The 57,671-nt window shown below is 39.6% G+C and carries 55 protein-coding genes (2 of these 55 cut by a window edge); 35 read left to right on the top strand and 20 right to left on the bottom strand.

Annotated features, from left to right (window positions below; translation table 11 throughout):
• The 16 genes in view from ACLBWE_RS09310 to ACLBWE_RS09235 are tightly spaced (at most 29 nt apart) and all read left to right on the top strand, a layout consistent with a single transcriptional unit that may run on beyond the window.
• Positions 1 to 383: the 3' portion of a COG4648 family protein gene (locus tag ACLBWE_RS09310; RefSeq protein ID WP_127493167.1), read on the top strand. The gene continues 172 nt to the left of window position 1, outside the view; the window shows 383 of its 555 coding nt (coding positions 173-555); its start codon lies beyond the left edge, outside the window; it ends in the stop codon at positions 381 to 383.
• A gap of 9 nt (positions 384 to 392) precedes the next feature.
• Positions 393 to 2,051, top strand: a complete 1,659-nt coding sequence (locus ACLBWE_RS09305; RefSeq protein ID WP_447602499.1) for an AMP-binding protein — start codon at positions 393 to 395, stop codon at positions 2,049 to 2,051.
• 2 nt (positions 2,052 to 2,053) lie between these two features.
• Positions 2,054 to 2,794, top strand: a complete 741-nt coding sequence (locus tag ACLBWE_RS09300; protein ID WP_447602497.1) for a glycosyltransferase family 2 protein — start codon at positions 2,054 to 2,056, stop codon at positions 2,792 to 2,794.
• A gap of 2 nt (positions 2,795 to 2,796) precedes the next feature.
• On the top strand, positions 2,797 to 3,723 hold the full coding sequence (locus ACLBWE_RS09295) for an LpxL/LpxP family acyltransferase (RefSeq protein ID WP_447602495.1): 927 nt from the start codon (positions 2,797 to 2,799) through the stop codon (positions 3,721 to 3,723).
• A gap of 1 nt (position 3,724) precedes the next feature.
• A complete protein-coding gene (locus ACLBWE_RS09290) occupies positions 3,725 to 5,260 on the top strand; it encodes an HAL/PAL/TAL family ammonia-lyase (protein WP_447602493.1) in 1,536 nt (511 codons plus the stop codon).
• Between the two features lie 9 nt (positions 5,261 to 5,269).
• Positions 5,270 to 5,698, top strand: a complete 429-nt coding sequence (locus ACLBWE_RS09285; RefSeq protein WP_447602491.1) for an acyl-CoA thioesterase — start codon at positions 5,270 to 5,272, stop codon at positions 5,696 to 5,698.
• Positions 5,698 to 6,327 carry a LolA family protein gene (locus ACLBWE_RS09280; protein WP_447602719.1) on the top strand — a complete coding sequence of 210 codons (630 nt, stop codon included), beginning with the start codon at positions 5,698 to 5,700 and terminating at the stop codon, positions 6,325 to 6,327. Before ACLBWE_RS09285 ends, ACLBWE_RS09280 begins: the two co-directional genes overlap by 1 nt.
• Positions 6,302 to 8,617: an MMPL family transporter gene (locus tag ACLBWE_RS09275; protein ID WP_447602489.1), complete on the top strand. Its 2,316-nt coding sequence runs from the start codon at positions 6,302 to 6,304 to the stop codon at positions 8,615 to 8,617. Before ACLBWE_RS09280 ends, ACLBWE_RS09275 begins: the two co-directional genes overlap by 26 nt.
• A gap of 29 nt (positions 8,618 to 8,646) precedes the next feature.
• Positions 8,647 to 9,942: an NAD(P)/FAD-dependent oxidoreductase gene (locus tag ACLBWE_RS09270; RefSeq protein WP_447602487.1), complete on the top strand. Its 1,296-nt coding sequence runs from the start codon at positions 8,647 to 8,649 to the stop codon at positions 9,940 to 9,942.
• Between the two features lie 2 nt (positions 9,943 to 9,944).
• Positions 9,945 to 10,490 (top strand): DUF3261 domain-containing protein, encoded by a 546-nt coding sequence (locus ACLBWE_RS09265; RefSeq protein ID WP_045435025.1) that lies wholly within the window; start codon positions 9,945 to 9,947, stop codon positions 10,488 to 10,490.
• Positions 10,487 to 11,689, top strand: coding sequence for a beta-ketoacyl-[acyl-carrier-protein] synthase family protein (locus tag ACLBWE_RS09260; RefSeq protein ID WP_447602485.1), 1,203 nt, complete (start codon positions 10,487 to 10,489; stop codon positions 11,687 to 11,689). Before ACLBWE_RS09265 ends, ACLBWE_RS09260 begins: the two co-directional genes overlap by 4 nt.
• Entirely contained in the window at positions 11,689 to 12,114 is a 426-nt protein-coding gene (locus ACLBWE_RS09255) for an ApeP family dehydratase (RefSeq protein WP_000762336.1), read from the top strand. The genes ACLBWE_RS09260 and ACLBWE_RS09255 overlap by 1 nt, the downstream gene beginning before the upstream one ends.
• Positions 12,115 to 12,137: 23 nt before the next feature.
• On the top strand, positions 12,138 to 12,863 hold the full coding sequence (locus tag ACLBWE_RS09250) for a 3-ketoacyl-ACP reductase FabG2 (protein ID WP_005044822.1): 726 nt from the start codon (positions 12,138 to 12,140) through the stop codon (positions 12,861 to 12,863).
• Positions 12,863 to 14,089 (top strand): beta-ketoacyl-ACP synthase, encoded by a 1,227-nt coding sequence (locus ACLBWE_RS09245; protein ID WP_447602482.1) that lies wholly within the window; start codon positions 12,863 to 12,865, stop codon positions 14,087 to 14,089. Before ACLBWE_RS09250 ends, ACLBWE_RS09245 begins: the two co-directional genes overlap by 1 nt.
• Before the next feature lie 11 nt (positions 14,090 to 14,100).
• Positions 14,101 to 14,535: a hypothetical protein gene (locus tag ACLBWE_RS09240; protein ID WP_005036894.1), complete on the top strand. Its 435-nt coding sequence runs from the start codon at positions 14,101 to 14,103 to the stop codon at positions 14,533 to 14,535.
• A 24-nt stretch (positions 14,536 to 14,559) separates the two neighbouring features.
• The gene (locus tag ACLBWE_RS09235) at positions 14,560 to 15,216 is read left to right on the top strand and encodes a 4'-phosphopantetheinyl transferase family protein (protein ID WP_348949598.1); all 657 of its coding nucleotides are present in this window, start codon (positions 14,560 to 14,562) and stop codon (positions 15,214 to 15,216) included.
• Between the two features lie 69 nt (positions 15,217 to 15,285).
• Here the strand turns inward: ACLBWE_RS09235 and secB are convergent, their stop codons facing one another.
• The 4 genes from secB to rsgA form a co-directional block, all read right to left on the bottom strand.
• The gene (gene secB / locus ACLBWE_RS09230; protein ID WP_003654925.1) at positions 15,286 to 15,738 is read right to left on the bottom strand and encodes a protein-export chaperone SecB; all 453 of its coding nucleotides are present in this window, start codon (positions 15,736 to 15,738) and stop codon (positions 15,286 to 15,288) included.
• Between the two features lie 27 nt (positions 15,739 to 15,765).
• Positions 15,766 to 16,023: a glutaredoxin 3 gene (gene grxC / locus ACLBWE_RS09225; protein ID WP_003654926.1), complete on the bottom strand. Its 258-nt coding sequence runs from the start codon at positions 16,021 to 16,023 to the stop codon at positions 15,766 to 15,768.
• An 11-nt stretch (positions 16,024 to 16,034) separates the two neighbouring features.
• A complete protein-coding gene (locus tag ACLBWE_RS09220; RefSeq protein WP_003654928.1) occupies positions 16,035 to 16,451 on the bottom strand; it encodes a rhodanese-like domain-containing protein in 417 nt (138 codons plus the stop codon).
• 98 nt (positions 16,452 to 16,549) lie between these two features.
• Positions 16,550 to 17,611 carry a small ribosomal subunit biogenesis GTPase RsgA gene (gene rsgA / locus ACLBWE_RS09215; RefSeq protein WP_004641160.1) on the bottom strand — a complete coding sequence of 354 codons (1,062 nt, stop codon included), beginning with the start codon at positions 17,609 to 17,611 and terminating at the stop codon, positions 16,550 to 16,552.
• 124 nt (positions 17,612 to 17,735) lie between these two features.
• On the opposite strand from rsgA, the gene orn reads away from it, so the two are divergent.
• The 3 genes from orn to ACLBWE_RS09200 all read left to right on the top strand — a co-directional run bounded on the left by orn (position 17,736) and on the right by ACLBWE_RS09200 (position 20,128).
• A complete protein-coding gene (gene orn, locus ACLBWE_RS09210; RefSeq protein WP_003654932.1) occupies positions 17,736 to 18,302 on the top strand; it encodes an oligoribonuclease in 567 nt (188 codons plus the stop codon).
• A gap of 153 nt (positions 18,303 to 18,455) precedes the next feature.
• Positions 18,456 to 19,187, top strand: a complete 732-nt coding sequence (locus ACLBWE_RS09205) for a Bax inhibitor-1/YccA family protein (RefSeq protein ID WP_003654934.1) — start codon at positions 18,456 to 18,458, stop codon at positions 19,185 to 19,187.
• 137 nt (positions 19,188 to 19,324) lie between these two features.
• Positions 19,325 to 20,128 carry an enoyl-ACP reductase FabI gene (locus tag ACLBWE_RS09200; RefSeq protein ID WP_003654938.1) on the top strand — a complete coding sequence of 268 codons (804 nt, stop codon included), beginning with the start codon at positions 19,325 to 19,327 and terminating at the stop codon, positions 20,126 to 20,128.
• Between the two features lie 70 nt (positions 20,129 to 20,198).
• Here ACLBWE_RS09200 and ACLBWE_RS09195 read toward each other — a convergent pair whose 3' ends face one another.
• From ACLBWE_RS09195 to ACLBWE_RS09165, 7 genes are all read right to left on the bottom strand, one after another.
• Positions 20,199 to 21,596: an efflux transporter outer membrane subunit gene (locus ACLBWE_RS09195; RefSeq protein ID WP_447602717.1), complete on the bottom strand. Its 1,398-nt coding sequence runs from the start codon at positions 21,594 to 21,596 to the stop codon at positions 20,199 to 20,201.
• Between the two features lie 22 nt (positions 21,597 to 21,618).
• A complete protein-coding gene (locus ACLBWE_RS09190; RefSeq protein ID WP_151743489.1) occupies positions 21,619 to 23,613 on the bottom strand; it encodes a MacB family efflux pump subunit in 1,995 nt (664 codons plus the stop codon).
• A 2-nt stretch (positions 23,614 to 23,615) separates the two neighbouring features.
• The gene (locus ACLBWE_RS09185; RefSeq protein WP_447602476.1) at positions 23,616 to 24,956 is read right to left on the bottom strand and encodes a MacA family efflux pump subunit; all 1,341 of its coding nucleotides are present in this window, start codon (positions 24,954 to 24,956) and stop codon (positions 23,616 to 23,618) included.
• Positions 24,957 to 25,063: 107 nt separating this feature from the next.
• The gene (gene holA, locus ACLBWE_RS09180; protein ID WP_017391267.1) at positions 25,064 to 26,053 is read right to left on the bottom strand and encodes a DNA polymerase III subunit delta; all 990 of its coding nucleotides are present in this window, start codon (positions 26,051 to 26,053) and stop codon (positions 25,064 to 25,066) included.
• Positions 26,054 to 26,071: 18 nt separating this feature from the next.
• The gene (locus ACLBWE_RS09175; protein WP_447602474.1) at positions 26,072 to 26,581 is read right to left on the bottom strand and encodes an LPS-assembly lipoprotein LptE; all 510 of its coding nucleotides are present in this window, start codon (positions 26,579 to 26,581) and stop codon (positions 26,072 to 26,074) included.
• A 27-nt stretch (positions 26,582 to 26,608) separates the two neighbouring features.
• Complete coding sequence (gene leuS / locus ACLBWE_RS09170) at positions 26,609 to 29,233, bottom strand: leucine--tRNA ligase (protein WP_447602472.1); 2,625 nt, start codon at positions 29,231 to 29,233, stop codon at positions 26,609 to 26,611.
• A gap of 187 nt (positions 29,234 to 29,420) precedes the next feature.
• Complete coding sequence (locus ACLBWE_RS09165) at positions 29,421 to 29,756, bottom strand: DUF4124 domain-containing protein (protein ID WP_419296445.1); 336 nt, start codon at positions 29,754 to 29,756, stop codon at positions 29,421 to 29,423.
• A 504-nt stretch (positions 29,757 to 30,260) separates the two neighbouring features.
• Here ACLBWE_RS09165 and ACLBWE_RS09160 point away from each other — a divergent pair.
• The 5 genes from ACLBWE_RS09160 to ACLBWE_RS09140 all read left to right on the top strand — a co-directional run bounded on the left by ACLBWE_RS09160 (position 30,261) and on the right by ACLBWE_RS09140 (position 37,141).
• Positions 30,261 to 31,985 (top strand): acetolactate synthase 3 large subunit, encoded by a 1,725-nt coding sequence (locus ACLBWE_RS09160; protein ID WP_003654952.1) that lies wholly within the window; start codon positions 30,261 to 30,263, stop codon positions 31,983 to 31,985.
• Positions 31,985 to 32,476, top strand: coding sequence for an acetolactate synthase small subunit (gene ilvN / locus ACLBWE_RS09155; RefSeq protein WP_001215920.1), 492 nt, complete (start codon positions 31,985 to 31,987; stop codon positions 32,474 to 32,476). Before ACLBWE_RS09160 ends, ilvN begins: the two co-directional genes overlap by 1 nt.
• Before the next feature lie 31 nt (positions 32,477 to 32,507).
• Positions 32,508 to 33,524 (top strand): ketol-acid reductoisomerase, encoded by a 1,017-nt coding sequence (ilvC, locus tag ACLBWE_RS09150; protein WP_004641176.1) that lies wholly within the window; start codon positions 32,508 to 32,510, stop codon positions 33,522 to 33,524.
• A 331-nt stretch (positions 33,525 to 33,855) separates the two neighbouring features.
• Positions 33,856 to 35,910 carry an EAL domain-containing protein gene (locus ACLBWE_RS09145; RefSeq protein ID WP_447602466.1) on the top strand — a complete coding sequence of 685 codons (2,055 nt, stop codon included), beginning with the start codon at positions 33,856 to 33,858 and terminating at the stop codon, positions 35,908 to 35,910.
• Between the two features lie 670 nt (positions 35,911 to 36,580).
• Positions 36,581 to 37,141, top strand: coding sequence for a TetR/AcrR family transcriptional regulator (locus ACLBWE_RS09140; RefSeq protein WP_447602464.1), 561 nt, complete (start codon positions 36,581 to 36,583; stop codon positions 37,139 to 37,141).
• A gap of 274 nt (positions 37,142 to 37,415) precedes the next feature.
• Here the strand turns inward: ACLBWE_RS09140 and ACLBWE_RS09135 are convergent, their stop codons facing one another.
• The gene (locus ACLBWE_RS09135; protein ID WP_004641182.1) at positions 37,416 to 37,988 is read right to left on the bottom strand and encodes a TetR/AcrR family transcriptional regulator; all 573 of its coding nucleotides are present in this window, start codon (positions 37,986 to 37,988) and stop codon (positions 37,416 to 37,418) included.
• A gap of 322 nt (positions 37,989 to 38,310) precedes the next feature.
• Here ACLBWE_RS09135 and ACLBWE_RS09130 point away from each other — a divergent pair, with 322 nt between their 5' ends.
• The 6 genes from ACLBWE_RS09130 to acnA all read left to right on the top strand — a co-directional run bounded on the left by ACLBWE_RS09130 (position 38,311) and on the right by acnA (position 46,634).
• On the top strand, positions 38,311 to 39,174 hold the full coding sequence (locus ACLBWE_RS09130; RefSeq protein ID WP_205469888.1) for a hypothetical protein: 864 nt from the start codon (positions 38,311 to 38,313) through the stop codon (positions 39,172 to 39,174).
• Between the two features lie 232 nt (positions 39,175 to 39,406).
• Positions 39,407 to 40,999: a peptide chain release factor 3 gene (locus ACLBWE_RS09125; protein WP_005044796.1), complete on the top strand. Its 1,593-nt coding sequence runs from the start codon at positions 39,407 to 39,409 to the stop codon at positions 40,997 to 40,999.
• A gap of 69 nt (positions 41,000 to 41,068) precedes the next feature.
• Complete coding sequence (locus ACLBWE_RS09120) at positions 41,069 to 41,911, top strand: hypothetical protein (RefSeq protein ID WP_447602461.1); 843 nt, start codon at positions 41,069 to 41,071, stop codon at positions 41,909 to 41,911.
• 91 nt (positions 41,912 to 42,002) lie between these two features.
• Positions 42,003 to 42,944, top strand: a complete 942-nt coding sequence (locus ACLBWE_RS09115; protein WP_447602715.1) for an RsiV family protein — start codon at positions 42,003 to 42,005, stop codon at positions 42,942 to 42,944.
• Positions 42,944 to 43,756: a TatD family hydrolase gene (locus ACLBWE_RS09110; protein ID WP_447602459.1), complete on the top strand. Its 813-nt coding sequence runs from the start codon at positions 42,944 to 42,946 to the stop codon at positions 43,754 to 43,756. Before ACLBWE_RS09115 ends, ACLBWE_RS09110 begins: the two co-directional genes overlap by 1 nt.
• 124 nt (positions 43,757 to 43,880) lie before the next feature.
• A complete protein-coding gene (gene acnA / locus ACLBWE_RS09105; RefSeq protein ID WP_447602457.1) occupies positions 43,881 to 46,634 on the top strand; it encodes an aconitate hydratase AcnA in 2,754 nt (917 codons plus the stop codon).
• 44 nt (positions 46,635 to 46,678) lie between these two features.
• Here acnA and ACLBWE_RS09100 read toward each other — a convergent pair whose 3' ends face one another.
• Positions 46,679 to 47,434, bottom strand: a complete 756-nt coding sequence (locus ACLBWE_RS09100) for a DUF4261 domain-containing protein (RefSeq protein WP_003654975.1) — start codon at positions 47,432 to 47,434, stop codon at positions 46,679 to 46,681.
• A gap of 111 nt (positions 47,435 to 47,545) precedes the next feature.
• Here ACLBWE_RS09100 and ACLBWE_RS09095 point away from each other — a divergent pair, with 111 nt between their 5' ends.
• The gene (locus ACLBWE_RS09095) at positions 47,546 to 48,307 is read left to right on the top strand and encodes a tRNA threonylcarbamoyladenosine dehydratase (RefSeq protein WP_447602454.1); all 762 of its coding nucleotides are present in this window, start codon (positions 47,546 to 47,548) and stop codon (positions 48,305 to 48,307) included.
• Between the two features lie 51 nt (positions 48,308 to 48,358).
• Here the strand turns inward: ACLBWE_RS09095 and ACLBWE_RS09090 are convergent, their stop codons facing one another.
• Positions 48,359 to 48,481 (bottom strand): hypothetical protein, encoded by a 123-nt coding sequence (locus ACLBWE_RS09090; RefSeq protein ID WP_081399206.1) that lies wholly within the window; start codon positions 48,479 to 48,481, stop codon positions 48,359 to 48,361.
• A gap of 96 nt (positions 48,482 to 48,577) precedes the next feature.
• On the opposite strand from ACLBWE_RS09090, the gene ACLBWE_RS09085 reads away from it, so the two are divergent.
• Positions 48,578 to 49,477, top strand: coding sequence for a LysR family transcriptional regulator (locus ACLBWE_RS09085; protein ID WP_447602452.1), 900 nt, complete (start codon positions 48,578 to 48,580; stop codon positions 49,475 to 49,477).
• 33 nt (positions 49,478 to 49,510) lie between these two features.
• Here ACLBWE_RS09085 and ACLBWE_RS09080 read toward each other — a convergent pair whose 3' ends face one another.
• From ACLBWE_RS09080 to ACLBWE_RS09055, 6 genes are all read right to left on the bottom strand, one after another.
• Positions 49,511 to 49,951, bottom strand: a complete 441-nt coding sequence (locus tag ACLBWE_RS09080) for a hypothetical protein (protein WP_447602450.1) — start codon at positions 49,949 to 49,951, stop codon at positions 49,511 to 49,513.
• 126 nt (positions 49,952 to 50,077) lie between these two features.
• Entirely contained in the window at positions 50,078 to 50,596 is a 519-nt protein-coding gene (locus tag ACLBWE_RS09075) for a hypothetical protein (protein WP_056482797.1), read from the bottom strand.
• Between the two features lie 334 nt (positions 50,597 to 50,930).
• Positions 50,931 to 51,935, bottom strand: coding sequence for a tRNA dihydrouridine(20/20a) synthase DusA (gene dusA / locus ACLBWE_RS09070; protein ID WP_424612441.1), 1,005 nt, complete (start codon positions 51,933 to 51,935; stop codon positions 50,931 to 50,933).
• Positions 51,936 to 52,076: 141 nt separating this feature from the next.
• Positions 52,077 to 53,267, bottom strand: a complete 1,191-nt coding sequence (locus tag ACLBWE_RS09065; RefSeq protein ID WP_348951678.1) for an MFS transporter — start codon at positions 53,265 to 53,267, stop codon at positions 52,077 to 52,079.
• A gap of 18 nt (positions 53,268 to 53,285) precedes the next feature.
• Positions 53,286 to 53,693, bottom strand: a complete 408-nt coding sequence (locus ACLBWE_RS09060) for a RidA family protein (RefSeq protein ID WP_348951680.1) — start codon at positions 53,691 to 53,693, stop codon at positions 53,286 to 53,288.
• Between the two features lie 67 nt (positions 53,694 to 53,760).
• Positions 53,761 to 54,687, bottom strand: a complete 927-nt coding sequence (locus ACLBWE_RS09055; RefSeq protein ID WP_348951682.1) for a DMT family transporter — start codon at positions 54,685 to 54,687, stop codon at positions 53,761 to 53,763.
• Between the two features lie 239 nt (positions 54,688 to 54,926).
• Between ACLBWE_RS09055 and ACLBWE_RS09050 the strand changes: the two genes are divergently transcribed.
• The 3 genes in view from ACLBWE_RS09050 to ACLBWE_RS09040 are tightly spaced (at most 12 nt apart) and all read left to right on the top strand, a layout consistent with a single transcriptional unit that may run on beyond the window.
• Positions 54,927 to 56,054 carry a Re/Si-specific NAD(P)(+) transhydrogenase subunit alpha gene (locus ACLBWE_RS09050; RefSeq protein ID WP_004641209.1) on the top strand — a complete coding sequence of 376 codons (1,128 nt, stop codon included), beginning with the start codon at positions 54,927 to 54,929 and terminating at the stop codon, positions 56,052 to 56,054.
• Positions 56,055 to 56,065: 11 nt separating this feature from the next.
• On the top strand, positions 56,066 to 56,380 hold the full coding sequence (locus ACLBWE_RS09045) for a proton-translocating transhydrogenase family protein (protein ID WP_003654992.1): 315 nt from the start codon (positions 56,066 to 56,068) through the stop codon (positions 56,378 to 56,380).
• Between the two features lie 12 nt (positions 56,381 to 56,392).
• Positions 56,393 to 57,671: the 5' portion of an NAD(P)(+) transhydrogenase (Re/Si-specific) subunit beta gene (locus ACLBWE_RS09040; RefSeq protein ID WP_198496535.1), read on the top strand. It continues 176 nt past the right edge of the window; the window shows 1,279 of its 1,455 coding nt (coding positions 1-1,279); the start codon lies at positions 56,393 to 56,395; its stop codon lies beyond the right edge, outside the window.

Genomic DNA, 57,671 nt, shown 5'->3' with positions numbered 1-57,671 from the left:
TTGCCATTGTTTGTGGCAGTCTTAGCTTGCTGTCACATAATCATGCTTGGTTAAAGTTATATCCGGTTGGCATGAGTTTGGGTGCATTGGTTATTTTTGCACTGACACTCATCAAACCGCCGTCTATGATTGAACGCTTTGCTCGACTCGTTGAACCTGATTTACCTCCTTCTGGTGTGCAGTGGACCAGACAGGTGACTAAGGTATGGTGCATTTTCTTTTTCTGTAATGCATTGATTGCTTTAAGTACCGTACTTTTTACATCGACTCAGGTTTGGGTCATTTATAATGGCTTTATTTCGTATGTACTAATGGGCATTTTGTTCGTTGGTGAATTTATTTTGCGTAAGCGACATCAGCGTTTACATTCTTCAAATCATTAATTAAAAACTATGCACTGTCATTTTCAAAAATTCATCGATTCAGCTCATCCACTTTGTATAGATGGTGCTCTACATTCGACCAGTTTTACTCAATTTTGGCAGGATGTTGCTTTGCAAGCTGCTGCAATTGCTCAAATGGAAAATTTAACTTGGGCATTATGGGAAGCAGACAGCTATGAATTTCTGGTTTTATTATTTGCCGCTTTGTTAGCAGAAAAACAGGTACTTTTACCACCAAATCGAGTACGCGAATTAGAACAAGATTTCGCAGCGCAGCAGATTTATTTTTTAAAGCGTCAAGATGTTGAAAAAGTTGTTCCTTTATCTTTAACCTTAGATGATGCTTTTCTAGAGCAGGCGCAACTCTATTTTTATACATCAGGTTCAACGGGAGAGCCTAAAAAAATCCCAAGAACACTCAGACAATTACTCAACGAAGTTCAAGGATTAAGCCAGAGCTTTACTTTCGATGAGCATGCAATTGCGATCGCAACGGTCAGTCATCAACATATTTATGGGCTACTGTTTAAATTATTGCTACCACTAGCAGCGGGTCGAAGTTTTTATTCCCCTCAAATGGCATTTCCTGAAGATGTAGTACAGGCTCAAAAACAATTAGAAAAATTGGGATTAAGCAATTATTTGATTTCAAGTCCGGCATTATTAAAACGCTGGACCACAGATGTCATTTTACAAGAATGCCAGATGGTCTTTAGTTCGGGTGGCAAACTGGAAAGTGGTGTTCGTCCTTTATTAAATCGTCCGATTATTGAAGTTTTGGGAAGTTCTGAAACAGGTGGTATTGCCCATCGTGCTCAAGATGAGGATGCTTGGAGTGCTTTTAGCAATGTAGCTATTCGTATTGAAGAGCAACAGCTTATGGTCAAGAGTAATCATGCCTTTGAGGATGATTGGATTACCACAGGTGATGGTGCAGCATGGACAGATGCAACGTGTCAGACCTTTAAGTTGATGGGGCGTACAGATCGAATTATTAAACTTGAAGAAAAGCGCCTGAGCCTAGATGCGATCGAGCAAAGCATTCAAGCTTTAGATGCAGTACAGCAATGTCATGTACTGGTACTTGAACATGAGCATCGTCAAATATTGGGATGTATTGTTGTTTTAAAAGAAGATGCACGGGAACAGTTACAGCAACTAGGTAAGTCGGCTTTTGTTGGTCATTTAAAACAACAGTTGAAAGACAACTTGGAAACTATAGCGATTCCACGTCAATGGCGCTTCTTAAGTCAACTACCGCAAAACTCGCAGTCTAAACTCAATAAAAGCTATTTGCAGACTCTATTTAAGCCTATGTTACAACCTGTGGTTTTGTCGCAGTCTCAAAGTTCAGATGACTATATTTTGAGCCTTGAGTTTCCACCAGAGTTAGCGTGTTTTAAAGGGCATTTCCCAACACAACCTATTTATCCTGGGGTCGGACAAATAGGTTTTTTACAACATTTTGCTAAATCAATTTGGTCGGACTTAAATTGGTGTCAGGGTTATGAACAGCTAAAATTTCAAAATCTGATCCGTCCTTATGCAATTGTACAACTTAAGCTTTCTCGAAAAGAGCATAAAGTGAGTTTTGAGCTACGCGATTCAGAACAGATTTTGGCTTCTGGGCGTTTATTATTCGCTTTGCAAACGGAAGTAGAGGGTTAAAAATGCAGACCAACTATGGCTTTGTTATCCCAGTTTATAACCATCCCCATTATTTAGATAACTTGATTGCCTATCTAGACCGTTTTCATTTGCCGATTGTATTGGTAAATGATGGAAGTAATGATGCTTGTAGCCAGATTTTACGGGCATTGGCCGATCAATATTCCCAAATTCATTTAATTGAACATGAAGGAAATAAGGGCAAAGGGCAAGCTGTGATTACAGGATTGCGTGCTGCACATGAGTTGGGTTTAAGCCATGCCTTACAACTTGATTCAGATGGGCAACACCACTGGGATGACATTCCTAAATTTATTGAGCAGTCCCAGCAACACCCCAAAGCTATGGTGATTGGTCAGCCGTACTTTGATGAATCTATTCCTAAAAAACGGTTGTATGGTCGTTACATTACTCATTTTTGGGTGTGGCTTAATAGTTTGTCTTTTGAAATTAAAGACAGTATGTGTGGGTTTCGCGTGTATCCACTCGAGAGCACCATTAAAGTTTTGAACAGCGCTAAGTTTCAGCCACGTATGGGCTTTGATAGCGAAATTTTGGTGCGTTTAAAATGGGAAAATACCCAATTTATTAATGTGCCGACACCTGTTGTTTATCCAGAACAAGGTATCTCCCATTTTCATGCTTGGCGAGATAATTTAGGCCTGAGTAAAGCGCATGCAACTTTGTTCATGGGCATGCTGATTCGCCTACCGAAGCTGTTAAAGCAAAAGCTGCAAGGTTAATTATGACAGATTCAGCTTCACCAAAATGGAATGACATTAAAGAGCGAGGAGGCATGGTGCCCCTCATGCTTATGTTGTGGTTTTACCGTTTTGGTGGACGTTGGTTATGCAAGTTAGTGATGTACTTCGTCATTATGTGGTACTGGTTATTTGCTGCCACAGCAAGACAAGCTTCCTTAATTTATTTACAAAAACTGCATCATTTTGCTGGAACACAGTCTCCCTTTACCCACGAACCAACTTGGGTAAATAGCTATGCGCATTTTATGCAATTTGGTGAATGTATTTTAGATAAGATCGAGGGCTGGCTAGGTCATATCTCAGAGCAAAATCTAGAAGTTTTTGGGCATGAAAACTTTTCTCGGCACTACCAAAAAGGGGCGCTGATTGTGGTTTCCCATTTTGGCAATATTGAATTGCTTCGGGCAATTAAGTCAGAGCATCCCCAGAAAATTAACGTGCTGGTATATCAAAAGCACGCGACCAAGTTTAATGAGTTTTTGAAAAAGCTAAATGATAAGGCCGATGTTTGCTTATTGCCCGTCGATGAGTTGGGTATTGAAACTGCTATGATTTTACAAGACAAAATGCAACAGGGTGAGTGGGTGATTGTTGCTGCGGATCGTGTACCTGTGCAGTCAGATCGTGTACAGCATGTTGACTTTTTAGGGGAATCAGCAGCCTTTCCACAAGGTGCATGGATCTTGGCAAATTTACTGAAAGTACCTGTTATTGCAGTGTTTTGCTACCGTGTGCAACAACAGTTCCAAGTTCATATTCATTCAATTGCCGAGCAGGTAAATTTACCCCGCGCTAACCGTATTGAAAGTATGCAAACCTTGACCAAAACTTATGTTGCTGTATTAGAACAGCATTGTCTGCGTGCCCCTTATCAATGGTTTAATTTTTATAATTTTTGGACGAAATAACATGCGTGTGTTAACCGTAGGTGAACAGCCACTGAGTATTGAAGATGTCGTTTCGGTCGCAAGAGGCGAATGTCTGGTTGCTTTACCTGAGTCATCTTCATGGCGTGACCTAATTCAAAAAGGTGCTGATTTTCTCGATCAGCTACTTGAAGAAGAAGGTGTCATTTACGGTGTGACCACGGGTTATGGTGACTCGTGTTTGGTTGAAGTGCCATTACATCAGGTCAATGAGTTACCGCTACATCTTTCACGTTTTCATGGTTGTGGTTTAGGTGAAAACCTAGATGTAATCACTGCACGTGCAGTAGTGGTGACGCGTTTATGTTCGTTGGCTCGTGGTTATTCAGGTGTATCTTTGGCATTGCTTGAACGATTGGTTTGGCTACTCAATGAAAATGTGATTCCAGTCATCCCATCTGAAGGTTCGGTGGGGGCAAGCGGTGATTTAACGCCGTTGTCTTACATTGCTGGAACGTTAATCGGGGAGCGTGATGTCTATATTGATGGACAAATTACCCCTGTTGCTCAGGTGTATGCTGAAAAAGGCTTGCAACCATTAACGCTCAGACCTAAAGAAGGTTTGGCGCTTATGAACGGCACTGCCGTGATGACGGCAATTGCTTGTTTAAACTATAAAAAAGCAGAGCAGATTGCACTCGCAAGTACTCTAATTACCGCTCTAAATGTATTGGCTTTAGAAGGTAATCCTAGTCATTTCGATGAAGTACTGTTTGCACAAAAACCTCATCCGGGACAGCAACAGATTGCCAAACAATTGCGTGACTGGCTTAACAGTGAAGTACAAACAGCACATCAAAGCCCACGTTTGCAAGATCGTTATTCGTTGCGCTGTGCACCGCATATTATTGGTGTGTTTGAAGACTCAAAAGTATGGTTACGTCAGTTTATTGAAAATGAACTGAATTCAAGTAATGACAATCCATTGATTGATCCTGTAGGCATGCGTGTGTTGCATGGCGGGCATTTTTACGGTGGGCACATTGCACAAGCAATGGATAGCTTAAAAATTATGATTGCCAATATTGCTGACTTGATGGATAGACAGATTGCACAATTGGTCGATCATAAAATGAATCATGGTTTGCCACGTAATTTAACAGGAGCAACGGCTGAACGTTTACCACTGAATCATGGTTTTAAAGCTGTGCAAATCGGGGTGTCGGCGTGGACTGCTGAAGCCTTAAAAAACACTTTGGCAGCGTCGATTTTTTCACGCTCAACCGAATGTCATAATCAAGACAAAGTCAGTATGGGAACCATTGCTGCACGTGATGCGAGCCGTGTGATCACCTTAACCCAACAAGTGGTTGCAGCCCTCTGTTGCGCTAGTGTGCAGGCGATTCATTTAAAAGATTTAACAGCACAGTTAAGCCCAACATTGCAGGCATTTATGCAATGGACCTTACAAAGCTTTGCATTTGTCGAAGAAGACCGACCATTACAAACCGAATTACAACAGATTGTTGATCGTTTAGACCAACTTGAATTGTTTAATCAACCAGAATTTATGGGATAAGGTGAGCCAATGCATGCAGATGTAATCATTGAAATTCCATTTCATGATGTCGATACCATGAATGTGGTTTGGCATGGACACTATTTAAAATACTTTGAGATTGCGCGCTGTAAATTGCTCGATCAATTTCATTACAACTATATGCAGATGAAAGAATCAGGCTATGCATGGCCTGTGATTGAAAGCCATGTTCGCTATGCATACGGTATTGAGTTTGAACAAAAGATTCGAGTTCGCGCCATTTTAAAAGAATGGGAAAACCGCTTAAAAATTGATTATCTAATTTTTGATGCTGAGTCTGGGAAACGTTTAACTAAAGGTTATACCACTCAAGTGGCGGTGAATATTGAAGCTCGTGAAATGTGTTTCCAGTCGCCTCAAGTTTTGTTTGATCGTTTGAATGCGTGGTCTGAGTTTCAACCGAAGAGGAATATATGATGACTAAATTCATCAAAACTTTAGGTTTAGGTACTGCTTTTTGGATGGGTAGTTTAAGCGCTGTCTATGCAGCACCGGCACAGATTACTCAAATTTTTCAGCAATTGTCACAGTCTCCTACAGTTCGTGCTGATTTCGAACAGCAAAAAAAACTGCCATCGTTGAATAAAACTTTTGTATCGAACGGCTCTTTGTTGTTTTCAAAATCTTATGGTGTTGCATGGCAAATCAAACGACCTGTGCAAGCAGATTTGATCGTTACCCCAACCAAATTGGTACAGAAAACTCAGCGTACATTTAGCCAAATTCAGGTGGATCAATCGCCATATAGTTCGGTCGCGACTTTATTCTTACAGCTCATGTCTGGTAATGAACAGGCTTTGGCAAAGAATTTTAATGTAGTGAGTGCGAACTATAGTCCAGCGGGTTGGAGCATGAGCTTAACTCCGAAAAGTAGTCTGTTTAAAAAGCTGTTTGTGCGTGTTGATGCGCAAGGGCAACAGTACGTCAACCAAATTGTGATTACCGAAAAAGCCAATAATTTGACTACCATTCGTTTTAGTCACCAGACTTCTCAACCGACGACTCTAACGGCTGCTGAGCATGCGCTTTTCCAACTGGCAAAATAAGTTCACCGCGCTTTGGTTAATTGCTCTGCTACTGATTGCTGTGGGGCTTGGCGTGACGTGGCTGAATAAAGATATTCATATTCAAACTAATATTTTTGCGTTATTGCCCAAAGTTCAGCAAGACCCAGAACTTGCACGTACTCAGCAGTACATGAATGAGCAACTTAACAATAAAGTATTTGTTGTTATAGATGCTAAGGATGAAGCTGAGATACAACAGGCTACCAGTTTTTTAACAGCGCAGGCCAAGCAAAGCAAGTTGTGGCAGCCACTCAAGCCACAACTTGATTTTGATCAGTTTGCAAAGCAGTTGTATCAACACCGAGCAGGTTTGTTGAGTGCGCAAGATCAAGCATTATTGCAAAAGCAGGATTACGAGGCACTGACGGAACAAAGTCTGATGCAGATGATGAGTCCAGGCATGCCTGTCACTGCTGAGTCACTTAAGCAAGACCCGCTATTATTATTCCCTCGTTATGCCATGCAGTTAGTGAATCCATCACAACAAGATATTGAAATGGAGCAGGGCTTTGCGACCATTCACCATGAGCAAGGTATCTCTCGGCTTTTCGTATTACAGTTAACGCAAAGCCCATACAATATTGATTATCAAGAACAAGTATCGAACTGGATTGAGCAAACTAAGCAAAAGTTAGCTGCAATGGAATTAAATTCCCATTGGACTGGAACTATTTTATTTTCAAATTTTGGGACGCAATCAGCTAAACAGGAAATTTCAACCATTGGTGTCGGTTCGACACTGGGCTTAATTTTTCTGGTTTGGTTTGGCTTTCGCTCACTGAGACCTTTGGCAACCGAATTTATTGCTGTTTCGACCGGAAGCTTTGTGGCATTTGCGGTCACACATTGGGTGTTTGGTGAAATTCACCTGATGACATTAGTATTCGGCGCGAGTCTCATTGGTGTTTGTGTCGATTTTTCATTTTATTTTATGGCGATGCAATCACAGCATAGACAGCTTGGCGGTTTTCAAATTTTAAAACCACTATTGCCAAGCTTGTTTATGGGCTTAATGACTACATTGGTTGCTTACATTTTCTTGAGTTTTACCCCATTTCCAGGGTTCAAGCAGATTGCAGTCTTTTCAATTGTTGGCTTAACTGCGGCTTGGATTAGTAGTGTGCTTTTATTGCCAAGACTACCTGCACTCAATGCCCAGCCCGCCATACGAGCATTGTCTTGGATTGGGCAAGCACGGTTATGGTTTCAACAGCGAGCCAAGATACGTTATGGCTTGATTGCAGCCATTTTAGCAGTGGGTACGGTGAGTCTTTTCTATCTCAAAAGTAACGATGATATTCGTAACTTACAAGGTATGGACGCCAGCTTAAAGCAGCAGGACCAAGCGGTTCGTGAACAATTTGGCCAGCAACAAAGCAGTGATTATTTTGTAGTACGAGCAGCCTCTGCAAATGAAATGCAGCAACAAGAGCAACAACTGATTGGGCAATTACAACAGTTGCAAGCAAAAGGAAAAATCAGTGCATTTCAAGCTCTGGGTCAATGGGTTCCACCATTGGCAGAGCAGCAAAAGAATGTACAACTATTAAGAAATATTCCAAAAGAGACTTTGCAGCAATATGCCCAAAGCATGGGGCTAAATGTCACAGATGTTTTACAGTGGCAACAGCAACTGGCAACACAACCACTATTAGATTTTTCGGTATTTAAAGATCATCCTTTAGCTTTTTTACAGCCTCAAGCCAATGAACGATTAGTGATGGTGACAGGGGTGAAACAACCTGAAGTGTTGAAGCAGCTTCAGAATGATCACATACATTTCCAGCAACCGATTACTGCAATGTCGGAAATGTTTGCTGAACATCGAGTGCAGGCTCAGCATCTTCTGATTTATGCCTTAATTGGTCTGGCGGTTGGTTTAGCGCTTATTTATGGTCTAAGTTCGATTGTGCCTTTGGTTCTGCCAGTAAGCTTGGCATTACTGAGCACTTTTGCTGTTCAGGCATGGTTAGGTGTCGAGATTAATCTGTTTAGTATTATGGCGACTTTCCTGATTATCGGGATTGGAGTCGACTATGCAATTTTTTACCGACATGGATATGATCACCCGCAAGTGGTTGGAATGGCGTTATTTTTATGTATGATGTCCACCTTACTTGGCTTTGGATTACTTTCATTTAGCCATACTTACGCAATTCATTGTTTTGGCTTAACGGTTTTATTCGGGGTTATTTTCTCGTTTATCTATGCGACTTTGTTAACCCCCGCAGATGAAAAACATATCGTGAATTTACAAGACCATTCATAATTTGAATAAATTAAAAAGGAAGTTGTGCTATGAGCACTATAGAAAAAATTGACGTCGTAATTATTGGGGCTGGACCATCAGGTAGTTCTGCTGCGGCACTTCTTCGAAAAAAGGGTTATACCGTTACGGTCATTGAAAAACAGCATTTCCCGCGTTTTTCGATTGGTGAGTCATTGTTACCGCAATCTATGGCGTTCTTAGAAGAGGCTGGTTTATTAGAAACGGTCCGTGAGCATGTTGATCAATACGCTTTTCAATTTAAAAATGGCGCGGCTTTTTTACGCGGTAAACAACGTAGCTTTTATGACTTTACAGAAAAATTTACGGATGGGCCGGGAACTACTTGGCAAGTTCGCCGTGCAGATTTTGATAATTTGCTTGCAAAGCAGGCTCAAGTTTATGGCGCAGACATACGCTTCGGACATGAGGTCTTAGATGTTGATGTCGTATCTGAGCAACCTTTACTTACTGTATTAGATGAAGAACAACAGCGTTATCAAATTCAAACCAAGTTTTTGTTAGATGCGAGTGGTTTTGGGCGGATTTTACCAAAGCTTTTAGATTTAGAGAGCCCATCAAATTTTCCGGTACGTCGTGCGCTGTTTACCCATATTGAAGATGGAATTACAGACGACCCTGAGTTTGACCGCAATAAAATTTTAATTACTGTGCACGAAAAAGATCATCGCGCATGGTATTGGCTGATCCCATTTGCAGATGGACGTGCTTCTTTTGGTGTGGTTGCAGAACAAGATTTTTTTGACAAATACACAGTCGAAAATGCTGAAGATAATGAACCTGAAGCAATGCTTAAGCGTATTTTGGCCGATGAGCCAAGCTTGTCACATGTATTGCGCCGTGCAAAATTTGATACGCCAGTACGCACCTTGGTAGGCTACTCAGCGAATGTAAAACACTTGGCAGGCAACAACTATGCACTATTAGGTAATGCCGGTGAGTTTCTCGATCCCGTCTTTTCATCAGGTGTGACGATCGCTTTAAAATCTTCCAGCTTGGCTGTACCTTTGGTTGAGTGTGTCTTGCAAGGTGAGCAGGTAGACTGGTTGCAAGAATATGAAAAACCATTACGCCGTGGTATTCAGGTGTTTCGTGCCTATGTTGAGTCATGGTATGAAGGCGAGTTTCAAGATGTAGTGTTCTCACAAAATCAGAATGAAGGCATTCGCCGTATGATTTCTTCATTACTGGCTGGTTATGCGTGGGATGAAAAAAATCCAATCCATAAAAATGCCAAACGTAGACTTACTACTTTGGCAGAATATTGTCGTGAGGGCTTGGCACAAGAACAGGCACTTGAGGGCTAATCATGCAACGCAAATGGGCAACGATATTACTCAGTAGCTTTTTATTTTTAAATGGTTGTCAGGTCATGCCTCATGCCAAAGGGCTGCAAAGTCCACTGTGGCAGGCGCAAGCTTATCAACGACAAGATCAGGTTGAAGTTCAGTGGAAGCAGCAAAGTTTTAGCTTCTTGTTATACCAACAGCAAAAGGGTGCTGTACTGGATATGGTGGCTTTGAGCCTGACAGGTCAACAATTATTTAAGTTACAGTTTGATGGACATCGGGTTCATGTTGAACAACGTATTGATCAAATGCGTTTATTGCCTTTTGAGTTTGTGGTACGTGACCTTTTGTTTGCGACATACCCTCAATTTTCACATTTAGGGCAGCAAGCTGTAGAGATGAAACAACAAACTGGCATGCAAGTTGTTTATATTGAAAAGCAGCCTGTGTTGCAGCTTAAACAGGGACAAGGAAGCATTGAATTGATTAATGAACAAGTCCCTTATACCATGACGCTGAGTTCAATTGAAAATACGTTGCAGACAGAAGAAAGTCCTACACCATGAAACAATTACCTTCAGAAAATGCAGCCACAATGGCAGTAGGCATACAATTAAGTGTCGGTTTATCTGCATTAGGTTGCGAACTTAATCAAATCAAACAGGCATTACAACAGCCACAGCAAACCTTAAGTTTGCGGGATGATTTAATTGCTGATCGTAATGTTTGGGTGGGGCAATATACACATCCATTATGCTCGAATGTACCAGACACCTTACAGTCTGTAGATTCACGTAATCTACGTTTTGCATTAACTGCATTATCTGAAATCGAAGCAGCGTTAAGAGACTATACGGCATCCTTTGAAAATAAACGTTTGGCAATTGTGGTAGGTACATCTACTTCTGGTATTGCAGATAATGAAATATTACTTAAGCAATATTTTCAAGGGAAAACCGAACTTTCAATATCTCACTATCCTCAGGAAATGGGCTGTTTAGCAAAAGCATTGCAGCAGTACTTAGGATGGGAAGGGCCTGCATATACTATTTCAACCGCTTGCTCTTCAAGCGCTAAAGCATTAGCCGCGGGTCAGCGTTTACTTCATGCAGATTTAGCCGATGTTGTACTGGTGGGTGGCGTCGATACTTTATGTCAGTTGACACTCAATGGATTTAATAGCCTAGAAAGTTTATCTGAACAGACTTGCCAACCCTGCGGTGTGAGCCGCGATGGCATTAATATTGGTGAAGCTGCTGCGTTTTTTGTATTAAGTAAAGCCTCGGCTCCTGTAATGTTAATGGGTGCTGGTGAATCGATGGATGCATGGCATATTTCGGCTCCACATCCTGAAGGCAAAGGTGCAGCTTTAGCCATGCAACGTGCACTAGATATGGCTCATATTTCAGCTCAAGAGGTTGGTTATATCAACTTGCATGGCACAGCAACTCCACAAAATGACGCAATGGAAATTAAGGCCGTACGACAAGTTTTTGGTGATTATCAGGTTGCTTTAAGTAGCACCAAACACAAAACCGGACATTGCCTCGGTGCAGCTGGCGCTATAGAAGCTTTTATTTGTGAACAGATTCTAAAAGATCAAAGTTGGTTGCCAGTGCATCAAAATATTGAGATTGATCCAGATTTGGCTGACCAAAACTATGTGCAAGATGCCGAACTAAAACAGCCCATCCGCTATGTGATGAGTAATTCTTTTGCTTTTGGAGGAAGTAATATTAGTCTTGTTTTTGGAGTGAAGCCCTGATGAAACTTGATGCAATTCAATATATTCCTCATGAGCAGCCTATGGTTTTTATTGACCATTTAACTGATGTTGCAGAAGGGCGGGCACAAGCAGAACTCACGATTACACCTGAGCTCATGTTCTGTGAAGCAGAAGGTTTGCCGACATGGGCAAGTATTGAAATTATGGCACAAACGATTAGTGCTTATTCAGGCTGGCAAGGTCAGCAATCAAAACAAGCGCCAAAAGTCGGTTTTTTATTGGGAACACGTAAATTAAATTTACCGATCCCTTATTTCGCTTTAGGTTCACGATTGATCATTCAAATAGAACAACAATATTTTCATGAAGGACTTGGGCAATTTTCCTGTGAAATCCAATATGCTGAACACTGCATTCAGGCAACGTTAAGTGTATTTGAGCCAACAGAAACACCATTTGAATAACCACAAAGAATTAGGAATACATTGTGACAAGACGAATTTTAGTAACGGGTTCAAGTCGAGGAATTGGGAAAGCGATTGCATTACAACTTGCAAAGGCTGGTTTTGATGTAACTGTGCATGCCCGTTCGCGTCAGGCAGATGCAGAACAAGTCGTACAAGAGATTCAAGCGCTAGGACAAAATAGCCATTATTTAATGTTTGATGTAACTGAACGTCAAACCGTTCAACAGATTTTAGAACAAGATGTAGAACAGCATGGTGGATTCTATGGTGTTGTATTGAATGCTGGTCTTACCCATGATGGTGCTTTCCCAGCTTTAACAGATCAAGACTGGGATGAAGTTATTTCGACTTCCTTAGATGGTTTTTATAACGTATTAAAACCATTAGTTATGCCAATGATCCATTTGCGTAAAGGCGGTCGTATCGTCACGTTATCTTCGGTTTCTGGCATTATGGGTAACCGGGGGCAGGTTAACTACAGTGCTGCAAAAGCAGGGTTGATTGGTGCGACCAAGGCCTTGGCACTCGAATTGGCCAAGCGAAAAATTACCGTGAACTGTGTAGCACCAGGCCTGATTGAGACGGAAATGGTGACAGATGAAGTCAAAGAACATGCACTTAAAATGATTCCGTTACAACGCATGGGACAAGTCGATGAAGTTGCTAGCGTGGTGAAATTCTTGTGTTCAGATGAAGCTTCTTATGTGACCCGACAGGTTATTTCTGTGAATGGGGGACTCATTTGATGAAACGTGTTGTTGTGACAGGAATGGCTGGAATTACCTCTTTAGGTGAAACCTCTGATGAGATTTTTGCCCAATTTGAAGCCGCCAAAAGTGGTATTCGTTACATGCCGGAATGGGAACAGTATGTTGACCTCCGGACCAAGCTTGCTGGACCTGTTGAAACATTTCATGTTCCAAAGCATTTTAACCGTAAAGTCACCCGTGGTATGGGGCGTGTAGCGCTTATGTCTGTGGTTTGTGCCGAAACTGCTTTGCAAGATGCTGGATTGCTTGGACACGAAATTTTGTCTAGTGGTGAAGCGGGTGTTGCATTTGGTTCTTCTGCGGGTAGCGTAGAGGCCGTGGGTGAGTTTGCAAGCATGTTGCTTCATCAGAGCATGAGTAAGATCAATGCAACAACCTATATCCGCATGATGGCTCATACAAGTGCGGTGAACATGACCGTATATTTTGGTCTAAAAGGCTTAACTTTACCGACCTCAAGTGCGTGTACTTCTGGTTCTATGGCCATTGGGCAAGCTTACGAAGCGATTAAATATGGCAAACAAAAGGTCATGATTGCTGGTGGTGCAGAAGAACTCAGTGCAGCAGGTGCTGCGGTTTTTGATGTATTGTTCGCGACCAGTGGAATGAATGACCAACCAGAAAAAACACCACGACCATTTGATGCTAAGCGAGATGGATTGGTGATTGGTGAAGGGGCGGGCTGTTTAATTTTAGAAGAATACGAACATGCCAAAGCTCGAGGTACCCATATCTATGCTGAAGTGATTGGTTACGGTAGCAATACCGATGGTCAACATGTAACTCGCCCCGAGGCAGAAATGATGGGTCGCTGTATGCAATTGGCACTTAAAGATGCATCTGTAGAAGCTAAAGACATTGCTTATGTAAATGCGCACGGTACCTCAACTGATCAGGGCGATGTGGCTGAAAGTCAGGCGACAGCAACAGTTTTAGGACGTAAACCGATCAGCTCTTTAAAAAGCTACTTTGGACATACGCTGGGGGCGTGTGGAGCTATTGAAGCTTGGCTGAGCATTGAAATGATGAATCGTAGTCGCTTTATTCCAACTTTAAATCTAGATGAAATTGATCCCCTTTGTGGCGATCTAGATTATATCGTTCAGCAGCCAAGAACTCTGGATGCTGACATTATTATGAGCAATAACTTTGCTTTTGGCGGAATTAATACTTCGCTTATTTTTAAACGTGTTAAACAATAAGGAACACAACAATGTTAAATAAAAAACTTTTATTTGTAGCAATGCTAAGTGCGGGTTTTACTGCCACTGTTCAGGCTGGAGATGAAGTACATCAGTTAAATTTTAAAGAAGCTGTAGACCGTGCAGTTGCAGATGGCACTTTAGATGGTTCAGTAAAGTTTTATTTAAAGGGTACAAAGTCTGGTGGTAAAGTCATTCAAAAAGATGCGGTGACCAATAAAAAGACCAATGGTTTTGGTAAGTCAGCAGCAACGTCTTGTGATTGGGTTTTACGTTCAGCGCTCATCCAAATGCAAAACAATGCTAAAGCACAAGGTGCAAACGCGGTTACCAATATTGTGAGCTATTTTAAAGCCAATGAAACCACAAGTACGACAACTTACGATTGCTATAAAGGTGCCATGATGGCGGGGGTTACCTTAAAAGGCGACGTGGTTAAATTCTAATTAATTTTAAATAAGGTCGGGATAATGTCTAAGCGTAATATTGAAGTCTACACACAGACATTGTCCCAGCTTCTTTTAAAATCTAAACAAGACTTCCCTGACTTTCGTACATTTAATCATTATAAAAAACAGCAAATACATAACATTAGAAACGAGCTGATAGCACAGAAATTACAAATTACAATAACGGATTTAGCGTTTGCAAAGCATGAGCATGGCAAGCCATATTTGTTGAATCACGCTTTGCATTTTAATCATTCTCATAGCCAACAATATTATGCTTTAGCGATGAGCCCGCATGTTAAAGATATCGGTGTCGATGTTGAAGAACTAGACCGTAAAGTTCGTTTGGAAGCTTTAGCCCAGCATGCATTTCATCCTGATGAATATGAAACGTGGCTAAGCTTAGATCAAGACAGAGAATACTGGTTTAAAGTCTGGACGACTAAAGAGGCTGTTCTAAAAGCTTCAGGTCTCGGTATACGGTTAGATTTAAACACTTTAAATACTCAGGCACATCCTACAGACAATGGCGGAATATGTTCTCATCCACTTATTGGGACATTTGCTTATCAAAATTTGGTTTTAGGCAATATGATGCTAACAGTGGCATGGCGTTCGGAATTATCTTGCCGCGGTTTTCAGTTTCCTACTATTCAGCTTATTTCTCTTGATCATTAATTTTTAATTATTTAAAACATAAAAAAACCGCGATAAACGCGGTTTTTTACTAAAGGATAAGCTAGAAAATTAAGCTTGACCTTCAACAGCTTGAGCACGTTGCATATTCGCTTCGAACTCTGCATCAAAGTTGATTGGAGTAAGAAGTAACTGTGGGAAGCTACCTTTAGTCACTAAATCATTTACCGCTTCACGTAAGAACGGGAACAAAATATTTGGGCAATAAGCGCCTAAAATATAAGGTAAACGATCTTCTTCGATGTTATCAATCAAGAAAATACCTGATTGAGTGATATCTACGATGAACGCTGTTTCGTTGTCGTTATCGGCTTGTACCACAACTTTTAAAGAAACTTCAAAATGAGTTGGATCAATTTTTTCTGCAGCAGAAGAAAGATTGATATTGAGTTCAGGTTGCCATTGTTTAGTAAAAACCTGCGCCCCTGGAACCTCAAAAGAAATATCTTTTGTATAAATACGCTCTAAAGCTAATTGTGGTTGAACTTGTTGTTCTTCGCTCATTGTTTTTTCCTTAATATGGATGCGATGTTAAGCCAATAATTCGTCGAGTTTACCTTCACGCTCTAAAGCATAAAGTTGGTCAAAACCGCCAATAAACTGATCGTTAATAAAAATTTGTGGGACAGTACGATGATTCGTGCGTTGCATTAATTCAACACGTACTTCCGGTGCTTCAACAGAAAGATTTACTTCTTTGTAAGCAATACCTTTACGCTCAAGTAACTGTTTAGCACGAACACAATACGGGCATACAGAAGTTGAGTAAACAATGACATTTGCAGTCATAATAATTCTCCTTAAGCTTTTGGTTTGCTTTTTACAAGAGGTAAGCCTTGTGCTTTCCAGTTACTAATACCACCATCAAGACGATAGCTGTCATGGTGAGCAACTTTTTGCAAAGCACTACCAGCAACTTGCCCGAGGTTGCAAATAAATACCAATGGACGCTCACTTGCTTTTAATTCATCAGCATGACTTGCAATTTGGCTGAAAGGAATATTGCGGCTGCCACTAATATGACCTTCACGGAAGTCTTTACTATCGCGCAAGTCGATCAGTATGGCATTTTTCGCTTTCACTAAAATACCAAGCGACTGTGGTGAAATTTTACGACCGTTACGTTGACCTTCAAAAATGAAGAACAACACGACCAAGACTCCGAGCGTACCAAACAAAATGGGGTGATTCCCCATAAACTCTAACCAGCGTTCCACAAGTCACCTAAAAAAAATTAAAAACAAAATTGACCTAGAGTATAGCGTATATAGATGGTGATCAAAATCACCACTTCAAGTGCAAAGCGGACAGAAAATTAGTTTTTTTGCTGTGCTTCTTGAATCTCATCATTTAAACGCAAAAAGCTATCTAGGCGCCGTGGTAAAATTTCACCAGATTCTACAGCGTGTTTTAGCCCACAGTTCTTTTCATGAGTATGGGTGCAATTACGGAATTGGCAAGAACCCAAATGTGCTTCAATTTCTGGAAAGCCCATACGAATTTTTTCTAAATCAAGATGCCAAAGCCCAAATTCACGAATTCCCGGTGAATCGATTAACGCGCCATTTTTACCGAAATTCATTAAGCGTGTAGAGGTTGTTGTGTGCTGACCAAGTGCAGAGTTTTCAGAAATAATATTTGTTTTTTGCTCTGCATCTGGAATTAATACATTAATTAAAGAACTTTTCCCTACACCCGATTGACCAACGAAAGCTACCGTTTCGCCATCTAAACGTTCAGATAAAGCAGAGATATCTCCCTTTTTAGACTGACAAATCATCACCTCATAACCCAAAGTTTTATATTCTTCTAATAGCGTGAGAATTGGGTCATTTTCAGTGAGTAAATCTGATTTATTTAAGACTAAAAGTGCAGGAATGTTAGCGTCTGCGCAAGCCACTAAATAACGGTCGATTAATGTCGGAGCTGGTTCAGGAAGGGGAGAAAATACAATTACAATCAAACTGATATTTGCTGCAACTGGTTTAACCTTGTGATAACGGTCTGGACGGGTAAGTAATGAGTTGCGTGGGTGAATGGCAGTAATAATGCCTAAACCCGTGTTCGGGTCTGCTTGCCATTTAACTCGGTCGCCAGTCACAAGTAACTCAAGGTTTGTTCGAGTATGACAGCGCCATACGCTTTTGAGTTCGATAGGTTTCCAGAATGGTTCTGGCTCTCCTTCGGCAACTTGAGGTTTTTCTGGGTGATGCTCAGGTACAGAGAGTGCCTGTACTTCGAGTTGGCGGCCATAATGTTGTACAACGAGTCCGTCCAGATCTTGTGAAGTATCGGCCTCTTCTTGGCGAGTTTTGTGCTGTTTTTCAATACGACGTTGCTGCTGTTCAGTTAAACGACGCTTACGAATTAAAGCCATTCATATCCCAAAAAACCACTGTTTGAAGATGGCAAAAATAGCATGAAGCGGCTATAGAATTACAGCGCAGATGCAAGAAATTTGCTACTATTGATGTTTTTACGGCATTTTAGAACGTACATACATGAGCAGTACTTTAAATACACGATTAATTTGGATTGATCTGGAAATGACCGGTTTAGATACCGATAATGACCAAATTATTGAAATCGCAACAATTATTACAGATGATAATTTAAATGTACTTGCCGAAGGTCCGGTCTTGGCTGTCCATCAACCTGATCGTATTTTAAATGCAATGGATGAGTGGAATACCCGCCAACATGGACAATCTGGGTTAGTTGAACGAGTTCGTCGTAGTAAATTGACAGCTCGTGATGCTGAGCTACAGACTTTAGAATTCCTAAAAAAATGGGTCAACCCAAAAGTTTCACCGATGTGCGGTAACTCGATTTGTCAGGATCGCCGCTTCTTACATCGTCTTATGCCTGAGCTAGAGCAATATTTCCATTATCGTAATCTTGATGTATCTACCGTAAAAGAACTTTCAAAACGCTGGCGCCCTGAAATCATGAGCGGTCTGAAAAAGAATGCATCGCATTTGGCAATGGATGATATTCGTGACTCAATTTCTGAGTTGAAATATTACCGTGAATACTTCTTTATTATGAATACTGATGGTAAAGATTGATTACGTTGTATACGTAATATGAAAGGGGGCTGCTGCCCCTTTTTTTATTGCTTAAAGGACATTGTTACAATAATGCCGAGAGCCTGATTTGGCTTTCATATTCATTTTGCTTAAAATGATGTTTTAAATTTTTATTATAAAAAGAGAGCATTTATGCAAAGTAATAACCCGATACTGACACGTGTTGAAACGGTCAGTGACTATAGTCAACCAATGACTGTGCAAGGTGCGATTCAAAAATCTGTTATGTTGACGGTCATTGCAGCGGCTGTGGGCATTGCTTTATTTTTCTACGCAGCTTTTACTGCAAATGTTGGTATTGCCTATGCGGGTGCTATTGTTGGTGCAATTGGTGGCCTGGTTTTAGCTTTGATTGCCACATTTAAACCGACGACTGCACCAACCTTAGCAATTCCATATGCTTTATTTGAAGGTGCATTTTTAGGCGGTATTTCTTTTACTTTTCAAATGAAGTACCCAGGTGTGCCTTTACAAGCATTACTTGCCACGTTCGTGACAACATTGGTGATGTTTGGTCTATATAAATTTCAGATTGTACGTGCAACAGAAAAATTTAAGTCAGTTGTGATATCTGCATCTCTGGCTATTTTTCTTGTGTTTATCGTGCAGATGATCATGCGCTTAGCCTTTGGTTCAAGCATTCCTTATATTTTTGAAAGTAACTGGTTAGGCATTGGCTTTGCTGCATTTATTGCTGTGATTGCGTCACTAAACCTGATTTTAGATTTCGATTTAATTGAAACCAACGCAGCTTATCGTGCTCCAAAATTTATGGAGTGGTTATGTGGAATTGCATTACTCTCAACTTTAGTTTGGATGTATATCTCTTTTTTACGTTTGATTGGTTTGTTATCTGACGACTAAAATTATATTCATTTAGAAGTCGCTCCTCATGAGGGGCGATTTTTTTTCGTGCGATTTTTGAAAAAAGATGCATTATGCAATTTCGAAAACCGTTGAATATTGGCATTATGCTTTAAATTGTTTTGAGTGAGATCGGCATGACACAAGGACTTTTAGCAGGTAAACGCTTTTTGATTGCAGGCGTTGCTAGTAAATTATCAATTGCTTTTGGTATTGCCCAAGCATTACACCGCGAAGGTGCAGAGCTTGCGTTTACTTATCCAAACGAAAAATTAAAAAAACGTGTGGATGAATTTGCTGAGCAATTCGGTTCTAAGCTTGTGTTCCCATGTGATGTTGCAGTTGATAGCGAAATTGACAATGCATTTGCAGAACTTGCAAAACATTGGGATGGTCTAGATGGCGTAGTTCACTCTATCGGCTTTGCTCCTGCACATACACTTGATGGTGATTTTACTGACGTGACTGACCGCGACGGTTTTAAAGTTGCTCATGACATCAGTGCATACAGCTTTATTGCGATGGCACGTGCTGCAAAACCATTATTACAAGCTCGCCAAGGTTGTTTATTGACTTTGACTTACCAAGGTTCTGAGCGCGTTATGCCTAACTATAATGTTATGGGTATGGCAAAAGCTTCTTTAGAAGCTGGTGTTCGTTACTTGGCATCAAGCTTAGGTGTTGACGGTATTCGTGTAAACGCGATTTCTGCGGGTCCAATCCGTACTTTGGCTGCTTCTGGTATTAAATCTTTCCGTAAAATGTTAGATGCTAATGAAAAAGTTGCACCATTAAAACGCAACGTAACCATTGACGAAGTAGGTAATGCAGCATTATTCCTATGCTCACCTTGGGCTTCAGGTATCACTGGTGAAATTCTATATGTAGATGCTGGTTTCAATACGGTAGGTATGAGCCAATCTATGATGGATGATGAATAAGTTTTAAAATTTATTCGGACATAAAAAAAGCCGTAGTTGAAGGACTACGGCTTTTTTTACTGGGCGCAATTTATTGAGGAAGTTCTTTTACAGGTGAACCACCTAAAGTTTGCATGAGGGTGACATACGCGTTGTATTGGCTTTGTTTAGTTTCAACAAGGCTTAAGCGTGCAGTACGTGTAGTTTGCTGAGCATCAAGAAGCGTTTTTAATGCGACAGCACCATAACGATAACGGACGTCAGTTAAACGTTCAGTTTTTTCTGCAAGTTCAACATTACGCTCTTGTAACGCTACTTGTTTATCGAGTTCTGTACGACTTGATAAAGCATTTTCTACATCAGCAAAAGCCTGATAAAGCGTTTGGCGATATTGAATAATTGCTTTTTCATAATCAAGATTGCTAATCGCGATATCTTTCTTCATATCGTTATATTGTAAAAACGGTAAGCTTAAACTTGCACCTAAAGTTAGGGCAGGGTTGCGTAACAGTTCTGTCAACGATGTACTACTTGATCCCAAACTACTAGTTAAACTAATCGATGGATAGTAACTCGCTTTAGTAGCATCTTTAGTCGCGAGCACCTTTTTTAAACGAAGCTCAGAGGCTTGTAAATCGGGACGGCGCGATAAAATATCGGCAGGTAAGCCTGCACCAATTGCTGGTAGTGCATTGCGTGGCAAACGTTTGGGCTCTTGAATGTTTAACTGTTGCAATGGTTCATGTAAGAGCACGGCAATGGCAGTACGTGTTTCAACCAGTTGTTGCTCAATCTGGCTGAGGCTCGCTTTTTGGCTTTGTACAGATTGTTCTGCTTGAGTAAGATCTACACCTGAAACAGCACCAGCTTTATACTGAATCTGCACCAGTTGATATAGCTTTTGTGAGGTCGCTAGACTCTGCTGAGCAGTTGCGTAACGCTCATTTAAATAACCAAGTTGCCAATACAATTTAGCCGTGGTTGCAATTAAACTTTGTCCAGTGGCTTGTAGGTCTTGTTCAGTCGCTAAAGCTTCCCATTTGCTTGCTTCAGTTTGGCGTGCAAGCTTACCAAACAAATCAACCTCATAGCTTACGCCTCCTTTAACTGATAATCCGCTAGATTTATCATCTCCAGAATTTAAATCGAAAGAATGGCCTGTTGAGATTCCAGTGTTTGTAACGCGAAGCCCTTGTTGGTTTGCAGTTAAATCAGCTTGTAGACGGGCTTGCTTTAAGGCAATACCCGCAACTGCTAAATCACTGTTACGTTCTAATACATTGCTTACGAGTTGATTAAGCTGTGCATCACCAAAAAGTGTCCACCAACGGTCAGAATATTGATCGGCAGACATGGTTTTTGCTTTTGTGGCGTCATACTGAAAACTACCCGGAACTTGTACCGCAGGTGTTTCATAAGGTGTTTTTACCACAGCAGCACATCCAACAAGAGAGCTTGTGAGGAGAAGTGCTGTGCTGAGTTTAGTCATAGAGAAAGACATGCAATTTTCCTTATTCTCGTGATAGTGCTGCAACTGGGTCGAGTTTTGCGGCGTTCTTGGCTGGTAAGAAACCAAAAACGACACCAATCAGTGTTGAACACACAAATGCTGCAATAATAGAAGTGCTTGAATAAGCCACGCTAAAGTTACCGCCAGCAAATTTATTAATAAGTTGTCCAAGGCCTAGGGATAGCAAGACACCGAGTACACCACCAATTAAACAGACTAAAATTGCTTCAATAAGAAATTGCTGCAAAATATCACTTTGACGTGCGCCTACAGCCATACGTACACCAATTTCCTGAGTACGTTCAGTCACAGAAACCAGCATAATATTCATAACCCCGATACCACCAACGACCAATGAAATTACGGCAATTGCTGAAACCAGAAGGGTCATCGTGCTGGTTGTTTTCTCAATGGTTTGACGGATACTGTCACTGTTCATAGTGAAAATATCTTGTGCACCATGGCGCTGGGTTAATAAATTTACAATCGCATTTTCTGCGGCTGTAGTTGAATATTTGTCATTAATACGAACCACGATATTGCGGACATTGGACTGACCTAGCATACGGCTCATTACGGTTGTATAAGGCATATAGACATTTAACGTGTCGTCTGAGCCCATGCCGCTTGTTTGCGGTTCTACAACTCCGATAATACGCGCTGGTACACTACCGAGTAGTACGACTTGGCCAATTGGATTGCTACCATCGCCAAAGAATTGTTTTTGGGTATTGGTATCAATCACTACATCTTGTGAACGATCACGTACACTACGTTGGTCAAAAGTTTGTCCATCTTTAAAGACTAAACCTTTTACATCGAAATAATCGTTACTCACACCATTAATGGTCGCGTTTGCTTCATTCTGCTGGTAACGCATGGTTTTTGATGTACTTACGATTGGGCTGACTGCACTGACATAAGGTTGAGTCATTAACGCATCGGCATCGGCAGGAACCAAGGTCTTAAAGCTTGCAGTTTTGGAGTTGTCACCAAAACCACGGCCCTGAAACACCGTAATCGTATTTGTTCCCAGACTACTAATATTGCTTAAAATTTGCTGCTGAGAGCCTTTGCCTAGAGCGACCACTGTAACAACAGAGGCAATACCAATAATGATGCCAAGCATGGTTAAAAAGGTACGCATGCGATGGGCATTCATAGACAGTAAAGCCATTTGAAAAGCTTCAGACAAACGGTCTAAAGTAGAGCGCCATGCAGAAATACTTTTGCCTTTCTTCTGTTTCCCTTGTAATGCGGGGGCAGCATCTGGATCAGACTTGATTGGTTCGGCTGCTTGATCTGGAACATTAGGACGGTCACTAATAATTTCTCCGTCACTAATCTCGATAATACGAGTCGCATTTTTTGCAACTTGCATATCGTGTGTCACCAGAATAATAGTGTGACCAGCAGCATTGAGTTCACGCAAAATACGCATAACTTCAACACCACTATGAGAGTCGAGCGCTCCTGTTGGTTCATCCGCAAGGATGACATCTCCACCATTCATGAGGGCACGGGCAATAGAAACACGTTGCTGCTGACCACCAGAAAGCTGACTTGGTCTATTAAGTGTTTTAGTACCTAACCCTAATTCGGTAAGTAGAGCTGTTGCGCGTTGTTTACGCTCAGAAGGCGTAACACCTGCATAAACTGCTGGAACCTCAACGTTGCCTTCAGCCGATAAGTCACCCAGTAAATGGTAGCGCTGGAAAATAAAACCAAAATATTCACGGCGTAATCGAGCGAGCTGATCTGGCTCTAACTTACCAGTCTCTTGCCCACTGACCTTATAACTACCACTGGTAGGGCGATCTAAGCAGCCCAAAATGTTCATGAGCGTTGACTTACCCGAACCAGACTGGCCGACAATGGCAACCAGTTCGCCTTCATAAATGGTAAGGTCAATCCCTTTTAAAATTTGTATTGTGCTTTCGCCAGCAGGGAATTCCCGGACCAGATTGCTGACTTCAAGCAAAGCTTGTTTTGTCATGCTTACATTCCCATTGGGCCACTACGGCGACGGTTATTACTACTATTTGCTGATGCAGCAGAAGTATCTGCACTATCGGCAATGACAACTTGATCACCTTGTTTTAAGCCCGCAAGAACTTGAGCGTTTACACGGTTGTTGATGCCAACCAAAATCTGAGTTGGTTTGGTTGTACCATCGGCTTGTAATATGCGTACAACACTTAAAGTTAACTTGCCTTGTTCAACTAGCTGTTTTTGCTCGGCAGTCAGGTTAAGACGCTCTAGACGAGCTCCGTTCCCTTGAGATTTTTTAGCTGCTTCAGGTGTAGAGCTTGCTTTATCAGATGACTGACCTGATTTTCTTTGACCTGAAAATTGTTTAGAGCTAAGTGCTGATGAAGGAACGAGCAGGGCATTTTTAGCTGAGTTTAAAACAATATAAACTTGTGCAGTCATATCAATACGCAATTTACCATCGGTATTTGGCACATCGAATAGGGCATTATAGTAAACGGCTGAGCTTGTAGTTGAACTAGTGGTATTCGTTGATTCGCTAGAAATTGAATCAGGAGCTGGTTCAATTTGACGTAAGGTTGCGTAACGCTTAGTGTCTTCGCCTAAGGTAGTGAAATAAACCTGTTGGCCTTTCTCAACTTTCATAATGTCAGCTTCACTGACTTGCGCCTTAATCGTCATATTTTGTAATTTTGCAATTTTGACAATTGTTGGCGCACTTTGGTTTGCGTTTACCGTTTGACCTTCTTCCGTCACAATTGCGACAACCGTACCATCAGTTGGAGCTAGAATACGTGTATAACCAATATTGGTTTGCGCCGTAGATCTAGTCACTTTTGCAGATTCAATTTGCGCATCTAATGCTTTGATTTGTGCTTGAGCTGTTTTATAGCTTGCTTCAGCCGATTCTAGATCTGCGCGTGGTGTCGCATCTTGCGCATACATTTGTTGCTGACGGCGGTATTCAAGTTGCTTTTCATTCAAAGAAGCAACTTGTTGAAGGCGCTGTGCTTCTAAATTTTTAATATTCGCATCAGAAGTTTTTAAACTATTTTCTTGTGTGGTTGAATCAATTTGCGCAATAAGTTGACCTTGCTTAACCTGATCGCCCAGTTGTACATACATCTTTTTAACCTGACCAGATACCTGTGCACCGACACTAATAAGTTTGGTTGCATCAAGTGTACCCGTTGCAAGTACATTATTTTCAATATCCCCGCGCGTTACCTCGGCAGTAATATATTGTGGCTGCTGCTGTTTTGGCTTGAAAAACTTCCAGGCTAAAAGAGCAATAATGACTATACAGATGATGATAATAACAAGTTTGATTGGCTTTATTTTTGGCATGGCGAGAGGTCGAAAAGTTTAAAATTTAATTTAGTATAAAAGCGAAATGAGGATAAAACGTGAATTTTTATGATATTTCAGGAATGATGAAAAATGATTCAGCCGAATTATTGTATAAATAGTGTTTTTCCACATAATTCAGCAATCGCCTGCTGCATTAAATGTTCTGCATTTTCGTTTGACATTCCTTTAATTGCTGCATCAATTTGCAATAGAAGGGTAGACCAGCCTAAAAACTGTTGTGGATTTAGTCTTCTTAAGGCTTGTTGATATAAACCAACCTTAGTTTTCCATATACCAAGCTGTAGGGCATTATGAGGTTGCTCAAACAATTGCATCAACAAGCGCATTTCTTTACTTAAAGTCCATAAAATCAGACTATCTGGTTCGCCTGCTGCAATTAGATATTGAAAAATCTTAATAGATTGGCCAAGGTTGCCTTCTAATAACGCATCACTTAAATCATAGGTGGTATAGCGTGATTGATCTTGTAAACAAGCATATAAATGCTCAATCAAAATCAGTTTTTGGTCTGGAAATGTGTCTCTTACACGCATCAAGCTATTTTTAGCTGCAAGCAAATTGTGCTCATGATGTTGCATTAACCACTGCCAAGCATCATTGTCGAGTTGAATCTCTAGCTTTTCTGCTTCTACGTTTAAAATACGTTGACGGTCTTGTGGGTAATTTGCCGTTAGAGCAACTACAACCCCATTTGCTTCAACAACTTGAAAAAAAGCAGATTTTAAGCTGCTACTATCTTGTTTGGGTAAAACAATTAATAACAGGTTATGTTCATTATGTTGTATATAACTTTTAAGTTGTTTTAAGCCATTTGCATCAGGTTTTATATTTCCATGTACTTCAATAGCAAGCTGTTGAGAAAATAAAGATAAGCTATTAAGTGCATTAAAGACATTTTTCCAGTCGCTCACGCTACTAATATCATAGCGCTGTCTTTCAACTTCTTGTTGTTGCCAGCTTTTGCGAAAGGCATCTAATAAATTTTGTTCTAATAAGGGCTCTTGCCCATGCAAAATCCACGCACCCCGAGCTTCCGGAGTGCGTTTCAAGGCTTGTAAATAGTCAATTTTCATTGCAGGCAAAAATACAGATTAAGGCTGAGCTTTTGGCAAACGATTTGCTGAAATCTGACGAGTAATTTGTTGTGCAATATCATCAATCACAATATGTTGTAAGTAAGTTTCTTGCTGATTTTCAGTGTTGACTGTTGCCAAGTCATATTGATAACTACGAGATGCAGTTAATGAGCGTGGTTCAGTAATTTTATTACCCTGACGATCTTCAATCTGGAAGGTTACGGTTAGGCGTAATAATACTTCTGTCAGTTTTCCATTTAAAAGCTGACGACGTGGTGTGTATTCCAAAACACGGAGTACATAGGCATCACTATCATTACTGAATTGAACACCATTGGCAGCCAAATACACTTTTAACTGCGTTTCCAAATCATCAGTTTTAGTTGGTAACTCAAGGCTTAACTTTTTATAAACAAGCGGAGTCGCAGTCGGGTTGGTTCCTTTTAAGTGAAATCCACACCCGACTAAGCCTGCACTAAGGCCTAAGGTTAAAACAACAGCGGCTAAACGTTTGGCTAAGTGCATGCTTGATCCTCTCATTAATAACTTTAATTAAACCACGAGGTTAACTAGTTTATTTGGAACCACAATTTCTTTTTTTGTTGGTCCGGTTAAGAATTGTTGAACTTCTGGTAGAGCTTTAGCTTGAGCTAATAGATCTTCTTTAGAAATATCAACAGAAACTTCAAGTTTACCGCGAAGTTTACCGTTAACCTGTACAACAATCGTTTGCGTATTACGTGTTAACGCAGAAGCATCCACTTCAGGGAACGTTGCTGCTGTAACATCTGTACCAAATTGAGCCAATAAAGTTTGGCTTAAATGTGGTGCAAATGGTTCGAGCAAAGTTAAAAGTGTAGTGATCGCTTCACGTTCTACAGCAATGTCGTTGTCATCTTTTGCTTCAAACTTGTTGCTTGCGTTTAACAACTCCATTAAAGCAGCAATAGCAGTATTGAATGCATGACGACGTTCAATATCATCACTTACCTTTTGAATGGTTTCGTGTGTTTTACGACGTAAATCTTGAGCATCTTTAGACAAGTTTGCAGTATCGATTGTAGAAGTTGAGTTTCCTTTTTCAAGGAAGCCTGCTACAAGACGCCATACACGTTTCAAGAAACGGTTTGCACCTTCAACACCTGCGTCAGACCATTCTAAAGATTGATCTGGTGGTGCAGCAAACATCATGAATACACGAGCAGTATCTGCACCGTATTGATCAATAATCGCTTGCGGGTCGATACCGTTGTTTTTCGACTTAGACATTTTTTCTTGTCCGCCGATCACAACTTCTTGACCATCACCTGAATATTTTGCAGAAAGAATACGACCTTTTTCATCGCGCTCTAACTCAATATCAGCTGGGTTAAACCAAGTTTTCTTACCATTTTCTGCTTCACGGTAGAACGTGTCTGCAAGCACCATGCCTTGAGTTAACAAGTTGGTAAATGGTTCATTACCTTGTACAACGCCTTCATCACGCATTAATTTGTGGAAGAAACGTGCATAAAGTAAGTGAAGAATTGCGTGCTCAACACCACCAATGTATTGGTTCACAGGAAGCCAGTTTTGAGCAGCTTCAGGTTTAACCATACCACCAGTGAAGTCTGGAGAAGCATAACGTGCATAGTACCAAGATGACTCTACGAAAGTATCTAAAGTATCTGTTTCACGACGTGCATCGCCGCCACAACAAGGACATTTAGTTTCATAAAATTCAGGCATTTTATTAAGCGGGTTGCCTGAACCATCTGGTACAACGTCTGTTGGTAATACAACAGGAAGTTGATCTTCAGGTACTGTGACTTGACCACAAGTATCACAGTTAATCATTGGAATTGGACAACCCCAGTAACGTTGACGAGATACACCCCAGTCACGTAAACGGAATTGAACTTTAGAGTTTGCTAAATCTTGTGGTTCTAATTTTGCAAGGAATGCATCAAAAGCAGCTTGGAATTCTAAACCGTCAAACTCGCCAGAGTTAACAAGTTTACCTTCTTTAGAACCGTACCATTCTTGCCACTGGGTTGAAGAGTAGTCTGCATCGTCAGCGCCTTTAGCATCAATGACTTGCTTGATTGATAAATTAAACTTGTTAGCAAATTCAAAATCACGTTCATCATGTGCAGGCACAGCCATAACAGCGCCAGAGCCATAAGACATTAATACGTAGTTTGCAATCCAAACAGGAAGCTCTTCACCAGTTACAGGATGTTTTACAAACAAGCCTGTTGCCATGCCTTTTTTCTCGGCTGTTGCCAAGTCCGCTTCTGCAACTGAACCCATACGGCACTCTTCAATGAATGCAGCCAATTCAGGGTTAGTTTCAGCAGCTTTAAGCGCAAGAGGGTGCTCTGCTGCAACAGCAACGTAAGTCACACCCATAAGTGTGTCAGCACGTGTTGTATAAACAGTTAAGCCATCAGCATAAATTTGGGTATTGGCAGATGGGAACGTAATTTCCATGCCTGTAGAGCGACCAATCCAGTTACGTTGCATGGTCAACACTTGTTGAGGCCAGCCGTCTTGTAGGGTGTCAAGATCGTCTAATAATTCTTGTGCATAATCCGTAATACGGAAGTAGTACATTGGAATGTCGCGTTTTTCAACCAATGCACCTGAGCGCCAGCCGCGACCATTTTCAACTTGTTCGTTTGCCAAAACTGTTTGGTCAACCGGATCCCAGTTTACTGTTGAAAGTTTACGGTAGATCAGACCTTTTTTATAAAGCTGAACAAATAACCATTGTTCCCAGTGATAATACTCTGGTGTACAAGTCGCGAACTCGCGATCCCAGTCTACAGATAGACCTAATTTTTTTAATTGGTCACGCATGTAAGCGATGTTTTCAAATGTCCATTTTGCCGGAGCAACTTTATGGGCAATTGCTGCATTTTCAGCAGGTAAACCGAATGCATCCCAACCCATAGGTTGTAGCACAGTTTCACCTTTTAAACGGTAAAAACGGCTAATAACATCGCCAATTGTATAGTTACGCACATGCCCCATATGCAGCTTGCCGCTTGGGTAAGGAAACATTGACAGGATGTAGCGATGTTTACCTTCGACAGTGTCGGCAACTTTAAAGACTTTACGATTTTCCCAATCTTGTTGAACTGATGGTTCAATCGTGTTTGCTTGATATTCGGGGTCAATGTGAGAAATAGTCATAGACGTAAGCTATACAACGAAAATTGAAATGAAAGATTGCTGCACAGCATAGCGCAAAATAAGGGGAAATGTCAGTTTTTAGATCAGGATTTTATCTTTTAATATGAGCAATAAACATTTCCCAATCTATTCTTCTTTATTTTAAATAATAGAAGAGTGGTGAAAATATTCACCACTCTCATTTTGGTTATCGTGCTGCTGCGGATGGGGCGGGCGGAACTGGTACAGCGGGTACGCCTTTTTCCGGTACTACGTTAGCTGTTTCTTGCACTACTTTATCTGTTTTATCCTGAGATTGTTGTTCTGAGGTGGGTGTCGAATTTTTTACGGATGGTTGACTGCCGTAAGTTGAAACTTTGTTCAAATGTTTTGCACTCTTAGGAGGCGGAGTCGTGGTGTAATGTGTAGAGCCACTTTTATCCATCCATTTATAATATTGCTGTGCCTGACTTTGACTTGAGCAAATTAAAATTACTGTTGTTACTGCTGTATATAAGCTTGTTTTTAAATAAGATAAATTCATGTCAGATCTTCCCCAAAAAAACTGACTATATTTAAATAAAGTTTATAAATAAGCAATTTACAATGTATGGTTTTATATAAAAAAGAATAATTATTTTTAATAAATAGGGATTGGAACTACCAAATTTAAGATTTAATTTTAGATTAAAAAAGAAGCAGCTAAAAATTTTTATGGAAAAACCTTTTCTTTAATCTTGACTTTAGTGAATTAAACAACAAAAATGCTTCCTTTAGTTTTATATGCGATTATTTGATCACCCTTCGAATAACCGTCATGTTTTGTAATAGACATTCTCTCTAGCCGAGAGATTGATTTTACTTAAAGTATGCATATCCAGACATGCTTTATTAATGTTAAAAAAGCTTATACGGCTGAAAAACAGAAATTTTTCTATTGCAACGAAAACTAGACAATATGTGTGCTATAACAGTGCAGACAATTCAATGAATGAAACACTATTTGTGCCTTCCATAAATAGTGATAAAGATTTTAGGGTGAATCACGTTGGAACTTTTATCTGGTGGTGAAATGCTCGTTCGTGCTCTTGCGGACGAAGGCGTTGAACATGTTTTTGGTTATCCAGGCGGCGCTGTATTACATATTTATGATGCGCTATTTCAACAAGACAAAATTAATCATTACCTCGTACGTCATGAACAAGCTGCTGGTCATATGGCAGATGCTTACTCGCGTGCTACAGGTAAGACTGGCGTAGTACTGGTCACTTCTGGGCCTGGCGCAACTAATACTGTGACTCCAATTGCAACAGCTTATATGGACTCAATCCCAATGGTGATTTTGTCTGGCCAGGTTGCATCACATCTTATTGGTGAAGACGCTTTCCAGGAAACGGATATGGTGGGTATTTCACGTCCTATCGTGAAACACAGCTTCCAAGTTCGTCACGCAAGTGAAATTCCTGCAATTATCAAAAAAGCATTTTATATTGCCTCAAGTGGCCGTCCTGGCCCAGTTGTAGTCGATATTCCAAAAGATGCGACAAATCCTGCAGAAAAATTTGCGTACGAATATCCTGAAAAAGTGAAGATGCGTTCTTATCAGCCACCTTCACGTGGTCATTCTGGTCAAATTCGCAAAGCGATTGATGAGCTTTTAAGTGCTAAACGCCCTGTAATCTATACTGGTGGCGGTGTTGTTCAAGGTAATGCATCTGCATTATTGACTGAGTTGGCTCATTTGTTGGGCTACCCAGTGACAAATACACTTATGGGTCTTGGTGGCTTCCCTGGTGATGATCCACAGTTTGTGGGCATGTTGGGTATGCACGGTACTTATGAAGCAAACATGGCGATGCATAATGCTGATGTCATACTTGCAATTGGTGCACGTTTTGATGACCGAGTAACCAATAACCCTGCAAAATTCTGTGTGAATGCCAAAGTTATTCATATTGATATTGATCCGGCTAGCATTTCAAAAACGATCATGGCGCACATTCCGATTGTAGGGGCAGTTGAGCCTGTACTTCAGGAAATGTTGACGCAATTGAAACAATTGAATGTGTCTAAGCCTAACCCTGAAGCAATTGCTGCATGGTGGGATCAAATTAATGAATGGCGTAAAGTTCATGGCTTGAAGTATGAAACACTGGCTGATGGCACGATGAAGCCGCAGCAAGTTGTTGAAGCTTTATATAAAGCGACCAATGGTGATGCCATCATTACTTCGGATGTGGGTCAACACCAAATGTTTGGTGCGTTGTATTACAAGTACAAACGTCCACGTCAATGGATTAACTCAGGCGGATTGGGCACCATGGGCGTAGGTTTACCTTATGCAATGGCAGCCAAGTTAGCTTTCCCAGATCAACAGGTAGTTTGTATTACCGGTGAAGCTTCAATTCAGATGTGTATTCAAGAGCTTTCAACTTGTAAGCAATACGGTATGAACGTGAAGATCTTGTGCTTGAATAACCGTGCTTTAGGTATGGTTAAACAATGGCAAGATATGAACTATGAAGGCCGTCACTCAAGCTCATATGTTGAATCATTACCTGATTTTGGCAAGTTAATGGAAGCATATGGTCATGTTGGTATCCAAATTGATCATGCTGATGAACTAGAGTCGAAGCTTGCTGAAGCAATGGCAATTAATGATAAATGTGTATTTATTAATGTCATGGTTGATCGTACAGAACATGTTTATCCAATGCTGATCGCAGGTCAGTCAATGAAGGATATGTGGTTAGGTAAAGGGGAGCGTACATAATGAGACATATTATTTCTGTACTCGTTGAAAACGAAGCTGGTGCGCTTTCTCGTTTGGTGGGTTTATTCAGTCAACGTAACTACAACATTGAAACGTTGAATGTAGCTCCAACCGAAGACCCAACTTTATCACGTCTGACGTTAACTACTTATGGCGATGACCATAAGATTGAACAGATTACAAAGCAGCTCAACAAACTTGTTGAGGTTGTAAAAGTAGTAGATTTATCAGAAGGTTCGCACATTGAGCGTGAACTGATGTTGATTAAAGTAAAAGCGTTAGGTGCTTCACGTGCTGAAATTAAGCGAACAGCGGATATTTTCCGTGCGCAAATTGTAGACGTGACACCAACTACCTATACCATTCAAATAGCAGGGACAACTGAAAAATTAGATGGTTTTATCGATGCGCTTGCAGAAAACACTATTCTAGAAGTCGTTCGTTCAGGTGTATCTGGTATCGCCCGTGGCGAAAAAGTATTAGCCATTTAATTTTTTAAAAGTATTTTAGCGGAGAACACAAATGCAAATTTTTTACGATAAAGACTGTGACTTATCAATCATCCAAGGCAAGAAAGTAGCGATTGTTGGTTACGGCTCTCAAGGTCATGCTCATGCACTTAACCTTAAAGACTCAGGCGTAGACGTAACTGTAGGTTTACGCGCAGATTCAGCTTCTTGGAAGAAAGCTGAAAATGCTGGTCTTAAAGTTGCAGAAGTTCCTGCTGCTGTTAAGCAAGCTGACCTCGTAATGATTTTGACTCCAGATGAATTCCAATCACAACTTTACCGTGACGTGATTGAGCCAAACATCAAAGAAGGCGCAACTTTAGCATTTGCTCATGGTTTCTCAATTCTTTATAACCAAGTTGTTCCACGTAAAGACTTAGACGTAATCATGGTTGCTCCGAAAGCACCTGGTCACACAGTTCGTTCAGAATACCAACGTGGTTCAGGTGTTCCTGACTTAATCGCAATTCACCAAGATGCTTCTGGTAATGCACGTAACGTTGCTCTTTCTTATGCTTCAGGTGTAGGTGGCGGCCGTACTGGTATTATCGAAACTTCATTCCGTGAAGAAACTGAAACTGACTTATTTGGTGAGCAAGCAGTTCTTTGTGGTGGTGCGGTTGAACTCGTGAAAATGGGTTTCGAAACTTTAGTTGAAGCTGGTTATGCACCAGAAATGGCTTACTTCGAATGTTTACACGAACTTAAATTGATCGTTGACTTGATGTTCGAAGGCGGTATCGCTGACATGAACTACTCAGTATCTAACAATGCTGAGTATGGCGAATATGTAACTGGTACTGAAGTAATTAACGAACAGTCTCGTGAAGCAATGCGTAATGCATTGAAACGTATTCAATCTGGCGAATACGCGAAGATGTTCATTCAAGAGGGTGCATTAAACTACCCATCTATGACTGCTCGTCGTCGTCAAAATGCTGCGCATGGTATTGAAGTAACTGGTAATAAGTTACGTTCAATGATGCCATGGATTCAAGCAAACAAAATCGTAGACAAAGAAAAGAACTAATTTTCTTTTTCTAAAAAAGCTTTAAAAGAACCCTGCATTAAGCAGGGTTCTTTTTTTATACTGTTTTTATTTGAATATGAAAAAGAGCCATTGAGTCAACTTGACTGGATTAAATAAATTCTATATTTTTCATATAATTGGCTGCTTATTTTTTATTTAGTCTATTGATTTATAAAGTAAAAAATACTTGACCAAAAGATAGATAATGTTATTGTTTATAACTGACTGAATAAGTCAAATTTACTAAAATTTCTTTAACATGTTTAATTGTATTTTGGGCAATGAGTTGAACAAAATAAAAAAAAGTATTGAATAATCATGGAAGTCCACTATGGGTCATGTTGATTACGATAGCACATTGATCGTCGGCTCTTTTATTGCAGCTGGCTTCATTTGCTATCTCGTGATTTCCATGGAACAATTAATATTCAAGCAAGTTTATAAAAAATTTGAGTTTTTAATTTTATTTATCAATGGATTATTGCTGGCATCAGCAATTAGCATTGTTCATATTATTGGTATACAAGCTTATCATCTGTTTGAAACAGTCAACTCGAATATTCCTTTAATTACGGTTTCATTTGCCATTAGTGCTTTGCTATCGTGCATCGCCATGTGGTTGACTTCACGTTTTACGCTACCTTTATTCCGGCTCATTTTAAGTTCTATTATTATGGGAATCGGAATTTCAGCTTCATATTACATTAGTATGTTGGGCTGGAATATTAATATCTATAAAAAAGATTACACCTCTTTCTTGCTATTATTTTCTGTATTAATAGCGATGAGCGGTTCAGGGCTGGCATTTCTATTAGCCTATAAATTAAAAGATACCGAACGTCATCGCTTAACTTTAAAAATTGCGTTTTCAGTTATGATGACCTTAAGTATTATGGGAATGCACTATACGGCGCTCATTGCGACAAATATTACTGATAAATTTATTAGCCAATATCAGGCTGAACATGACCTATTATTATTTACGATTATCTTGGTCACATGTTTGGTACTGGTCGCAAGTTTTATTGTTGCGATGTTGGAACAGCGCCTCACTCAACAAAATTTAGAGTTGCGCAAGGCAAATAAAGAATTAGCTAATCTCTCTATACAAGATAATTTAACTAAACTACCAAACCGTCTTTATTTGGTTGATTATGCAGAAGTATTACTCTCAGATCATCGCTATAAAGACCAGAAAATTGCTTTTCTATATATTGATTTAGACCGATTTAAATCGGTTAACGATGCTTTTGGGCATCATATCGGTGATCAATTACTCATTCAAATGGCGAACCGTTTGCATTGGCAACTCAATGAAAAATGTAAGCTGCTTAGAATCGGTGGTGATGAGTTTTTGCTTATTGCAGAAAATACAAATGCAGACGAAGCAGTTATTTTGGCCGAGAAAGTTTTACAACTGATTCAGGAAAGTTATCAAATTTCTGGTAAGGAAATTAATATTTCTGCAAGTTTGGGTGTGGCGCTATTTCCAGAGCATGGACAGAATGTTCAGGACTTACTCATGAACGCTGATGCCGCCATGCTTATGTCTAAAGAACAAGGTCGGAATACGTATACCATCTTTAGTTATTCAACCCACCAGCAAGAAACGAGAAGTCAGTCAAAACTGATCAATGATCTTTATAAAGCCGTAGAAGAAAAACAGTTCATCTTATATTACCAACCAAAATTTAATACCAATCTTGAAGTTTGTGGAGTTGAAGCATTAATCCGTTGGAATCATCCAGCGTTAGGAATACTTACACCGCATATGTTCATTGAAGGTGCTGAAAAAACGGGTTTGATCATTCCAATGGGATATTGGGCGCTTGAGCAAGCTTGTCTACAAATTCAGGAGTGGGAACGCAGTAACACACCATTTTATCCAGTTGCTGTGAACTTATCGGCACTACAATTTGAAAATAAAAAGTTATTTAGTACACTCGAAGCATTATTAAAAAAATATCAAATTCAACCTCATCACTTAATTGTTGAGATTACTGAATCAACTGCAATGCGGCATATTGACTTGAGTATCCGAGCTTGTGAGCGATTACGTGACATGGGAATTCGTGTTGCCATTGATGATTTTGGAACAGGGCATTCGAGCTTCTTATATTTAAAAGACTTACCCGTAGATGAGCTGAAAATTGACCGTGGCTTTATTGTTGATTTAAAACCGGGTTCAAAAGAAGAAGTTATTCTAGAAAGTATTATTCATTTAGCTAAAAAGTTAGGCTTAACCGTAACGGCAGAAGGCGTGGAAACTCAGCAGCAGGTTGAGATTTTAACCCGTTTAGGATGTCAGCAATTCCAAGGCTATTTATTGGGGATGCCAGTTCAGGTTGATCAGCTCATTGAGTCTCAAGGCGCTCATTTTGCTTAGTCTTAATAGATAGATTAGGGTACTCCAATTTTTAAACGACTGATGACTGATTTCTCAATAAATTTTCAATTAAAACTATTTGATTGTATATAATATTTAAAATAATAATTAATTTAATCTAATGAAAAACAATAAGAAATTTAAAATCTTGTCATAAAAGCTACATTGACACCTATAAACTCTCAGATTATCCTTTGCAAGCTGGCCTACATTGCCAGTCGGTTTTAGCAGACCGTGATGAAAGATCGCATCAGAGTTATTCCGTCTGAGGGATAGTCTTATGCGTAAACTCCTCGTCTCCTCCCGTAGCGGTAGGACGGGAGAGGGACACCCTCGGGTGTGCTGGTTAAATCTTTCACCAGTCTGCTAACCCTCTTTCGTTCTGCCACCATAATTCTTGATTAATGCTTTGGCAGAACTCCCCATATAAAGGAGTTGGCTATGCATTCTATTTTTATACCTCCAGACTAGTCTATAGCGCGGTTTGATGACCTTTGGGTTTTCAAGCATTAGCTCGTCACGACCAAAAAATCATATCAACAATAAAACTTGAGATGCGCTGAGGCAGTCTTTCGAGGGCCTTTGCATGCCTTTTTTGCTTAAAACAAGAGCCTAGGCAGTTTTATCTCATTGAGACACAACAAGAACTTATTTTTATAACGGTAAAACTATGCAACATTTAGATCTCCCATTTCGTGCTTTAAGCGTGCTTCATTCTGCAAGATACCTTTTTAATAAGTATGGTTTTCACAAAGTCGGGGTAGACCGAATTATTGAAGAAGTAAAACTCCCCAAAGCTACTTTTTATAATTACTTTCACTCAAAAGAAAGACTCATTGAAATGAGCTTAACTTTCCAAAAGGATCGTTTAAAAGAAGAGGTGCTTTCAATCATTTATGTTCAGAAAGGCTTAACCGTAATTGAAAAACTCCGCAAAATTTACTTCTTACATGCAGATTTAGAAGGCCTTTATCATCTGCTATTTAAAGCTATTTTTGAAATTGAAAAGCTTTACCCAAAGGCCTATCAAGTAGTGGTTGAGTACAGAAACTGGCTCATTAGCGAGATTTATAGACTGCTTTTAACAAAGAACTCAGAGGCTTCAAAAGAAGATGCACACATGTTTTTATTTGTGGTGGACGGGGCTATGGTTCAGCTTTTAGGTGAAAATAGTGTGGATGATAGAGATGCGTTATTGGAGTATTTCTTAAAGAATATCATGGTGGATTAATAATATATAAATGTGCATAGTTATAAGTAGTAAAGGTTTAGTTATTCTTAATAAAACTCTTATTTTAACTCCTTAAATTGATATAAATTATAAAATTAAAATAAAGAAAATGAGAGTGGCTCCTGTATTTAAAATAGCAGGGGCTTTGCTTTTATAGGGGTGTGACAATAATTTAGATAGATTTTATCAGTAGAGCTGTAATTCATGCTCTACTCATTTTTTTAATGATATTTTAATTCTTCTACAAAACATCTAAAACTATTAAATTGATATATTAAGCGGCGGAGCACGCTTGAGTTTCCTCAAAATTAATAAGCTTTGTTATATAAGACCATGTTTGTTCAGAATTAATTTTTGATTTATTTATTGTGCCATCAATAATGATGCCATCAATAATATTAAGGAACAGACTGGTAAGCGTATGGGCATCTTTGATTTCTAATTCTACAAATGTTGAGAAAACCAATTTGTAAATCCATTCTCGATATTTATTAACCTGATCTTTAATAGATGGGTACAATTGTAGAACTTCAATGGTGGCTTTTTTAAATAAACAACCATTGAAATCATCTGCATTAATCCAGTCGATATACCAGTTAAAAATGCTTTTAAGTCTAATTAACGGATTGTTAATATTATTAATTTTTCCTAATATTGAAGATTGGATTTCTAAATTTCTTTCATGAAGGCACTCTTCAATTAAGTTTTCTTTAGAAGAAAAGTACTTATAAAAAGTCATTTTTGCCACATTGGACTCAGCAATAATCTTATCAACACCAACAGATGTATAGCTTTTCTGGTTAAAAAGGGATGTTGCTGTTGTTATAATATTTTCTCTTTTTGTCATCGGGTTCACCGTCGCGAATATTTTTGATTAACTTTGCTATTGTAAGTGTTAAAGCTTAAATAAAACTTATTTTATAATATTTAAAAAACTATATTTATTCAATAGTTTGGTTAATCTTAAAAAATAATATTTTATATATTTGGTTGGCAATAATTTACTTTTTTAAATATTATTAATTAATCCATTGATTTGTTGAGTTAATAGACATAATATCAGGTTGTTAAGGATGGGTATATGGATTTTATTTTAGCAATTGAATGCAAATTGAAATAAGGGAATCCCCCGCTTAACTATAAGAAAAAACTTTTTATTGAGAATGATTATGTCAAAAAAATTTGAAGATTTTAATAATCCAAGACAAAAAGCATTGCAGGGGATGAGAAATAGTATTCCTGCAAAACAATGGGATGAAAATTTAAATTTTCTCAAACAGTTAAGAAATAAAATTGCAGAATTACCAGTTTGTAAACATCCTGCAATTGAAATGTTAAATCATGGTTATCTAGATAAGGATACTTTAACTCATATTCATTTAGAATATCGTCATGCAATTGTACAGATTTTTACTGATGCTTTATTACAAGCGCAGTTCCAAACAAAACAACTGGAACCAAAACTCCATTCTGGAGCTAAAATGTTTCCACGTGTATTATTAAGTTTAAATGTACTTGATGAATTCGGTTTTAGACCGGGATTAGGTAAAGATGATTATTATTTGGGGAATCCTGAATATGCTCATTATCCATTGTATGAAGATTTACTTAATGATTATGGTCTAACGGAAGATGATCGCCGTAATTATAAAGCTTCACAAGCCGCAGATCAGGTCCGTTCATTCTTAGAATCTTCTTATGATAGTTATATCAATGTAGTTGCATTGTTAGCAGTTGCCGAAGAAGAGGTTATTCTTTTTAGCCCTCCATTACGTCAAGCGACCAAATTTGTGAATATCGATGTTGAAGGTGGTGGATATTACCATGTGCATGGTGTATCTACCGATGAAACATCTGAGGCCGCTGATGATGACCATCAGGATGACCTCTGGTTTACCTTAGCGCAAGCAATTACAAAAGATGATTATGAAGGCTTAACCAAGCTATGTATTGATTATTGTGCTTTATGGAATGAGTTCTGGAATGTACAAATTGCCGATGTGCAATTTATTGAAGAAAAGAAACTGGCATAAGATATTCAGCTAAGTCCTAAAAAAGCCCATCCACAATCGGATGGGCTTTTTTGATTGTAAAATCTTTAATGAACGAAGTTGTATTCTCAAAAAATGTTCAAAAATCTTATGAGTGACTGATGGCATATCAACAATCATTAAACAGTTCTATAAATCTGCTACAATTACGCCAATTTTTATTTTGATCGACTTTAGATCTTTGGCACTGCAATCTCCGCAGTAGGTGTATTTCATGAGTTTTAAAGATGAGTTAGCGGCACAGGTTGCTCAACGCCGCACATTTGCCATCATTTCCCACCCCGATGCCGGTAAAACCACCATGACAGAGAAATTACTGTTATGGGGTAAAGCAATTCAGGTTGCAGGGATGGTAAAAAGCCGTAAATCTGACCGCGCAGCTACATCTGACTGGATGGAAATGGAAAAAGAGCGTGGAATTTCTATTACCACCTCTGTTATGCAGTTCCCATATAAAGGTCATACCATTAACTTACTCGATACACCGGGACATGAAGATTTCTCGGAAGATACGTATCGTACCTTAACCGCAGTTGACTCAGCGTTAATGGTGATTGATGGTGCAAAAGGTGTCGAAGAACGTACCATCAAATTGATGGAAGTGTGTCGTATGCGTGACACGCCTATCATTTCATTCGTAAACAAGATGGACCGTGAGATTCGTGAGCCACTTGAGTTACTTGATGAAATTGAAAATGTCCTCAATATCCGCTGTGTACCTATTACATGGCCATTAGGAATGGGCCGTGATTTTGCTGGTGTATACAACATTATTGAAAATAAATTGTATGTCTATAAAGCAGGTTTTGGTTCAACCATTACAGATATTGAAGTACGTGATGGCTATGATCATGCTGATATTCGTGAAAAAGTAGGCGATTTGGCTTGGGCATCTTTTGAAGAGTCGCTTGAGCTCGTACAAATGGCAAATGAGCCATTAGACCGCGAATTATTTTTACAAGGTAAACAAACTCCGGTTCTATTTGGTACTGCATTAGGTAACTTTGGTGTTGACCATGTACTAGATGCTTTCATGGGCTGGGCACCTGAACCTAAAGCGCACCCTACACAAGAGCGTGTGGTTGACGCGAAAGAAGAAGGTTTTTCTGGTTTTGTATTTAAAATTCAAGCCAACATGGATCCGAAACACCGTGACCGTATTGCCTTCATGCGTATTTGCTCTGGTAAATATGAAAAAGGTTTAAAGATGAACCACGTGCGTCTTGGTAAAGATGTCCGCATTAGTGATGCTTTGACATTCCTTGCTGGTGAGCGTGAACATTTAGAAGAAGCATGGCCGGGCGATATTATTGGTTTACATAACCATGGCACGATTCAAATTGGTGATACTTTCACAAGTGGTGAAAATCTGCACTTCACAGGTATTCCTCACTTTGCGCCAGAGATGTTCCGTCGTGTGCGTTTAAGAGATCCATTAAAGTCAAAACAATTGCAAAAAGGTTTGAAAGAGTTGTCTGAAGAAGGGGCGACTCAGGTATTTATGCCGCAAATCAGCAATGACTTGATTGTTGGGGCGGTAGGTGTGCTCCAGTTTGACGTGGTTGCGTATCGTTTGAAAGAAGAATATAAGGTTGACTGTGTTTATGAGCCTGTAAGCGTTAATACCGTTCGCTGGATTCACTGTGATGACGAAAAAATTCTGAATGAATTTAAGAAGAAAGCACATGACCAACTTTCTATCGATGGTGGTGGACATTTAACTTATCTTGCTCCAAGCCGAGTGAACTTGCAGATTATGCAAGAGCGTTGGCCTGATATTCAGTTCCGTAACACACGTGAACACTGATCATTTTAATGTGAAAAACAGCTTCGAATAGAAGCTGTTTTGTTTTGAAAAATAAAAAAGGATGATGAAATGAACTTGAGTAAAAAGACAATTATTGCGCTGGTGGTTGCAGTCATAACATTAATTTCTGCTATTTCTATTTTTGTCTGGAAAAGTTCTCAGTCTTCATCCTCTTCTCAAACGAAACTAGTGGGTACACAAACTCAAAATATTGAAAAAGCTGAAGTACTGCCATTTCTCAACTTACAACAAGTAAAAGCCGATTATGCTTTGCCATTTTGTGAGAAGAAAAATTGTATTGATGTTGATATTCAAACGATAAAGACTCAAGACGCATGGATAAATGACTGGATCGCGAAAAGTCAGACAAAAGTGATTCAAGATCAAATTGATTTGAAAAAAGACTTAAGCTTGCAGCAGGCGATTAATGCCTATGTAAAAAAGTCTGATGAATGGCAAGATAAATATTCAAAGAATCGAGCTTATGAATTGCATCTTCATACACGTATTGCTTCGCAGCGTAATCAATATGTTTTATTGCAATTGGGGCTTGATACCAAGCAAGAAGAGCTCACGATTAAAGATCGTTATTACTTTTTCGTGGCCGACCGAAAATTGCATAAAAGTTTAAGTTTGTTAGATGTTTTAAAAAAAGATCAGCAAACAGCTATGCATCAAATGGTGCAGGTAGCCTATCAAGACTGGTTAAAAAAGCAGACTGTTGAAATAAAAAAAGAAGCACCAAAAACTTTATATTGGGGGCAAGCGGATTGGTTCTTTGATGGTGAAGGCATTGGACTGCATTATCAGGCAAACCAAATTACTAAAGAGGCACCACAGCTCGATATTTATTTATCTACAGAACAAACAAAAAAAATATTACAACCCGAGGTTTATGAACAAATGTTTTAAGATGGTAGCAGAATTTGCAACCTCTATTTATATGCGCTAATTTCTTAGAAAAGGCACTGCGTAATCTCCTTAGAATAAAAGGCAAAATATGATGTTATCTTCTAAAGTTTCACTGCGATTAACTTTGCTTGCTTCGGCTATATTTTTGGTGGCATGCCAACCTAAAGCCGATCCTAAGGATTCTCAAGAACAGCAGAAACCAGCAGTCGAACAACAAAAGCCAGTAGAGCTGACTTTGAAGGGTGAAACAATTCCGAGTAAGGTTGCTTTACCTGATTGTGATGGTAAAACTTGTCCCGAATTTACAGTTGAGCGTTTACAGAGTAATTTTCCATTTATTGATAAAATTGTAGATCAGCAAATCTTAAAGGCTCTAGATCAAATTTTAGAGATTGCTGAACCCGATGCTAAAGTGAAGCAACCAGATCAAAAAACAGAAGCTTCAGCAGTTGCGGGTGCAGAGCAAAAAAATAGCTTTGATGCACAGGTTCAACGTTATGCAAACTCATTTATTGGTCTGGACAATGAGTTAAAAGCTTTAAGTAGTAGTCATCAAATTAATCTTTTAGTTAAACCTAAGATTTTGCAGGCTCAAGGTAAAGTGGTCACTGTTGTACTTAATAGCAGTAGCTATTTAGGTGGTGCTCATGGTTCTGCTGCACAGCATTATTATAATTTTGATTTAAAAGAACAAAAGCAGATCAAGCTTGAAGACTTGTTACGTCCACAGCAAAAAGCAGCGTTAGTGAAGTTGGCGCATGAAGCCTTTAAGACTTGGGTTACAGACTCTAAACTGGCTGATAATGTTGCTGATTATGAACAAGCTTGGCCATTTAAATTATCCGATAATTTCTTATTGGGTGAACAAGGTTTAATCCTTCAATATGGTGAATATGAAATTGGACCATATGTGGTGGGATTACCTCGATTAGTCATTCCGTATGATCAATTACAGGAAGTCTTGAAAAAAGAGTATTTGCCGCAGCCTAAAGCGCAACCAGCTTCAACACCTGTTGCAAAAAGTGGAAGCTAATGCGTCTGTTTGATACGCATACGCATTTTGATGTTGCCGATTTTGATGAAGATCGGCAACAGTTAGCGCTTAATGCCAAGAAAGCTGGGGTTGATGCACTGGTTTTAATTGGTTTTGTGCAGTCACGTTTTGATGAATTGCTACAAACCCATCATCAGTTAAATAGCTGGGAAAATGTACCGACTTCATATTTAGCACCCGGCTTACATCCATTTTATATTGAGCAACATCAACCAGAACATCTTTCTCATCTTGAGCAAATTTTACAGAAAGAAGAATGTGTGGCAGTAGGTGAAATTGGTTTAGATACTTTCTTAAAAGAGCATAAGCACCCTGATATCTATGCGAAGCAAAAACAATATTTTGCCGATCAGTTAGAGCTTGCAACCCAATATCAAAAACCAGTACTTCTCCATATTAGAAAAGCACATGGTGATGTACTCGCAATATTAAAAGCTCAGAAATTTAAACTGGGTGGAATTGCCCATGCTTTTAGTGGTGGAATAGAGGAAGCAAAAGGTCTTATTAAACTGGGATTTAAAATTGGTGTGACTGGGCAAATTACTAATCCGAATGCAAAAAAACTTCATACGGTTGTGCAGGCTATAGGTGCAGAGCACTTGGTGATTGAAACGGATTGTCCCGATATGACCCCACTTTGTTGCCAAACCTCAACTGAAGAGCGTACCCGTAATACCCCAGTTAATTTGCCTTATGTTTTGCAAAGTTTGGCAGAAAACCTAAACATATCAGAGTCGGATTTGGCCGTACAGCTTTGGGAAAACTCGCTCTCGGCGTTGAAATTATCGTAATAAAAATCAAAGATTAGAAATAGTAACTAAAACAAAACACAGCGATTAGAAAAGAAGCTTAAAGTAAGAAAACAACATGTAAAAACGTGAAAAATAACATTGCCAGACATGGGAGGATAACCCAATGGCTAAGTATAGCAATATCAATAGTTTTAATGCTTTACAGACGCTAACAGTAGGTTCCAGCAATTATCAGATTTTTAGCTTAGCCCAAGCCGAGAAAACGCTAGGGGATATTGCCAAACTACCGAAATCTTTAAAAGTATTATTGGAAAACTTATTACGGTTTGAAGACCAACTTAGCGTTAAAACTGAACACATCTATGCCTTAGCAGAATGGTTAAAAACCAAAGGTTCTGAACAGGAAATTCAATATCGACCTGCTCGAGTTTTAATGCAGGATTTTACAGGGGTACCCGCTGTAGTCGATTTGGCAGCAATGCGAGCAGCCATGGCTCAAGCTGGTGGAGACCCAGAGAAGATTAATCCGTTATCTCCAGTCGATTTGGTGATTGACCACTCGGTGATGGTTGACTATTTTGCCGATGATCAGGCTTTTGAAGAAAACGTACATATTGAAATGCAGCGTAATGGCGAACGATATCAATTTCTACGTTGGGGACAGTCTGCATTTAATAATTTTAGTGTAGTGCCGCCAGGTACAGGGATTTGCCATCAGGTCAATTTAGAATATTTGGCCCAAGCAGTGTGGTTGGGGGAAGATGAAGGCAAAACTTTTGCATTTCCTGACACTTTAGTGGGAACAGATTCGCATACGACCATGATTAATGGCTTGGGTGTTTTAGGTTGGGGCGTAGGCGGTATTGAGGCTGAAGCAGCAATGTTGGGCCAACCCATCTCTATGCTTATTCCTGAAGTCATCGGTTTTAAACTTACAGGAAAATTACCAGAAGGTATTACAGCAACAGACTTGGTACTCACTATTACTCAAATGCTTCGCCAAAAAGGTGTGGTGGGTAAATTTGTAGAGTTCTATGGAGATGGTTTGGCAGATTTGCCTCTTGCTGACCGTGCAACAATTGCCAATATGGCACCAGAATATGGTGCAACCTGTGGTTTCTTTCCAATAGATGAAGTGACTATAGGATATCTGAAACTGACAGGCCGTCATGAAGACCGTATTGAGCTCGTTGAAGCCTATAGTAAAGCTCAAGGTTTATGGCGAAATGCTGGTGATGAACCTGTTTTTACAGATACTTTAAGTTTAGACATGACCACGGTGCAAGCAAGTTTGGCTGGACCAAAACGCCCGCAAGACCGAGTGCTGTTATCAGAAGTGCCTAAAACGTTTAATGCGCTCATGGAGTTAACGCTAAAACCAGCAAAAGAAGCAAAAGAACGTCTAGAAAATGAAGGTGGTGGTACTGCTGTAGAGGCAAAAAAAGCAAATATTCAACATGAAAGTCCATCTTGTGTGATTGAAGGGCAGGAATACCCTCTGACTCATGGTGATGTCGTAATTTCAGCCATTACCTCTTGTACCAATACCTCTAACCCAAGCGTGATGTTAGCGGCGGGTCTGCTTGCCAAAAAAGCCATTGAAAAAGGCTTACAACGAAAACCATGGGTGAAAAGCTCTCTTGCACCTGGTTCTAAGGTCGTGACTGATTATTTGTTGGCTGCTGGGCTTACGCCGTATTTAGATGAGTTGGGTTATAACTTGGTGGGGTATGGCTGTACAACCTGTATTGGTAACTCAGGCCCATTACCAGAGCCAGTCGAAGATGCAATTCAATGTCATGATTTAAATGTTGCATCTGTACTTTCTGGTAACCGTAACTTTGAAGGACGAGTACATCCATTAGTTAAAACCAATTGGTTAGCTTCACCACCTCTCGTGGTTGCTTATGGTTTGGTTGGGAATATTCGTACCGACCTGACAACAGAGCCTCTTGGTGAGGGCAAAGATGGACAGCCCGTCTATTTAAAAGATATCTGGCCAAGTCAGGCAGAAATTGATGTTGTCTTGCAGAAAGTAAATACAGAGATGTTCCACAAAGAATATGCAGCGGTCTTTGATGGTGACGCGAGTTGGCAAGCGATTCAGATTCCACAGAGCAAGACTTATGAATGGGCCGATGACTCGACTTATATTCGCCATCCTCCTTTCTTTGAAGGAATTGGAGAGCCACCGAAACCAATTAAAAATATTGAACAGGCGCATATTTTGGCTGTTTTAGGTGACTCAGTTACAACCGATCATATTTCACCAGCGGGGAATATCAAAAAAGATAGTCCTGCGGGTCGGTATTTACAAGAGCAAGGGGTTGATCCAAAAGACTTTAACTCTTATGGTTCTCGACGTGGTAATCATGAAGTGATGATGCGAGGAACTTTCGCCAACATTCGTATTAAAAACGAAATGCTTGGTGGTGAAGAGGGTGGTAATACTATTTACATTCCAAGTGGTGAAAAGCTTGCCATTTATGATGCAGCGATGCTTTATCAACAAGAAAACACACCTCTTGTGATTATTGCAGGTAAGGAATATGGAACAGGTTCTTCACGTGACTGGGCTGCAAAAGGAACAAATTTATTAGGTGTGAAAGCAGTGATTGCCGAGAGTTTTGAGCGTATCCATCGTTCAAACCTAGTCGGTATGGGAGTGTTGCCATTACAGTTTGTTGATGGGCAAACTCGTCAATCTCTTAATTTAACGGGTCATGAAGTGATATCAATCCGTGGTTTACTGGACGGAATTCAACCTCATCAAATTCTTGAAGTTGATGTAAAAGGACCGGATGGGGTAGCGAGTCATTTTAATGTGTTGTGCCGAATTGATACGTTAAATGAGGTCGAGTACTTTAAGGCTGGTGGTATTTTGCATTATGTACTTCGAAATTTGATTGCAGACTAATTGAAAAAGAAACCCTGTAAATTACAGGGTTTCTTTTTGGAAACTTAACTGAACTTAAATAATTTCTTCCAGCTAAATGACGTAGTCAGCATCCAAACATCGAGTGGATTAAAATATAGTGAATCTAAATCAAAGAAATCCCCAGATGCTTTTCGGGAAAGCTTTAATAATTCTGAATTTTCATCTATCGAAAAAGTTTGATTCTCTAACAACTCTGGATTTTCAATAAGGATATATAACAAGAAATGATTCAGAATATAGGATGCTTGATCTACTTTTAGATTTATACATCCATCTGGTTTGCCGAATTGATGCATTCCACAAGAATAAAGTAAATTATCGTCGGAAATAATAGGAATAAAGCCTTTAAACAGATCTAGGGTATTTTCAGCACTATAACTAAGCCAATCACTTTTAATATGTGTAAGTCCAGAAGTCTCAACTTTAATTGCTAAGCCACCTGCTTTGATGAGGGCTTGCCCTAACAACAGAGCTTGTTGTGCTAACTCGATTGATCCACCCTCACAAACAACATAAATAACCATATTATGTCGATCAATTTTTTCTAATTCACTTTCAGAAAAACGGCCCATACTCAATGACCTAAAAATCTGACTTACATTCGGATCATTTTCATACTCTTCAATTTCAGCATAATACTCATTTGTTAAAGACTTAATAATTGAGCCTGCGTAAATATATCCTGTTTCATCAGTGAGGAGGGCATGTAATAGAGCTTGATGATTTTCCCAAACACCTGGGATACATAAGACAATTTTTTGATTAAGTTCTTGATTCATTATTAATAAATTTTAAGGGACTTTTGCTATTTATAATATCGTAAAAGATATCCTATGCCTAATTGATTCAGGTAAAATAGCTACCGTATTTCGTGACCCCCAAGAGTAACAATGACCGATCTCCAACAAGATGAATATGACCGCCGTTTTGCAGGTGTAGCCAAAATTTATGGTGATTCATCGTTCCAACATTACGAGCAAAGTCATGTGATGGTGATTGGTATTGGTGGTGTGGGCAGTTGGGCTGTAGAGGCTTTGGCTCGTACCGGAATTGGTGAAATCACATTAGTGGATATGGATGTTGTCGCGGCATCAAATGTGAACCGTCAGCTACCAGCGATGACTTCTACATTAGGCTGTGAAAAAGTTGAGATTATGGCGGAGCGTTGTCGCCAGATTAACCCGCGTATTAAAGTACATATTATTGATGACTTCCTTACACCAGAGAATGTCACAGAGCTTTTAAATCCTGTCCCCGATATTATCTTAGACTGTATTGATGACGTTAAAGCGAAGTTGGCTTTAATGCTGCATTGCCGTTTTAACAAAATTCCTTTGATTGTTTCTGGTGGAGCAGGTGGTAAGCTCGATCCGCTTAAAATTCGTGTCGCGGATTTATCAAAAACCGAACAAGACCCGATGTTGGCGAAGTTACGTAGCCAACTTCGCGCTCGTGGTATTTGTAAAAAACCAAAAGAGAAATTTGGAATTACCTGTATTTATTCGATTGATAACCCATTCTCAAGTGCAGATGTGTGTCCATCGGCTGGTTTACGCTGTGGTGGCTATGGCTCAGCCGTAGTCGTGACTTCAAGTTTTGCCATGATTGCTGTGGCTGAAGTTTTAAAGAAACTTGATTTAAAGAAAGCTTAGTTTAAATATTAAAAAGGCATGCTCTTAGGTTTGGGCATGCTTTTTTCTTTTTTAGTCATATAACTCTATCGTGTCGTGTTTGGGCTGTGTTGGAAGTTGTTGATCATAAAATTTAAAGCACCATAAAATTAGAACAACAACAGTGAAGATGGTGAAACCTTTAAAATACTTCATGAATAATTTAATCAAGTGAATGGTCTTGATAAAATTCTAGCGAAGGTGATCTATCTAATCTAATATAGAAAATAGACTTAATGATCTAATTTTGAGATGGGAATGCTCACTTTAAAACAATTTCAATATTTTATAAAAATTGTTGAAGAAGGCAGTTTTACGGCTGCTTCAGAAAAGCTCTTTATTGCTCAATCAGCTTTGAGTAGGCAGATAAAATTATTAGAGGAAGAAATTAACTTTCAACTATTTGATCGTACTGACAAGAAAGTAAAGCTTACAGCAGCAGGAGAGGTCTTTTATAAGAAAATAAAAGATAACATGCTCTACTTAAATGAAATTATTGATCTTTCTAAAAGTATTTCGGAAGGGAAAAACCGCCAGATTAAAATTGCTCACTCAAGCAGTATTGTCATGGATCATAGAAAAGTTCAGATATTAAAAGAAATTAGCTTAGCTAAGCAGGTAAATTTTGAGGTGAATACCCTGTCATCTGAGCAGCAAATTTTAGCTTTAATGAGTGGAGAAATTGATATTGGTTTGATTAGACCACCAGTATTGCATAGCCTTGAAGAAATAACGATTTTGAAATTATATGAACAGCCCTTATTTGTCGCTGTCTATATTGATCACCCTAAATTTAAACAAAAACAAAGTATCCAGATAAGAGATTTAGTAGATGAATATTTTGTTTCAACTCCACATCCAAAGCGGGGAGGTTTGAGCTATCTAGTCTCAAACTTGTGTGTAGGAGCTGGCTTCTTGCCTAAAGCAGCGGTAGTCCAATCTCGTAAGATAACCCAATTACACTTAGTCGCTGCAAATTTGGGTATTAGTATTGTTCCTCAAGAATTTGAACAAATATCACCCAAAAATGTAAAACTGATTCCGCTGGAGAATAAGAACCTTTTCTCTGAAGTGGTTTTAGCTTATAGAACAGACCAAAGTAATCTGATTCAATCTTATGCTGAACATATCTACGAACTGCTACAAGCGTGAGTAGGAGATATCTTTAACCATATGCTGAAATAATTATTGTAGCTCGGTGTGCTCGCTAATAAGAAACGTATATTCGCTATCACCGTCTAACTGACGCTCCTGAGACATAATGTCTATTTTAGGGCGTTTATGTTGATAGAATTCTAAATTGATGCAACCACTATTATTAATTGCATAGCGAATATAGTAATTATCTGGCTCTAGAAAAATTGTTGCTTCTTCAAATGAGTGCAGAGATAGAATTTTTTTCTTATCGTGAAAAATTACGGAAGGACAATCTAGTAATCCATTTAAATATTGCTTTCGTATGACATGGATCCGAGCTTGAGGAGCCGTTCCTTTCAATAAATATTGTGGTTGATAAATCCTTTTTTCCGGTACTTTTTTGAAAACTTCTATAACGTTTGTATCGGGAATGGCATGCGCCAAACTAAATGACGTCAGTAAGTAACCGGCTAAGAGTATTTTTTTCATAAAGTTACATCATCATTTTTGACAAGTACAATATGAAAATCATGCAAAAAAGAAGCCAAACCTGATTTAAAAAAGTCTGTCTGATCAACTGTTTGGCATATTTAAAAAGGATTGAAAAACCCGATGTTAGGTAGGTTGCCCTAAACGATAGTAAGTATAAGTGACGCTATCATCTTTATAGACATCATAGCTGTTTTGTTTGAAGTCAGAGACCCATTCACTTCCTGTGTATCCAGCAATATGTCCATAAACGTGATTGCGAGTTCTGTGAATGATGTAAATATCGCCTTCTTGTGGCTCATCAAATGATGGATCTATCTCTTTGTAGCCAATCTTTTTGAGAGTGTCTCCCCAGTCTGAAGCTGCAATGGGGTGATTCCGAATATCTGCACCAGCAGATTCGAGAGCAAGGCGGATACTACGTGCACAACGGGCTTTGCTGCGTCTTGAGGTAATACTTTCTAATTTAGCTACGAATCTATCAACATCTATTGCTGGAGTATCGGAAGTTTCAGTTTGATGATTACTAGGTTTCATGGTGAAAGGATAAGGGAGACTTGGAGTGCTGTGGGATACAACAATGGCTGCCTGATTTGAATCCTGATACATATAATTATCAGCTACTTGTCCGTCATAAATAATCATCGTGAAATCTCTACCGTACTATCTATATCCATATTAAAAAAATCACCACCTACCTGTGGCGTTCAGAGATACTAATAGGCGTACCTTAAAAGTTTTGTTTGTGTTATGTAATAACGTATCTTTTTTCCAGATGTTGCTACTTAGAAATAAAAAGATACTCATTAAAATGAAACACAAAAACAATTTAACTTAAGTTATTGATATTTTTATTTAAAAATAATTAATCAGAGCTTAAATTTGAATATTTTAATTCAGTCATTGCGAATATACTCAAAATCTAAGTCCCTGATTTAAAATGCCACATTTTCTTACAATTTAAGAAGCCATCACATGCTTAAGCCTGAGGTTCTTTTAAATATTCCTCAGTACGAATTAAAGCTGCTTGCATGTTGCAAATAGCCTGTTCTACATCAGCTAAAGTTTTTGCATTTCCGCCACTTAGCGCCTGACGCCATTTACGCGCACCAGGTAAATTTTGGAATAAACCCAAAATATGACGTGTAATGATGGAGAGTGGAGCACCTTCCGCCATACGCTGTTCAATATAAGGTAGCATTTGTTCCATAATCTCGAATCGGTCTGGAGCTTCCAAATTCCAAAGCTGACCCATTTCCGCGAGTAAGTACGGATTATGATAGGCTTCACGGCCAATCATGACGCCATCAACATGCTGTAAATGTGTTTGAGTTTCAGCAAACGTTTTAATGCCGCCGTTAATTTCAATGGTGAGATGTGGGCGCTCTTGTTTTAAACGATAGACATCTTCATAGCGTAAAGGTGGAACTTCACGGTTTTCTTTTGGTGACAGGCCTTTCAAAATAGCAATACGGGCATGCACTACAAAATGAGTGCAACCTGTTGCTGCAACTGTATCTACAAAATGAAGCATCTCTTCATAAGAGTGCATGTCATCAATCCCGATACGGTGTTTCACCGTTACCGGAATGTTTACTGCTTTTTGCATAGTGTGAATGCATTCAGCAACCAAATCTGGTTCTGCCATTAAGCAAGCACCGATTTTATTGTTCTGTACACGGTCACTTGGGCAGCCTACATTGAGGTTAACTTCATCGTAACCCCAGTCTTCAGCCATTTCTGTGCAAGTCGCAAGCTCTTGTGGGTTTGAACCACCTAACTGTAATACAATAGGATGCTCTTGTGCACTGTAGTCTAAATGGCGTTTAGCATCACCAAATAGAATCGCACCTGTGGTCACCATTTCGGTATATAGCACAACATTTGGGTTAAACAAGCGCGCAAAGAATCGATAATCCTTCGTTGTCCAATCCATCATGGGTGCGACAGAAATACGAGGTTGTAACGATTGAAGTGATTGCATAACCAATAGCCCAAAAGTCGCTAAATTAATGAAAGGGCAGCATTATACGAGGTTTATGCTTGAATCGACAGAGGCATTTAGCCGAGTAATTTATAACCACCCTTGGGTTGAATATAGGGAGATGATTTATAACAAGTTACCTTATTGGGAAATCATTTTCTTTTTTTGTAAGATAGCATCAAACAAGCTAAACAAAATACAAAGTACAACTAGCCCAATACCAGCAAGGCAAGTCATGGTCCATCCGCCACGGTTCCACGCAAAAATTCCTAATGCTGAGCCTCCTGCGCCTCCAATAAAGTAAGTGGTCATATAGATGGCATTAATACGAGATTTTGCATCTGGTCGTAAACGGAAAATAATGCTTTGGTTGCTTGTGTGTACGAGTGCTAGCGCTAACTGAATTAAAGCAAAACCAGCAATATAACTCGCAAGCAAAGTTTGTCCATAATAAAAGCAGAGCCAGCTTAACAGGAATAAACCACAACCTATCCATGTGAGTAGAGTAGTACGTCCTTGATCGGCATATTTACCAATATAACGGGTTGATAAGGCACCAAAGATACCGACTAAAGGTACTAGTCCAATAAACAGATCAGGTAAATGATGTGCTGAGGTGAGGAGTAATGCGATGGTGGAATATAAAATACTCACAGATGCGAAGGCGAAAGCACCTGTAAGCGCTCTTAATAATAGTCTTTTCTCTTGTTTTAAAAGCTGAGCCATGGAAGCAAAGATCTGTCCATAGTTCATTTTCATGCGTAAAACATAAGGCAAGCGACTTTTTAAGGTATATGCCAACAGAAGCATTAATATGCCGCTTACCACATAAACCACTTTCCAGTGGAATAAGTTAGAAAATAGGCCAGCCAGACTGGTAGAGAGTAAAATACCAACCAATAGGCCACTCATTAAAAAACCAATGATCTCGCCAGTTTTTTCAGGTTTTACAGTCATTGTGGCAAGTGGAATAAGTACTTGAGCTGCAACCGAAAACAATCCTGCTAAAATTGTACCGATCCATAGCATGGGTAAATTAACAGCAAAAGCAGAAGTAAATAGGCCAACTGCACAAAGCACCATCAAAAACGGAATAGCCTTGGCTTTATTGACGATATCACCCATCGGAACAATAAAGAGCAGTCCGAGGGCATAAGACACCTGAGCAAATGTAACGGTCAATGCGGCTTGTGCTTGAGTAACAGCAAAGTCTTGTTGAATGGAGTGAATAAGAGGCTGGCAATAATAATTCACACCTGCACATAAGCCACATGCTGCTGCCATCAACCAAAGTAAAGGTTTATTTTGACTGATATCTTCAGGGGTAGACATGATGTTCTCTCGATTTTATTAGGTGTATGCGGTTGCTTCGACTTCAATGAGCATATGCTCTAATGCAAGGCGTGGTACAGGAATGAGTGTACAGGCTGGAAAAGGATGATTTTTCCATAAATTTTGCATAACTTTAATTAAAATTTCATGTTTTTCGACCGAGTGGTCAACAACTAAAACTCTTAACATGGCAATGTTGCTAAGCTCTGCATCGGCAGCAATCAAAGCATGTTTAATATTATCAATAGCTTGAAAAGCTTGTTCTTCAAAGTTTGGGCTTAATTCACCTTTTGAGTTTTCGCCACCTTGACCTGCAATATGAATAATCTTTTTAAAGTTTTCTACCACAGCAACATGACTATAAGCATTTGGAGTAGGGTCGTATAAAGTTGATGGATTTATTATTTTAAAAGTTTCTTGATTCATGGGACTCAACCGTTCAGTAAAATTTAGATGAGTATCCAACCTCAACTTAGGTTGAGGTCAAGAGAAATTAGTATTTTAATCTTTTCTTTCTGAGGGTAATTATCATGACACCTGCAATATTTAAAATACAGCCTACCCATTGCCACATATTGAGATGTTCATTTAAAAAAGTAACCGCGAGTAAAATAGTTAAAACTGGTCCTATCGAAGCAATCATGGCAGATTGAGAGGCGCCAAGTCGCTCAATACTTTGCATGAGCATAACGGTAGGTAAAACAGTGACCAAAAAGCCAAGTCCGACGCCGTACCAAATTACATTAGATGGAAGTTGTAATAGAAGTTGGATAGGCTGAGGAGTGCTTAATACATAGTGCGTTAATGTACCGATACAAGCGACTGTTAAAGCTAAACCTGTGAAATTCCAAGAACCAAATTTTTTAATTAATGGCGGGGTCAGTAGTAAATAGCCTGCAAAAGCCACAGCACTCGCAAACACGAGACTTGTGCCTAACCAGAATTTGCCCTGAATTGGTGCATTGTTGTGCTCTTGAAGCATGACCAATACAGTTCCACCATAACTAAGAAAAATGGCAAATAAACTTTTTGCATCTAATTTTTGTTTGTAGAGCAAGCTTGAGACTATGACGGTGAGAGTAGGATATAAAAATAGAATAATTCGTTCGAGTGAAGCACTAATAAACATCAGACCCATAAAATCGAGCCAGCTGGCAAAGTAGTAGCCTAATAGACCAGCAAAAATTAAAATTAGCCAATCCTTCTTTTTTATGCCCTGATTATGATGCCTGTTAAACCAGCAAATTAATAGAAAGAACGGTAAAGCACTTAACATGCGTAAAGCCATCAGGACTGTAGCGTCTACTAATGGAGAAAGGGCATAAGTCTGTTTAATAAAGATTGCTTTTGTACTGAATAGAAAAGCAGAGCAAAGAGCAAAAAAAGACCCGATTTGAAACGAAGATAAAGAAATTTTCATATACAAGACTGTATAAGAGAGACTGTTGTCTGCAAAAAAAAGAAAAAGCTTCCTATGTTACACCTCAAATCAAATATCGTGAATCATCAGTTCAAAATATGGGTATTTATTAAATAAATATTGGGTGGTATTTTAAAAAAGTTCAATTAGAATCCAAATTCTGTACAAAGAATACACATGGGGGAAACATTGCAGGTTGCAATGTTTTTGACAATGAGAAATTAGCTTGAGGAACGCTCATGCAAATCGGAATCCCAACCGAAACTGTCGTCGGTGAAAATCGTGTAGCTGCTACGCCAGAGACAGTAAAGAAGTTGATTAGCGCTGGTCATAGCGTTGTGATTGAACGTGGTGCTGGTGTAAAGGCTGCGTACATTGACAGTGCTTATGAACAGGTCGGTGCAACCATTACGGATGATGCCTATACGGGTAGTCAAATTATTTTGAAAGTTCGTGCGCCACAAGGTGGGGAAATTCAAAAACTTCCAGCAAATACTGCTGTTGTAGCAATGTTTGATCCTTATCGTAATACCGAGCTAGATCAGTTTGCGAATCAGCAAGTTTCTGCTTTTGCATTGGAATTGCTTCCTCGTACGCTTTCTCGTGCGCAGAACATGGACGTATTGTCTTCTCAGGCAAACCTTTCTGGTTATAAATCAGTTTTGCTTGCTGCCGCTGAATATCAACGTATGTTCCCAATGCTTATGACTGCTGCTGGTACTGTAAAACCTGCTCGTGTTGTGATTATGGGCGTGGGCGTTGCAGGTCTTCAGGCAATTGCAACGGCAAAACGTTTAGGTGCAATTGTTGAAGCAACTGATTTACGTCCTACCGCAAAAGATCAAGTTGAATCTTTAGGCGGGAAGTGGTTAGACGTACCAATGTCTGAAGAAGAGCAACAACGTGCAGCTGACGCCGCTAAAAATGGTTATGGCTGGATGCCGGGTGAGCAATACATCAAAGACCAAGCTGCGATTGTAGATAAAGCTGTATCTAATGCTGATATCGTGATTACCACTGCATTGTTGCCAGGTCGTGATGCACCGCGTCTGATTAAGGCTGAAACTGTTGCCAAGATGAAACCAGGCTCTGTCATTTTAGATATGGCTGTTGAAACTGGTGGTAACGTTGAAGGCTCTAAAGTTGGCGAGACTGTGTTTACAGAAAATGGCGTGAAAATTTTGGGTGTTCCAAATATTCCAGCAACTGTAGCGACAGAAGCTTCCGCACTATATGCGCGTAACGTATTCAATTTCGTAGAAACTTTATTCGACAAAGAGAAAAACTTTGCGATTAATCAAGAAGACGAAATCCAAAAAGCCCTATTGGTCACTCATGGCGGTCAAGTACTGCTTAAGCGTGGTTAAGGAGATTTCTCATGGTTGAAACTATTACAATTTTCGTCCTTGCCATCTTCGTAGGTTATTACGTAGTTTGGGGTGTTACACCAGCTTTACATACACCACTTATGGCAGTAACCAATGCGTTGTCATCTATTATTGTAGTGGGTGCAATGTTGCAAACTGTGGGTCTGCCTATTTTGGGTGTAGATGCTAACGTTGCATTTCAAAGTGTGAATGTGGTGAGCGTACTGGGTGCGATTGCGGTATTTTTGGCAAGCATTAATATTTTCGGCGGCTTTGCAGTGACTGCACGCATGTTGGAAATGTTCAAGCCTAAGCAAAAGAAATAAGAGGGCTTTGACATGGAATTTATTCAAGCAAATGCAAATTGGTTGTACCTTGTAGGCGCAATTCTCTTTATCTTGACGCTTCGTGGTTTGTCTGGCCCTAAAACAGCAATTCAAGGTAACCGTTACGGTATGATCGCGATGGCGATTGCTGTAGTTACGACCTTCTTTGTTGCGAATAACCCAGTCATCTGGATGATTGTTGGCGCAATGGTGTTGGGTGCAATCGTTGGTATTGCCCGTGCTCGTACTGTGCCAATGACTCAAATGCCTGAAACTGTTGCATTGATGCACTCGTTAGTTGGTTTGGCTGCTGTCCTAATTGCAATTGCTGCAATTTTACACAACAACCAACTCACTGCATTGTTTGCTCAAAATGAGGCGGCTTTAACTGCGGCTGGTGTGCAACATGTGCACATGAGCAGTGTTCACTTATTTGAATTGTTCGTAGGTTGTTTTGTTGGTGCGATTACCTTTACTGCATCTGTATTTGCATACGGTAAATTGGCTGCAAAAAAATGGGCGAAAACGATTTCTGGTGCATGGGTTAAACCGGTTCAAGCGCTTATCTTTATTGCGATGTTGGCTTGTGGTTTCTACTTCTTTACCACTGGCAACATGACTGCATTCTGGGCAATGACAGCACTTGCACTTGCATTTGGCTGGGTATGGATTGCACCAGTTGGTGGTGGTGATATGCCTGTAGTGGTATCGCTTCTTAACTCATTCTCGGGTTGGGCTGCGGCAGGTATTGGTTTTACACTTGAAAACAACATGTTGATCGTTGCGGGTTCTCTCGTGGGTTCATCTGGTGCGATTCTGTCGTACATCATGTGTAAAGCAATGAACCGTTCAATCATCAATGTATTGTTTGGTGGTGCAATGGGTGGTGCAGCGGTTGCTACAGCTGCTAAAGGTGAGCAAGTTCAGCGTAACCACCGTTCTGGTTCTGCTGATGATGCTGGCTTCTTGATGTCAAATGCCGACAGCGTTGTGATTGTACCGGGTTATGGTATGGCGCAAGGTCGTGCACAAAATGCTGTAAAAGAATTGTGTGAAATTCTAAAAGAGCAAGGTGTTCGCGTTCGTTTTGCAATCCATCCAGTTGCTGGCCGTATGCCTGGTCATATGAACGTATTGCTTGCAGAAGCAGACGTAGCATATGAAGACATCTTGGAAATGGATGAGATTAACTCAGACTTCCCTGCAACTGATGTGGTGCTTGTAATTGGTGCAAACGACGTAGTAAACCCTGCTGCGAAAGATGATCCAACTTCACCAATTTATGGCATGC

The organism is Acinetobacter sp. M5A5_2a, from assembly GCF_053345265.1.
The sequence above is the reverse complement of the archived record's forward strand: the minus strand, read 5'-3'. Positions and strand labels throughout refer to the sequence as shown.

Bases quoted from the DNA above. Each gene is read 5' to 3' on its own strand.
- ACLBWE_RS09305 (WP_447602499.1), top strand. From the start codon at position 393: ATGCACTGTCATTTTCAAAAATTCATCGATTCAGCTCATCCACTTTGT.
- ACLBWE_RS09300 (WP_447602497.1), top strand. From the start codon at position 2,054: ATGCAGACCAACTATGGCTTTGTTATCCCAGTTTATAACCATCCCCAT.
- ACLBWE_RS09295 (WP_447602495.1), top strand. From the start codon at position 2,797: ATGACAGATTCAGCTTCACCAAAATGGAATGACATTAAAGAGCGAGGA.
- ACLBWE_RS09290 (WP_447602493.1), top strand. From the start codon at position 3,725: ATGCGTGTGTTAACCGTAGGTGAACAGCCACTGAGTATTGAAGATGTC.
- ACLBWE_RS09285 (WP_447602491.1), top strand. From the start codon at position 5,270: ATGCATGCAGATGTAATCATTGAAATTCCATTTCATGATGTCGATACC.
- ACLBWE_RS09280 (WP_447602719.1), top strand. From the start codon at position 5,698: ATGACTAAATTCATCAAAACTTTAGGTTTAGGTACTGCTTTTTGGATG.
- ACLBWE_RS09275 (WP_447602489.1), top strand. From the start codon at position 6,302: ATGCGCTTTTCCAACTGGCAAAATAAGTTCACCGCGCTTTGGTTAATT.
- ACLBWE_RS09270 (WP_447602487.1), top strand. From the start codon at position 8,647: ATGAGCACTATAGAAAAAATTGACGTCGTAATTATTGGGGCTGGACCA.
- ACLBWE_RS09265 (WP_045435025.1), top strand. From the start codon at position 9,945: ATGCAACGCAAATGGGCAACGATATTACTCAGTAGCTTTTTATTTTTA.
- ACLBWE_RS09260 (WP_447602485.1), top strand. From the start codon at position 10,487: ATGAAACAATTACCTTCAGAAAATGCAGCCACAATGGCAGTAGGCATA.
- ACLBWE_RS09255 (WP_000762336.1), top strand. From the start codon at position 11,689: ATGAAACTTGATGCAATTCAATATATTCCTCATGAGCAGCCTATGGTT.
- ACLBWE_RS09245 (WP_447602482.1), top strand. From the start codon at position 12,863: ATGAAACGTGTTGTTGTGACAGGAATGGCTGGAATTACCTCTTTAGGT.
- ACLBWE_RS09240 (WP_005036894.1), top strand. From the start codon at position 14,101: ATGTTAAATAAAAAACTTTTATTTGTAGCAATGCTAAGTGCGGGTTTT.
- ACLBWE_RS09235 (WP_348949598.1), top strand. From the start codon at position 14,560: ATGTCTAAGCGTAATATTGAAGTCTACACACAGACATTGTCCCAGCTT.
- secB (WP_003654925.1), bottom strand. From the start codon at position 15,738: ATGAGCGAAGAACAACAAGTTCAACCACAATTAGCTTTAGAGCGTATT.
- grxC (WP_003654926.1), bottom strand. From the start codon at position 16,023: ATGACTGCAAATGTCATTGTTTACTCAACTTCTGTATGCCCGTATTGT.
- rsgA (WP_004641160.1), bottom strand. From the start codon at position 17,611: ATGGCTTTAATTCGTAAGCGTCGTTTAACTGAACAGCAGCAACGTCGT.
- orn (WP_003654932.1), top strand. From the start codon at position 17,736: ATGAGCAGTACTTTAAATACACGATTAATTTGGATTGATCTGGAAATG.
- ACLBWE_RS09205 (WP_003654934.1), top strand. From the start codon at position 18,456: ATGCAAAGTAATAACCCGATACTGACACGTGTTGAAACGGTCAGTGAC.
- ACLBWE_RS09200 (WP_003654938.1), top strand. From the start codon at position 19,325: ATGACACAAGGACTTTTAGCAGGTAAACGCTTTTTGATTGCAGGCGTT.
- ACLBWE_RS09195 (WP_447602717.1), bottom strand. From the start codon at position 21,596: ATGACTAAACTCAGCACAGCACTTCTCCTCACAAGCTCTCTTGTTGGA.
- ACLBWE_RS09190 (WP_151743489.1), bottom strand. From the start codon at position 23,613: ATGACAAAACAAGCTTTGCTTGAAGTCAGCAATCTGGTCCGGGAATTC.
- ACLBWE_RS09185 (WP_447602476.1), bottom strand. From the start codon at position 24,956: ATGCCAAAAATAAAGCCAATCAAACTTGTTATTATCATCATCTGTATA.
- holA (WP_017391267.1), bottom strand. From the start codon at position 26,053: ATGAAAATTGACTATTTACAAGCCTTGAAACGCACTCCGGAAGCTCGG.
- ACLBWE_RS09175 (WP_447602474.1), bottom strand. From the start codon at position 26,581: ATGCACTTAGCCAAACGTTTAGCCGCTGTTGTTTTAACCTTAGGCCTT.
- leuS (WP_447602472.1), bottom strand. From the start codon at position 29,233: ATGACTATTTCTCACATTGACCCCGAATATCAAGCAAACACGATTGAA.
- ACLBWE_RS09165 (WP_419296445.1), bottom strand. From the start codon at position 29,756: ATGAATTTATCTTATTTAAAAACAAGCTTATATACAGCAGTAACAACA.
- ilvN (WP_001215920.1), top strand. From the start codon at position 31,985: ATGAGACATATTATTTCTGTACTCGTTGAAAACGAAGCTGGTGCGCTT.
- ilvC (WP_004641176.1), top strand. From the start codon at position 32,508: ATGCAAATTTTTTACGATAAAGACTGTGACTTATCAATCATCCAAGGC.
- ACLBWE_RS09145 (WP_447602466.1), top strand. From the start codon at position 33,856: ATGGGTCATGTTGATTACGATAGCACATTGATCGTCGGCTCTTTTATT.
- ACLBWE_RS09140 (WP_447602464.1), top strand. From the start codon at position 36,581: ATGCAACATTTAGATCTCCCATTTCGTGCTTTAAGCGTGCTTCATTCT.
- ACLBWE_RS09135 (WP_004641182.1), bottom strand. From the start codon at position 37,988: ATGACAAAAAGAGAAAATATTATAACAACAGCAACATCCCTTTTTAAC.
- ACLBWE_RS09130 (WP_205469888.1), top strand. From the start codon at position 38,311: ATGTCAAAAAAATTTGAAGATTTTAATAATCCAAGACAAAAAGCATTG.
- ACLBWE_RS09125 (WP_005044796.1), top strand. From the start codon at position 39,407: ATGAGTTTTAAAGATGAGTTAGCGGCACAGGTTGCTCAACGCCGCACA.
- ACLBWE_RS09120 (WP_447602461.1), top strand. From the start codon at position 41,069: ATGAACTTGAGTAAAAAGACAATTATTGCGCTGGTGGTTGCAGTCATA.
- ACLBWE_RS09115 (WP_447602715.1), top strand. From the start codon at position 42,003: ATGTTATCTTCTAAAGTTTCACTGCGATTAACTTTGCTTGCTTCGGCT.
- ACLBWE_RS09110 (WP_447602459.1), top strand. From the start codon at position 42,944: ATGCGTCTGTTTGATACGCATACGCATTTTGATGTTGCCGATTTTGAT.
- acnA (WP_447602457.1), top strand. From the start codon at position 43,881: ATGGCTAAGTATAGCAATATCAATAGTTTTAATGCTTTACAGACGCTA.
- ACLBWE_RS09100 (WP_003654975.1), bottom strand. From the start codon at position 47,434: ATGAATCAAGAACTTAATCAAAAAATTGTCTTATGTATCCCAGGTGTT.
- ACLBWE_RS09095 (WP_447602454.1), top strand. From the start codon at position 47,546: ATGACCGATCTCCAACAAGATGAATATGACCGCCGTTTTGCAGGTGTA.
- ACLBWE_RS09090 (WP_081399206.1), bottom strand. From the start codon at position 48,481: ATGAAGTATTTTAAAGGTTTCACCATCTTCACTGTTGTTGTTCTAATT.
- ACLBWE_RS09085 (WP_447602452.1), top strand. From the start codon at position 48,578: ATGGGAATGCTCACTTTAAAACAATTTCAATATTTTATAAAAATTGTT.
- ACLBWE_RS09080 (WP_447602450.1), bottom strand. From the start codon at position 49,951: ATGAAAAAAATACTCTTAGCCGGTTACTTACTGACGTCATTTAGTTTG.
- ACLBWE_RS09075 (WP_056482797.1), bottom strand. From the start codon at position 50,596: ATGATTATTTATGACGGACAAGTAGCTGATAATTATATGTATCAGGAT.
- dusA (WP_424612441.1), bottom strand. From the start codon at position 51,935: ATGCAATCACTTCAATCGTTACAACCTCGTATTTCTGTCGCACCCATG.
- ACLBWE_RS09065 (WP_348951678.1), bottom strand. From the start codon at position 53,267: ATGTCTACCCCTGAAGATATCAGTCAAAATAAACCTTTACTTTGGTTG.
- ACLBWE_RS09060 (WP_348951680.1), bottom strand. From the start codon at position 53,693: ATGAATCAAGAAACTTTTAAAATAATAAATCCATCAACTTTATACGAC.
- ACLBWE_RS09055 (WP_348951682.1), bottom strand. From the start codon at position 54,687: ATGAAAATTTCTTTATCTTCGTTTCAAATCGGGTCTTTTTTTGCTCTT.
- ACLBWE_RS09050 (WP_004641209.1), top strand. From the start codon at position 54,927: ATGCAAATCGGAATCCCAACCGAAACTGTCGTCGGTGAAAATCGTGTA.
- ACLBWE_RS09045 (WP_003654992.1), top strand. From the start codon at position 56,066: ATGGTTGAAACTATTACAATTTTCGTCCTTGCCATCTTCGTAGGTTAT.